Consider the following 57671-nt stretch of genomic DNA (forward strand, 5'->3'; position numbering starts at 1 on the left):
GCGACGCCGTCCGCTTTTTTGGTGAGGATCAGCTCCAGCATGCGATCGATCCAGAAATTTTCAAAAGCGAGGTGCGCATCGCAAAAGATCAAAAACCTGCCCTGCGCGTGATCGACGCCCAAATTTCTCGCGGCGGCTGCTCCGATCCCTTCTGTCGTGATCAGCTTGATGTTTGACGGGTTTTCCTGATTGCGCAAAAAATGACAGCCATTATCAGTAGAAGCATCGTCGACCACGATGACTTCATAGGTCATATTGGTTCTCGCATTGACGAGAGAAGTAATCGTTGTGCGCACATTGTCTCCTTCGTTTTTGACAGGGATGATAATAGAGACCAATGGCGGTTGCTCGACGGACATATGACCACTCCTTTCTAGTAGCCATGGTATGCCGCACGTCAGGGGAGGGAACGCCCGCTGCCAAATTTGCTCACTCTTGGCACTAGGCATTCATACAATATCGCGGAGAGTCTAGATCGTGTCGTGAGGAGTGAAAAGGATGGACGTCGAGGTATATTACAGCGGGCAGCGTGGCGGGACCATGCCGTATGCGGCTCTGCCTGCTTTTCGATTGTTTTGCAAGCAAAACGGATTTCAATTGAAATGGGACCCGAAACAGAAGCGGATCGATCTCGATTCGGGCCTGAAAGGGAAAGTGTGCGTTCTTTTTACAGGCGGCCAAACGACGGAAACTGCCTACGAGTGGGATGTGCTGGGGAAAGTCCAGCGCTTCGTTTCTGATTATGGAATGGAAGTGGTGCTGACGAAAAACAACCTCAGCCTGGCGAAAAATACCGACGTTGCGATCCGCTTCAGCATGAAGGAACTGCGCTTGCTGGAAAAGCCGCGGCTGGTTTTATATCCGCACGAAAATGAGCGGCAGAGAGAGCTGATCCGCTGCTTGCAGCAAGAACTGAAGCAGACGGGGATAGCGTGCCAGCAAAAAGCGAGCAAAGCGCCCAAACAAGCGGGCGGAATCGTGCATATCCAGTTGCAAATTCCGATTCACACGGAAGTGTACAAAAGAAAAGCTTACGGCGAAAAAATAGCCTTCTATCTCGCTTCGGGCATTTTGGAATATTTTCAAAACGGCTTGCACATTCAGCCGCTTGCTTACCTTCCCCCGAACATATTGAAGCTGTTCTACTCCAGCGTCTGGTCGTCCGAGCAAAGTCAGCTGACCACAAGCACAAGCGACGATGAGGAATTGCTTGCAGAAGTGGAGGAGCTGCTTGACCAGGCAGATGAGCACGATTGCGAGCAAATCGAGAGCGAAGCTGGCGAGGAGCAAGCAGAGGCGCCAGTCATGACCGCACAGGCAGTGCCAGACGTTCAGGAGGAACAGACAGCAGTAGCCAGCCTGCAAAAGGCGGAACAGCCGCAGGCAGAGCAAGTGGTTCAGCAAGAGCAGGAAGCTGCTGCACACCTGGCAGAAGAGGTAGTCGCATCGCAGGAGCGAGAGCAACCACAGGAACCGCACGCAGCCGTCCTCCATATAGAAGAAGCAGCTCCCGAACAAACAGAGGAACAGGAACAGGCTGTAGAAGCGCGCACAGCCGCAGAAGTGTTTTTTGACTACACATTGATTCACTCAGACTCCAATGAAAAACCGTATTTGCTAATAGGCACTCTGCAAGTCAAAAACACGGGAACAGAGGTGCTGTACAATCCGATCGTTTGCCTGCGGGTAAGCCCAGCCGATTCGATCAAGATGGGCGGGCAAATTTTGCCGCCGCGGCTGGTCGAGACATTGGCTGTGCAAGGCAGCAACGGCTTGAAAGGCTGGCGGTATCTTGATGACGACTGGTTTACCCAAGCGATGGAGCGCGGCGAATACTGGATTGCTCCGATCCAGCCTGTCGCGATCCCGCCGCAGTCAGCGGAAGCTTTTCAAAATTTCCAGGTGTCTTTTTTGAAGCAGGATTCGGGCAAGGCGATCGTTGTAGAAGGAGTCGTTCTCTGCAATGACCAATCCGTGCATTTTTCGGCGAACAACCGGATTGCTGTTTCGTTCTAGGCACAGGCAAAAAAAGCCACCATTTCGATAGCGAAATGATGGCTTTTACATTCAGCGAGCTTACTTTTTCAAAAACATTTGGACGAACGTTTTTCCGTAAGGGCCGCCATTGACTACAGCGATTCCCACATAGTCATACGTAGGGCTGAGGATGTTGGTCTTGTGGCCCGAAGAGTTCATGAACATTTGATGGGCACCGCTTACCGACGGATTTTGGGCAATGTTTTCAGCTGCCGCCATATAATTGATACCAAAGGTGTCCATCATCTGGAAAGGCGAACCGTACGTCGGAGAAGTGTGGCTGAAGTAGCCTTTGGTCACCATCTCCTGGGCTTTGACTCGCGCTACTTTGACCAGTTGCATATCGACCTGGTACGGCGCGAGTCCGCGGCTCGTGCGCTCCTGATTGACCAACTGGACCATTTCCTTTTCGTCAGCAGTCAAATCGGCTGGCAAAGGAACGGTCGTGCCAGTGCCCGGGTTTTGCGGTTTTTCCGGCTGTGTTGGCGTCACAGGCGGTGTCGGGGTTGGCGTTGGTGTCGGAGTTGGCTTCGGATTGTTCTTGTTGTTCTTGTACTGCTCTTCAATCGCCTTGTACGTTTTCGCGTCGGCTTCCCCGGTCAAAGTCTGCTTGTTGCGGGATTGAAACAGCATGACGGCAAAACGGGTAGAGTCATCATAAGTGCCTGTCGCAGTCACCTTGTAGCCGAGGTTGGCGAGCATGGCTTGCAAATCTTTGACGCGCTCACCTGTAGAGCCGAGCTTCAGGGTGACAGCTGGTTCGGCAGGCTTGCTTGGCGTCTCCGGTTTGGGAGCCGGTTTTGTCTTTTGCGCCTTGTACACTTTGTTCAGCTTGTCGTAAGTCGCTTTGTTCACAATTCCCGTTTGCTTGAGCTTGTACTTTTTCTGGAATTGCTTGACGTTGTACACGGTGTCGACGGTATAGAGCTTGTCTACTTTCAGCTTGTGGTCAAAATGCAGGGCATCGAGCATTTTCTCCACTTCGAGCACGCGTGCATTATTCATCCCCTTTTTCAGAGGGGTAAATGTTGTTTTTGCAAATGCAGGTTGTCCGATCATGGTGAAGGTGACGGACAGGGAAAGGATAGCTGCAATCTTCGAAATGTTGCGATTCATGTCATCACGCCTTTCTCTGGTTTGTCGCCCTCCAATGGTACCCGATATTGTTTGGGGAAAGAAACCACAAAATATTGGAAAGAGGGAAAATTCGATGTTTGGCATCTCGTGGATTGACCTGGTCATTCTCGTGCTGGCCAGCTTTCGCCTCACCCATTTGATTGTGTATGACGAGATCACGTCGTTTCTTCGCAACCCGTTTTTTACCGTCGTGTACGAGGCAGACGCGACCGGACAAATGAACCGGCAGTATCGTTTTAAAGGGGGAAAAATCCGCCGCTTTTTTGGCGAATTGCTCAGTTGCCACTGGTGCACGGGCATTTGGGTAGCTGTGGCGACAGTGGCGGTCTACGCGTATGTACCAGCCGCCTATCCCATCTTGTTGCTGCTGGCGATTGCAGGGGCGGCGGCTGTTCTGGAGACGAGGCTGTACATGTGAAGCATGCGCAGGGTCTTTAGGCTCGCGAAAAAGCTTGATACACAACAAATTCATCATGAGACAGCGGGATCACTTCCTCGGCCTGATAACCTCCGACCAGCTTGTTTTGCAGATGCGGGACGGTCGCCGGGGCCGTCAAGGAAGAAGCGATGTCTACGCGATGCACGTTTGTTCGCGGGTCGAGCGGGATTTCCAGGGCGAACTGCGACTTTTCGACGGTGAAAGACTTGGCCCGAGCTCCGTTGACGAGAGCGGTCAGTTGAAAAGGTTTGGGCAGCTTCGCTGGCGCACCGGGAATTTTGCCTTTGATCAGCAAAATATGTGCCGGCTTGTCAGGGTCAGACTGAATGATCGTGCGCAAGACGGGAGGCGCCCATGTGTCCGGGAAGCGGTTCGTGCTGGTGACATGTGTGGAGTTGGAAGGAAACGACTTGAATATTTTCAGCAAGTCAATTACGCCCATCCCCCGATATTGCGAGACGTGCGAGATCCAGCCGCTCGGGATGCTCGAATAGTGCTTGGCGAGCGATTTGAACACTTCCGGGATTCCGACCGAATGCCACTGCGTCGTCGATTTGCAGGTGGCGTGGATGCGGGCATTGGCGAAAAACTCCGGAACAAAGCCAATTTGATGAAATTTGGCGATGCGCATCCAAAGCTCGTAGTCCATGCAAAAGTTCAGCTTTTCGTCCACGCCCTTCATGTGGGTGATGACATTGCGGCGAATAAACGCGGCGGGCTGGCAGATGCAGCACGTGTAGTAAAGCTGTTTGGCATCGGCGTGCGAGGAGGGAAACGTATTGACTGCCTGGCTATGTTCATTGATGACCTGACATTTTCCATGAACCATTCCCCAAGCCGGATGCTGCAATAAAGCGTGGACAGCCTTGCGAATCGCTCCGGGAAGATAGGTGTCGTCCGAGTTGAGCCAGCCGATGATGGTTCCTTGCGCCATGGCAAAACCTTTGTTGAGCGCATGGGATTGTCCGTTGTCCGGTTCGGAAATATATCGGAAGCGGCTGTCCGCACTGGCGTATTCCTGCAAAATGGCGAGTGTTCCATCCGTCGAACCGCCGTCGATCACGAGCATTTCCAGGTTCGGGTAGTCCTGGAGCAGCACGCTGTTGATCGTTTCGCGAATGAATCTGGCCTGGTTGAAGGAGGGGGTTACGATACTGACGAGAGGCAGCTGCCCGCTAGACATTTCTGTCACTCCTTTTCAAAAAGTCAGCGCAAAAAGAAATGGCACGCCTGCAATACCATATGTACAAGAACCGGATTTGGCATCGGGATACGTTTCTTATTTTGACAGATTCCCATAGCAAAAAGGTGTGGCGCCCTCGCTTGCAGGAGGGAGCGCACACCTTGATAGACGCACATGGCGAGATTGTGCTTACCTTACAAATAGTCCGGCACCAGACCCGGGTTGCGGTAAATGCGCAGCAGTTCCGCGTACGAATCGGCAGCTGTTTCCCGCCCGCTGATGGCCCGCGCAACCATCGTGACGCGGCCGATCGGGTAGTCGTTTTTGGTCCCGGAGTTGACGGTTGTGATGCTTTGCGGCAATACTTCGAAAAGCGTGCTGGCGAGCATCTCCCGCAAGCATCTGATCGAAGGCACCCAGTAGGTCGTTATATCGTGGTAGATTCTGTTCATATTTCCCGGAGGGCCGTTGAAGATCATTCTTGATTCGTTGTCGTCGAGGATGCAAGCCGTCTCCAACAGCAGATGTCCGCCAGTCTTGATCACACTGCGCGCTTGCGACAGCGTCCACAAAGGATCGCGGACGTGGTAGAGCAGTCCGGTATGCTGAACGATATCGAACAGGTTGTGGCGAATTTGCTGCGGGAACGGCAACGGAGCGGAGAAATCGTCCATCAGCAGCACTTTCAAACCTTCCCACAAGTTGTACGGAGAAATGTTATACAGCGGAAGAACCTTGCTTTCGAGAATGTCTTTGCACAGTTCAAAGTTGGAGTACAGCGGCTGCATGCAGTCGGTGGCGACGACGAGCGAGGCTCCGAGCTTTTCTGCTTCAAACGCCCACATTCCGTCGAAGCTGGCAATGTCCAGCACCCGTTTCCCTGCGTAATTGATGTGCGCTCTGGATTTGCGCGTACTGTCCCAAAGTGGCTCCAAAATTTTCAGGCCAGGAGTTGCGATCCCGGGACGCAACTGAATTTTATGGTACCAGGTGCGCTTGGCAATCTCCGCCAAAATTTCACTGTCTGTCCATGTTCCTCCCACTCATGTCCCTCCTTCAGAAGAATCAGTGTCTAGGCAAAATGCGATCATGCTACATTACGATATGAACGCCGCAGATGTCGGGAAACGGGTGTAATCCCCCATTCTCAGGCGCATGGCGGCGGATTTAGGCGTCCGGTACAAGCAGTGGCCGTTTCCGGCACGATCCGAAAAGCATACGGTGGAGGAAAAGGAACGTACAGGAGGGTGCGCCAATGACCTTGCCTATCATTTTCATGCACAGGGACGATGAGGATTATTTAGCCTACAGTTTGCGGCAAGCCAAGATGAGCAATCCCCGCTCTCCCGTTTACTTGCTCGGCAGGGAGGCTAACCGGAAATACGCCTCGTCCGGCGCCATGCATGTCATGATGGATTCGTATATGCAGACAGCGCAGGTGTTCGCCAAGGTGTATCAGCACATGCATGTCATGAGCTACGAATATAATTTGTTCTGCTTTCAGCGCTGGTTTATTCTCCGCGACTTCATGCGCAAAAACCGGATACAAGGCTGCTTTTACCTCGATTCGGACGTGATGCTCTACACCCAGGTCAACAAGCCGGAATACCGGGCGTTTTCCATGGAGTTTGCGTGGACAAGTTTCGTAGGCTTGGATACGCTGGATCGTTTCTGCAATTTGACGATGCAATACTTTGTGAATCCGCAGATGTTTCGGCTGCTCGTGCAAAAAACGATCGAGCTTGACCAGGTGATCGAAGGGGTTCCGCTGGTGTCGGACATGGTGCTGTGCCTGCTTTATTTCCGTTCTTACTCCGGCCAGGCGCATACGCATGGAACGTTCGGCGACAGCTTCTTTGACGAAAATATTAACCGCCCGCGGTGGGCAGAGAGTCTTTCGGGCAAGAAAAAAGTGTACGCCATCGACGGACAGCTCTACTGCAAGGATCAGGCCAGCGGTGCCCTCAAGCGGCTAAATTCGTTGCATTTCCAGGGGCTTACGGCCAAAAGCTACATGAAAGATTTCTGGCTCCCCCATATCCCCAGGCAACCCGGCGTTCATTATTACGACTATGCATCGTCCCAATGGACCATACAGAACTGAAGCTCATGCCCCGGCGAATCGCGTCGGGGTATTTGTCTACTAGGCTAGTGATTGTCGGTTTTCCAAAAGGCGGGAGAATCGACCATTTTCGCGTACCAAACAGTCACCCTCTACCAGCTTTTCATATGATGATTCATGCATGAAGTTTAACGGACAGAGGTGGCCTGGATGAAACTGGTGTTGCTATCGGGCGGTTCGGGCAAAAGATTGTGGCCGCTCTCCAACGATGTTCGCTCCAAGCAGTTTTTGAAGCTGATTCGCAATGGGGAAAGCGAACCGGAATCCATGGTTCAGCGGGTATGGAGGCAGCTTGCTGCCAATCAGTTTGAGGACATGGCTTATATCTCAACGAGTCAATCGCAGGTAGATCTCATATACAGCCAGCTGGGACCGGATGTGCCGCTGATTCTGGAGCCGCAAAAAAGGGATACGTTTCCCGCCATCGCGCTGATCGCCAGTTATTTGCACAGCGTCAAACAACTGGGGCCAGACGAGGTCGTGACTGTGATGCCTGTCGACTCTTTTGTGGAGGATCACTTTTTTCAAAAGTTGAAAGGACTGGAAACGGTCATACAGCAGTCAGGGGCCGACCTCGCCTTGATGGGAGTGAAGCCGACGTACCCTTCCACCAAGTATGGATACGTCATTCCGGTGCAAGCCGACAACGAGTCTGGCAGCTTTTTGCAGGTCGCGCGCTTTACAGAAAAGCCTTCTGTGGAAACAGCTTCCCAGCTGATTGCGCAAGGCGCCCTGTGGAATTGCGGCGTATTTGCGTTTCGCCTGGGCTATATGCTGCAAGAGCTGCAAAAGAAACAACTGCCGACGGACTACGATCAGCTGGTTGCGCGCTATACGGCATTGCCGAAAATCAGTTTTGATTACGAGGTTGTCGAAAAAGCCAAGCATGTCGTCGTTGTGCCGTACGCAGGCGATTGGAAGGACCTTGGCACATGGAACACGCTGACCGAGGAAATGAGCGACAGCTCAGTGGGGCGCGTGCATCTGGAGGAAAGCACGAATACGCATGTCATTAATGAACTGGATTTGCCGATCGTCGCAATTGGCGTATCCGACCTCGTCGTCGCCGCCAGCCCGGATGGCATCCTGGTCGCAGCGAAGGACAAAAGCCACAAGGTCAAGGATATTGCAAGCGATTGGTCGCAGCGGCCGATGTTCGAGGAGCGGCGCTGGGGCTGGTACCACGTCTTGCAGTTTCAGAAAATGAATGAAAAGGTCGAGGTGTTGACCAAGCAGCTCCACCTCCATGCCGGAAAAAATTTGAGCTATCAATACCACCACTTTCGCAGCGAGGTGTGGATGATAGTGGAGGGAGAAGGGGAGTTTGTCCTGAATGATCGCTTGATGATCGTCAAGCCTGGCGATGTGGTGGAAATTCCTGTCGGAGCCAAGCATGCGATCAAAGCGATCAGCGACCTCGACATTATCGAGGTGCAGATGGGCAGCAAGCTGGTCGAAGAGGACATCGTCCGGCTGGGCATGGACTGGAATGACATCGTGGAAATGGTCAGTGAATGATGATGCGACCAGACGCTGCCTTTTGGCAAGGAAAAAGAGTGTTCCTGACAGGACATACGGGCTTCAAAGGCTCGTGGATGTGCCTGTTGCTGCATCGCTTGGGGGCGCAGGTGACCGGATATGCGCTGGCTCCGCCGACCCATCCCAGCCTGTTTGAGCTGTGCCGCATCGATTCCTTGATCGACTCCGTGTCAGGCGACATTCGCGACAGTCAGCAGCTGCAAACGGCGCTTTTGCAAGCAAAACCGGATATCGTCATCCATATGGCGGCACAGCCTCTGGTTGGCCTGTCCTATCAGGAACCTGTCGCCACTTATGAGACGAACGTCATGGGAACGGTTTATTTGCTGGAAGCCGTTCGCCTGGCGAGAAATGCAGGTATTCCCATCCGCGCGCTGGTCAATGTCACGACAGACAAATGCTACGAAAACAAGGAGTGGCCCTGGGGGTATCGGGAGGTGGACACGCTGGGCGGGCACGACCCGTATTCCAATAGCAAGGCGTGCGCTGAAATGGTGACCGCCTGTTACCGCGCCGCTTTTTTTCAGCAGAACGGGCAGGCCCAAGACTTGCCTCCGATCGGACTTGCAACAGCACGCGCAGGCAACGTCATCGGTGGCGGCGATTTCACACCCGGGCGGTTGATTCCTGATCTGCTGCAGAGTTTGCTCGCTGACCAGCCGATGCAGCTTCGCCATCCGCAAGCGGTTCGCCCTTGGCAGCACGTTTTGGAGTCGCTGCACGGGTATTTGCTGCTGGCGCAAAGGTTGTATGGGGATAGTCCACGCTACTCGTGTAGCTGGAATTTCGGGCCGGATGCCAACGACGCCAAAAGCGTGGAATGGCTGGCTGCGCGTCTGTGCCAAAAATGGGGGAAGCAGGCGACTTACGAGGTTGACGAGCGAGCTTCTTTTCACGAGACGACGTACCTCAGACTCGACAGCTCGCAAGCGCGGGAAAAGCTGGGCTGGCGTCCGCACTGGACGATCGAGCAGGCATTGGATCGCATCGTGGAGTGGACAAGAGCCTACCAGCAACAAGCCGACATGCGGCAAGTCTGTTTTGCGCACATCGATCAATACGGAAAGGAGGGGGCTTCATGAAAGTCGTTATCTTGGCTGGCGGATACGGAACGCGGATCGGAGAAGAATCGCAGCTTAGGCCGAAGCCCCTGATTGAGATCGGGGAAAAGCCGATCATTTGCCATATCATGTCCATCTACTCCAAGTACGGGTACAACGATTTCATTATTTGCCTCGGCTACAAAGGCTACATGATCAAGGAATATTTCGCCCACTACTTTTTGCACCAGTCGGATGTCACGTTTGACTTTCGCCGCGGGAACGAGATGATTTTACACAATCGCTGCCAGGACCCGTGGAAGGTGACGCTGATCGATACGGGCAAGGATACGATGACAGGCGGCAGGATCAAGCGAATCCAGCCATTCGTCGGCGAGGAGCCGTTCATGCTTACGTATGGAGACGGGGTGGGAAATATCGATATTGCCGCTCTCGTTGCGTTCCATCAGTCGCACGGCAAGCTGGCGACGATTACGGCCGTGCAGCCGCCAGGAAGGTTTGGCGCGCTCGATCTGGAAGCAGACGGCCAGGTGAAAGGCTTCCAGGAAAAGCCGAGCGGCGATGGCGGTTGGATCAATGCCGGATTTTTCGTGTTGCAGCCAGAGGTGTTTTCCTATCTGGGCGATGATGCGACTGTTTTTGAGCAAGCGCCGCTGGAACGACTGGCGCAAAGCGGCAAGCTCGCAGCCTATCGGCACAGCGGGTTCTGGCAGCCGATGGACACGATGCGCGACAAAAATTACCTGGAGTCGCTGTGGAAAAGCGGAAAGGCGGAGTGGAGGTAGCAGAGCATGAACATTTTGCTTACGGGAGCGACCGGATTTCTCGGCAGCCATCTGGCGCGGGCATTGGTGCAAGCTTCGCATCGGCTGGTCATCGTCAAACGCAGCTCGTCCGATTGCGCAAGGCTTGCGGACATCGCCAGCGAGATGATCGCGTACGATGCAGATGAGGAAGCGAGCGTGTACCGGCTCTTTGCCGAGCAAGGGCCTTTTGATGTCGTCATTCATGCCGCAACCGCTTACGGCCGGAGAGGGGAGTCAGACGTGGGACTGCTGGAAGCCAACGTCTTGTTCCCGCTTCGGCTCCTCCAGCTTTGTTGTGAGCAGGGCACCAGGCTGTTTGTGAATACGGATACGTTTTCCCGCGATTCCCTTGCACAAGGAGCGCCGCATTTGGCAGGCTATCACCTGACGAAAAAGCAGTTTGCGGAATGGGGGGCGTACATAGCCAAAAAGTACGGGCTGACGTTTGCCAACATGCGGCTGGAGCACGTATACGGGCCGTTCGACCAGTCTGACAAATTCATCCCGTACGTAATCAGCCAGTGTCTTCGGGATGGGGCACAGCTCGCGCTCACTTCCGGGGAGCAGAAGCGCGACTTTGTATATGTAGAGGATGTCGTGGCAGCGTACTTGCTTTTGCTGCGGGAAAAGTCGTCCTTGCCAGCCGAATACGCCGAGTTTCAGGTGGGAACGGGCAAAGCGACGGCGGTACGTGAATTGGTCGAAAAAATTCATTCGCTGACTCGCTCGACGGCGGTGCTGCAATTCGGAGCATTCGCCCAGCGAGAGGGGGAGCTGATGTGCTCGCAAGCCGATACGGGCAAACTCGGCGCACTCGGCTGGCAAGCGCGCGTTTCCCTGGAGCAAGGATTGAAGCTGATCTTGCAAAAGGAAGCCGCGGATTAACACAAAAACAGCGAACGAACAACAAAACAGCCCGGCTGCGTTCCCTTCGTTCGGGACGGCGCAGCCGGGCATTTTTTTGTTGCGGATGACGAGGCTGGCGTGGATTACAGCAGAGCCGTTTTGTTCGTGCAAAACAAATCGCCGTGAAACGGCCTGATGGCCTCCAACAGTTGGGGATAGGAGTGGATCGGGAGCAGCCCGCCTTCCCGTTTAATCAAGTAGATTTTTTTGTACAGCGCGAACAGCCGCAGGAACAGCTCGTTGGGGTCCTTGCCGAAATAGCCGCGCAGGTTGTCGGGATTAAATTCGATCACCAGATCGGGATCGAAGGCTTTGAATGTTTCCTGCCCGCCTTGCAGCACCTGAATCTCCGAGCCTTCCACGTCGAGCTTGATCAAGTCGATCCGGGACAGGTTATGAGCAGCGACCCAGTCGTCCAGACGCGTGCACGAAATCGTGTTGGTAGCAGCAGAAGTCGCTTCGCTGGCGATGAACGACCAGCCGCCGCCGCGATCGACCTCGCAAAACTCGATGATGCCGTTGCGGTCGAATACGCCGAGCGGAACAGGCTCTACATTGCCGATCCCATTATCCTGCAAAGTCTGATGCAAAAAGGCGAGGTTGACGGAAGATGGCTCAAACGCGTACACCTTGCCCTGCGGTGCGAGATGACTGAGCGCAAGCGAAATCGTTCCGAGGTTCGCCCCGATGTCGAGACAGATGGAATCTGGCTTCACGACCCGCTTCAGCACGTTAAGCACGTACTCCTCGTAGAGGCCGTTTGCCATTTCGATGTAGTACAGGACGCTCTGGTCTGAACTGCTGCCGTGGACCAAAAACGATTTTTCGTCAAAAGGCAGACGGAAGGTGACCGTCTTTTTCGGATCGTGGGCAATCGGCGGATGAATGCGGATGATGTCGTCCTTCACTTCGAAGTGCAGATCGGGCCGCAGGGTAGCCACGTACTGTTTCAGCTCGGCGATGGTCGGATAGTCTTTTAACAGCGGATTGGAGCCGATGAAGCAGCGGGCGTCGTCAATCAGGATGACGTGATTCGGCACGGGATGGGACAAGATGGCGGCCAGTTCGGCCAAAATTGGCGTATCGAGATTGCCTTTTGCAGACTCGGTTGACAGCGGGATGTAGTGTCCGTCCAGCCAGAACAGGCAAGGTTCGTCAATCGATGCGAGCAGTTGGGGAAGCACTGTGCCGCTGTCGCCGTGCAAGATGGATACATGGGCGTCGGCGGCGAAATGCGTTTTGGCTGCCGTGTACAGTGCAAGGTCAAGCTCGATCGAATAAATTCGTTGAAAAACAGCCTTCTGGGTATCCACCATGTAACCGCGATACGTGCCGGTTTCAATCAGCGTGTTGATTTGGTGCTTTTTTCCGTATTGGGCGACAGCCGTCGTTTTCACCTCGTAAGGCGGCGATTCCAGCAGCCAAAAATCCCACGCTTCCTGAGCGGTGAGCGGAAACGGAATGCGCAACTCCTGTTGCCAAACCCGCCTGATTTCGTCCATGCGTGACATGAGCATGCTCCTTTCCTCTTTCGGTTATTTTCCTGCGACCTGATGCAGAACCGCGAGCGTTTCCCTGGCGCATTTGGACCAGGAAAACTGTGCCGCTTGCCGCAATCCTTTGGCGATGAGGTCCGAGCGCACAGACTGGTTTTGCACCTCGACCATTTTGCGGGCGATGTCTTCCGGGGAAGTCGGATCGAAAGTAAGCGCAGCGTCTCCGACGATTTCCGGGATGCTGCCGTTGTTGGAGCAAATGATCGGCAGCTCGGTTCGCATCGCTTCCACCAGCGGAATCCCGAAGCCTTCGAACAAGGACGGGAAGCAGAGAAAGTTGGCGTTGCGAAACAAATACGGCATCTCTTCCTGCGGAATGTAGTCCAGCCACGTAATTTGATCGGACAACTGGTGCTCACGGATCGTCGCCAGAACCTGGTTGTGTGCTTCCTGGGGGGCTCCGGTGAACACCATATGAATTTTCAACTGGTGTGCATCGCGCAAATAAGCGAGCGCCTGCAAGAGCGAAACGTGATTTTTGTGCCACCACGTATTCGCAGGATAATAGCCGTAATGAGCGGGCAGCCGATATTTTTGCCGCACCCGCTGATTGACGGATTCGTTGTACGGGAGCGTAAATTCATGGGCAGAATCGAGATGGATCGCATGTACGCGATGCTTCGGAATCCCGAACTTGGTAATGATGCTCTCCCGGGAATACTCGGACAACGTCAAGACGGCGTTTGTCTTCAGCGCGGACGATTGGTAAGTCGCCTTGCGCCATTGCAGCGAGTTCTCGTCAAAAAACTGCGGGTAAAATTCATGCTGAATGTCCGGGATGTTGATCACGCTCGGGATGGGAGCATCGATCGGATTCAGCACCAGGAGCGGGCAGAACCACAGATCGAGCGCAAGCGCGCGAATCCATGCGTGGAACTGCTTGTGCGCGTCTATGTGCTCGTGCATCATCACTTTTTGGATTTTCGGATGGTTGGGAAAGGTGTGGTAATTCGTCTTGGTCAAAAACAGGAACCATTGGTCGTTGTCCTTGTTTTGAATCGAGTACGCCAGCAAATTCCGCACGTACTGTTCCATGCCGCCGATTTTTCCAGGGATACAGGCGAGCAGATTTACACCGATTTTCACGGAGCCTTCACCTCGTCATCGCGTCTGTGCTGGCGATACCAGTCAATCGTTTGCTGCAAGCCTGCGAGAAGCGGAGTGGTTGCCGTAAAGCCAAAAGCGTCCCTCGCTTTGTCTGTTGCCAGCTTGCGGCGCGGCTGTCCGTCAGGCTTGCTGGCGTCCCAGACAATCCGTCCTTCGTACCCGCACAGCTTTTGAATCGTACTGGCCAGCTCGGCAATGGTCATTTCTTCACCGGAGCCGATATTGACCGGATCGGAGGAATCGTATTTCTCGGTCGCCAGCACAATGGCGCGGGCAGCGTCCTGTACATAAATAAATTCGCGGGTGACGTTCCCGGTGCCCCAGAGAACGATCTCGTCCTGTTTGGCGGCTTTGGCCTCCAGGCATTTGCGGATGATCGCCGGGATGACGTGGGAAGATTCGAGATCGAAGTTGTCGTGAGGGCCGTACAGGTTGACGGGCAGCAAGAAAATCGAATTGAAGCCGTACTGCTCACGATACGCCTGAGACTGCACCAGCATCATTTTTTTCGCCAAACCGTACGGAGCGTTCGTCTCTTCCGGGTAGCCGTTCCACAGGTCTTCTTCCAGAAAAGGGACGGGTGCGAACTTGGGATAAGAGCAAATCGTTCCGATGGCGACAAACTTTTTCACGCCAAACAGTCTCGCTTGCTCGATCAACTGCGTGCCCATGATCAGGTTGTCGTAAAAAAATTTGCCGGGATTTTTCTGATTGGCGCCGATGCCCCCTACGACGGCGGCGAGGTGGATAATGATGTCCGGTGCGTAAGTATGCAGCATCAAGACGATGTCGTTTTCTTTGCGCAGATCAAAGTCGCGGCTTCTCGGGACGAACACATGCTGGCATTGCTGGGCTTGCAGCTGGCTGAGCACATGCTTTCCCAGGAAACCTGCTCCGCCGGTAACGACGATTCGTTTGTCCGACAGATTCATGAAAGCAACACCTTCCTTTACGCGAATGTGGTCACAGCGAAGGGACTGGCTGCCTGTTTTTCAACAACCAGTTGGCGACATCCCGAGGATTTTTTTTGTATTCCAAGTAAAACTGGTATTCCTGGGCAGAGAGCGGCATCGCGTTTTGCACCTGGAAGCTGACCGTGCCGATGCTTGCCGCCATTTCTGTTTCCGGCAAAATTTGCTGCCTGCTGCACACCAGCTCGACGACGGCATTCGGCGTAGTAACTGGGAATACGATGCTCGTTTCAAAGTGACCGGCCGGAATGACGTGATGAGCGGTCGGCACTTGATCGACCATGACGTGGACGTGAACAGGCTGGTTGAATAACGTATTGATGCCTTTGATGACCAGAGCATGCATCGGCTGGGCCGGATCGACGTACAGATGCATCCGGTAGCGCGGCGGGACCCAGAAGGAAGCATGGCGATTGCTGTCCACGAGCAGGGGAGTATTTCCGAAGACCCGATGACTTTTGAACAGATCGAGATACCAGAACACGCCTTTGTTCGGATAGTGCGTAAGAAAATGATACAGCCAGTGATTGGCGACGGTGCCGAAGTGCCGGACGCTGGCCAGCAATATTTCCGGCAGTCCGAGATCGACCTCCAGCGCGACGGACTTGCAGGCTGCATGCAGGCGGGAGGCAGCGAGAAAATCGTGAATGTAGCCGACCTGATGCGTTTTGGACAGGCGCATCCACAAGTCGTAGTCCATGCAATAGTGCAAGTTTTCGTCCACACCGCCGACAGCTTGAAAGACTTCTTTGCGGATGAAGGCAGTCGGTTGGCAAATGATGCAAAACAGAAACAGGGCCTGACGGGAAAACGGCTTTGTCGGGTAGACGCTGGTAATCTTGTCCTCGGCGTTGATGTGCAGGGCGTTCCCGTACACCATCGACCACTGCGGGTTGGTTTGCAGCGCAGAGATGGCTTTGCCGACAGCGCCATTCAAATACTTGTCATCCGAGTTCAGCCAGCCGATGATCTGGCCTTTTGCCAGTGCCAAGCCTTTGTTGATGGCGTGCGACTGGCCCCGGTCAGGCTCGGAAACGAAGCGGAAGCGCTGTTTTTCATGGGCGTATTCCTGCAAAATCTCCAAAGTCCCGTCTGTGGAACCGCCGTCGACGACGATGTGTTCGATGTTCGGATAGTCCTGGCTGCGCACACTCTCGATCGTTTGCCTGATAAAGGCGGCCTGATTGAAGGAAGGCGTAATGATACTGACTAGCGGCAAGTTTTGCGATCCCATCAACTGCCCTCCTTTTCCCCGGCTTGTGCTTGCAAAGTGTCTCGCCAATATTGAAGTAAGTCGTGCATCGTCTGGTGAAAAGGAATTTCCGGCTGCCAGCCCGTTTGCGTGCAAAAAGCGCTGGCGTCGCCGAGCAGTACCGCTACGTCGGAGGGGCGCAGCCGCTTGGGATCGACGAGAATCTGCACAGGCGCGGAAGTGAAGGACAGGAGGGTATGCAATACTTCTTCGATCGTTCGCGTGTTCCCCGAAGAGATGTTGTAGACGCTCCCGGGCACTCCCCGCTCCAGCGCGAGCCAATACGCTTTGACGACATCGCGCACATCTGTAAAGTCACGTCGCGCTTGCAAGTTTCCGACATGGACGTGCGGAGGCTGCAAGCCAAGCTCGATTTGGGCAATTTGTTTGGCGAAATTGGAGGTGGCAAAGCGCTCTCCCCGCCGCGGCCCTGTATGGTTAAAAGTACGCGTGCGAACAATGGAAAGTCCGTAGCTTTGATAATACTGGTAGCCGAGAAAATCTTGGGCGATTTTGCTCACGGCATAAGGACTCTGCGGCCGCAGCGGGTTTGTCTCCCGCACTGGCAGTTCGTCAGGGTAGACGAGGCCGTATTCCTCGCTGGAGCATGCCACCTGTATTTTGCACGGAATATCAGCTGCCCGGACCGCTTCGAAAATGTGCAGCTGGCTGACGATATTGTTCATCATCGTGTCGGCGGGCGAAGTCCACGAAGCGGGGACAAAGCTTTGGGCAGCGAGATGGTAAATATGTGCCGGCTTGATTCGGGCAATCATTTGGGCGACGGCTGCGGGGTCTTGCAGTTCGCATTCCACGAGATGAAGCTGATCCGCGATGTGGGCGATATGGTCCATTCGGCTGCGAGCCCGGTAAGTTCCATAGATTTCGACATCGCCGCGCGAGAGCAGATATTCTGCCAAATGGCTGCCGGCAAACCCGGTAATGCCTGTAATCAAAACTTTCAAGAGGCTTCCCCCCTTGCTCGTGATGTTTTTTTGCAGCAGCAGGCAAAACCGTTTCCAAAAAAAGAAAGCAGTTGCTTTATATATAGTAAGAACATGCGGATACTGGCACGGCGAATGTCTTTTTATGTACAGGGAAAGTGCGGCACGCCTTTTTCTCGCCAAAGGGGAGCAGATGACTACGCCTTTCGCGCATACGGCAAATACGATGGAGAAAAGAGAACGAAAGAAGGAGGGGCGATGAACCGAATGGACTCCATCAATCTCTATGAAAAGCGTGTTTTCTCGCAAAATGGTGAAGATGGCATGATCGAGGAGTTGTTTGCGCGGATCGGGACAACGAATCGATTTTTTGTTGAATTTGGAGTCGAGGGGGGCGTGGAGTGCCTGTCTCGAAACTTGGCGTACGCGCACCAATGGTCGGGGGTGTTGATCGAGGGACACCCGCTCAAATACATTTATTTGCAGCAGACCTATGCCGCGCTCCCTCAGGTTGCCACCCATCAGGCGTTCATTACCAGAGAAAATATCGCCTCGTTGTTTGCCCAATTTCGCGTTCCGGCACAGTTTGATTTGCTCTCGATCGATCTGGACGGGATCGACTATTGGGTCTGGCAAGCGCTGGCTGCCTACAAGCCGCGAGTGGTGATCATCGAATACAACGCTTCTTTTCCGCCACCGCAAAAGATGGTCGTAGCGTACGATCCTTCCTTTGCATGGAACGGAACAACCTATTTCGGAGCGAGCCTGACATCGCTTGCCGAACTTGGGAAAAAGCTCGGCTATGCGCTGATCGGCACCGATTCGCGTGGAGTCAACGCCTTCTTTGTCCGCCGGGAGCTGTTGGGTCTGGCACGCTTTGCGGAGCGAACTCCACAAGAGGCGTACCATCCGCCAAGCTACGGCCCTGATGGCGGGGGCCACCCGCGTGGAAATGGCCCCTACCTGGAAATCTAGGCGGGCAACAGCTGCTGCAAATAGTCGAGCACCGATTTTTTCATGTTGGCAAGGGCAGTCAAGGCTGCACTTTCCGAGACGTCCCTGACCCCAAAATACAGCTTCATCTTCGGTTCCGTACCGGATGGACGGATGCAAAACCAGGCATGGTCGCCCATGATGAACTTCAAGACATCGCTTGCTGGCAGCGCCAAAGGCTGTGACTCGTTTGTCGCTTGCAGCCGACGTTCGCCAGTCAAGTAGTCCTCGATGGAGGTCACCGCATCGCCCGCGACAGTTGTCAGCGGTCTGTCGCGCAAGGCAGCGAGGATCGCTGTCATGGTTTGCATGCCGTCTTTTCCCGGATACGTAATCGAGATCAGCTCTTCCCGGAAAGTGCCGTGCTTGGCGTACAGCTCCTGCAAACGCTGGTGGAGGCTTGAGCCTTGCGACAGCTGGAACGCGCAGGCGTCCGCCAGCAAAAAAGCGGCCTGGACGGCGTCTTTGTCCCGGACGAAATCACCGCGCAAATACCCGCAGCTTTCTTCCAGTCCAAACAAAAAGTGATGCGCTCCGCTTTGCGCAAATTCCTCGATTTTTTCCCCGATGTACTTGAATCCGGTCAAGGTGTCGATTGTAGCCACACCGTAGTCAGCGGCGATCGCGCGAACCATTTCCGAGGTGACGATCGTTTTCACGACGGCAGCGTGGGCCGGGAGCGTTCCGGCAAGCTTTTCTTGCGTCAAAATATAGTCCAAAAGCAAGACGCCCGCCTGATTTCCGTTCAAGATGACATGCTGGTTAGGGCCCGTCCTGATGGCTACCCCGAGCCTGTCTCCATCCGGGTCTGTACAGATGATCAAGTCGGCGCCTTTTTTGCGAGCGTGCTTCAAGGCAAATCGAAAGCTTTCCGGCTCTTCCGGATTGGGGGTGGAGACGGTAGAAAACAAAGGATCTGGCTCCGCCTGCTCCTGAACGACCTTTACCTGCTCAAAGCCTAGCGATTGCAGTCCTTGCGCAATCGGTACAAGCGTCGTGCCGTGCAGCGGAGAAAAGACGATGCGCGGCTGGTGGGCAGCGACGATGGCGGAAGCGGCAGGGGAGCGAAGCTGTTTTTGGCAGGCCATATAGGCGGTAAATACTTCGTCGCCCAACATTCGCAACAGACCGCTGTCCAACAGCTCATTCACTTCACGCGTTCCGATTTGCAGCTCATCTCCGGCTTGTTCCATTTGGGCAAAAATCCGGTCGGCAGCTTGCGGCGGAATTTGTCCTCCGTCTGATCCGTATATTTTGAAGCCGTTGTACTCTGGCGGGTTGTGGCTCGCCGTGATGACGACGCCTGCGGCAGCTCCCAGATGCCGAACGGCAAAAGACAAGAGCGGCGTCGGACACAAATTCTCGAACAAACATGCGGAAACGCCGTAATAACCGAGAACTTTTGCCGTTTCCAGTGCAAAGGTGTACGAATCGTTGCGCGAGTCGTAGGCGATGACGACCGCAAGCTGGGCCGCAGCCGAATGTTGCTCCAGCAAATGCAGGGCCAGCCCTGCGGCAGCCTTGCGAATCGTATAAAGGTTAATCCGGTTGATTCCCGGTTCCATGACCCCGCGCATGCCACCTGTACCGAAGGCAATCGGCTTGTAAAAGCAGTCTTCCAGCTTTTGCCCGTCGCCTTCCAGTTGCTCCAGGTGGCGCTGAAGCTGCGGGTCCAGGTCTGTGTATTGCTTCCAGCGCGTATAATGCTTGTGCCAATCCATCTGCATGCCAAACCTCACTTCCCGTCAAAAAAGTCTTGCCTCTTTCCTAGCGTATTAAGGAAAAGGGCGGGAAGTGAGGGAGGAGCAAAAGATCATTCGCAAGAGACAGGGCGGAGGCACATGCGAAAAACGAAGTTGCTGCAAGTGTCCAGCCCTGTTTTTGAACGAATGCGCGCAGGGTGGCATATGCTTTTAACGATTGGGATTGGATCAGGCCAGGGGAGAGGTGACGCATGAAAACAGCTTTCCTTACAGGAATAACCGGGCAGGACGGTGCGTATTTGGCGAAGTTTTTGCTGGACAAAGGCTATCGCGTGGCAGGACTTGTGCCGCGCCGCAGCACCGTCGATCGTTGGCGGCTGGAATATTTGGGCATTGCCGATGAAATCGAGTACAAGGACGGCGATATTTTGGATTTGTCGTCTTTGACCAGGGCGCTCAAAAGCGTGAAGCCGGATGAGCTGTATCATTTGGCGGCGCAAAGCTTTGTCGGCTCATCGTGGGAGCAGCCCGTCTTGACGGCGCAATCGACCGGGATGGGTGTTTTGCATGTGCTGGAGGCCATTCGCGAGACGAATCCCGCGATCAAAATGTATCAAGCTTCCTCAAGCGAGCTGTACGGACTGATCCAGGAGCCGCAGCAATCGGAGCAAACCCCGTTTTATCCGCGCAGTCCGTATGCGGTATCCAAGCTGTTCGGCTACTGGATGACGAAAAACTACCGGGAAAGCTTCCAGATGTATAGCTGCAACGGCATTTTGTTCAACCATGAATCGCCGTTGCGCGGGCTTGAATTTGTCACCCGAAAAGTAACCGACGCTGTGGCCAGAATCGCCGCGAACAAACAAAAAGAGCTGCGGCTCGGCAATATAGCGGCCAAACGGGACTGGGGCTTCGCAGGCGACTTCGTGGAGGCGATGTGGCTCATGCTCCAGCAGGAGAAGCCGGATGACTTTGTCATTGCGACCGGAAAAACGTCAACCGTCGAGGACATGTGCAAAATCGCCTTTGACTACGTCGGCTTGAATTATCAGGATTACTTGGTAATTGATCCGAAGCTGTACCGCCCCGCAGAAGTGGACGTCTTGCTGGGAAATCCGGAAAAGGCGAAGCGAGGGCTGGGCTGGACGCCGAAGACAAAGCTGGTCGAGCTGATTCACATGATGGTGGAAGCCGATATGCAGCGCGTGGCAAAAGAGTAGCGAAACAGCAGCGAGAAAACGATTAGTGACACCCTATTTCTGGAAGCGAAAAAGAAAAGGGGTGTTTTTTTGTTTGGGCAAAAACGAGTTAACCTATTGATGATTAAAAACAACCTATTAAGCCTTGTATAACAACCAGTTACCCTCTGCTGCTCCCCGCTTTTTCACTCGCTACAGCGATAAACTTGCAGAAAATTCGGTTTTAACCCTGCCTTGCCAGTGGTTGGCACGCAACTTGCTTTTGAGAAAAGTACAAACATTTCAACTATCGCGTCAAAAGGAGACTTTGCTATGAATGTAGTTGCCAACGTATACCGGGGAGAACAGGTGGAAAGCTCGCACCTTGGTCATATCGCCGTTGTGGATGCTTCCGGAACTTTGCTGTATGCATTCGGAGATCCACACCGAATGACCTATGCCCGTTCAAGCATGAAGCCGTTGCAGGCGATTCCGGTCGTGGAGACAGGCGCCGCTGATCATTACGGATTTGAGCCTGCCGATCTGTCGCTTTGCTGCGCATCCCATAGCGGGGAGCCGCGCCATCGCACGCGCGCGCTTTCGATGCTGGAACGTGCGGGTCAACCGGAAGCGACCTTGCAATGCGGGACGCACGTGCCGCGTCACGAGGAGAGCTACAAAGAGCTGATCCGTCAGGGGAAACCGCTTACACCCGTATTTTCCAACTGCTCCGGTAAGCATTCGGGCATGATTGCAACCGCGACGTACATGGGAGAAGAGGTCGCCACCTATCACCTGCCAGAGCATCCGGTGCAGCAGCGGATTCTCGATGTCGTGGAAGACATTACAGGCTATCCAAAAGAGAAGATCAACCTGGGAACAGACGGTTGCGGAGTGCCTGTTCATCAACTGCCGCTCGCGAACTTCGCCTGGGCTTTTGCCAAGCTCGTTCGCCCGGAAGTGATCGCGAAGCCGGAGCGCCGCAAAGCGGTAGAGAGAATTACAGAAGCGATGACGGCTCATCCGGAAATGGTCGGGGGCGAAAATCGCTACTGCACCGATCTGATGAATGCTTTTGCCGGGCGCATCGTGGGCAAGGCGGGCGCTGAGTCTGTCTACTGTCTGGGTGACAGAAAAACAGGGCTGGGTATCGCAGTGAAGATCGAGGACGGCGGGCCACGCGCCATCAATCCGGTCGTAAACGAGGTGCTGCGCCAACTCGGGATCGGTACAGACGGCCCGCTGGAAGTGTTGGCACAATACACAAATCCGCCGATCACCAACATGAGCAATAGCGTCGTAGGCCGGATCGAAACGCCGTTTTTGCTGACGCAAACGAGCGTGTCACTGGGGGTATAAGCGGCAGCTACCTTTCGTTGCCGTTTATCTATAAAGATTTTTTCAAAAGAAGAAGGGGGTCACAAAAAAATGAAGTTGCACAAAGGATGGAAGCTGCTCAGCACTGCCGCCCTGGTCGCGGTTTTGGCCGTGACGGGATGTAGCCAGTCGGCTGCTCCGACGAAGCAAGGCGAGGGAACACCAGCCGGACAGCCAGCAGGCGACTCTGGTGGACAAGCAGATCCGGCAGCAAGACTGAAGCTCAACCTGAAGACCGAGCCACCGTCCCTCGATCCGCCAAAAGGCTTTGACAGCACGTCCAATGAGGTGCTGAATGCGACGATGGAAGGTTTGGCCCGTCTCGACAAAGACCACAAGCCGCAGCCTGCCATGGCGGAAAAATGGTCGGTGAGCGAGGATGGAAAAACGTACACCTTTACGCTGCGCGACAGCAAGTGGTCCAATGGCGATCCGGTAACGGCGCAAGACTTTGAATTTGCTTTCAAGCGCATCGTCGATCCGAACAACGCGTTCCCGTCCGCTTTCCTCGCCTACTACATCGATGGAGCAGAGGAGTTCAACAAAGGAACCGGCACCGCAGACGGCGTGAAGGTAAAAGCGGTCGATGAAAAGACGCTGGAAGTACATCTCAAGGCGCCAGCAGGCTTTTTCCTGCACATCATCACGCAGCCTACGTTCTTCCCCGTGAATAAAAAAGTGGTGGAAAGCAATCCGAAGTGGGCAGAAAATGCGTCGAGCATCGTCACAAACGGTCCTTTCAAAATGGAAGACTGGGTGCATGACCAATCTGTCAAACTCGTGAAAAACGATGGCTACTGGGATCGCGACTCCGTCAAATTTGCCGGAATCGACTGGGTGATGGTCAACGACGAAAATACACAGTATCAAATGTACTCCACCGCACAACTGGACATGATCCAGACCGTACCGAACGACTTGAAGAAAAAGCTGATCGACTCCGGAGAGGCCAAAGTCGAATCCGAAGCGGCGATTTACTACTACCGGATGAACACGCAGATGCCTCCGTTTACGAACGCCAACATCCGCAAAGCGTTTGCGCTGGCGATCGACCGCCAAACGCTGATCGACAACGTGGTACAAGGCAAGCAGGCTCCTGCACTGGCGCACGTGCCATTCGGCTTCCCGGAACCGGAAGGCGGCGACTTCCGCGAGAAGGGCGGAGACTTCATCAAAGACAACGACATCGAGCAGGCAAAAGCTTTGCTGAAAAAAGGAATGGAAGAGGAAGGCTGGACAACCTTGCCTCCTGTAACCATGACGTACAACACAAGTGACGCTCACAAAGCGATCGCGCAAGTTTTGCAAGAGATGTACAAGAAAAACCTCGGGGTAGACGTGAAGCTGGAGAACAAGGAATGGAAAGTGTTCCTGGAAGAACAGCGCGGCCGCAAGCTGCAATTCTCCCGTTCCACCATCCCGGCTGACTACGGCGATCCGGTCAACTATCTGGAGCTGTTCGTCACCGATCACCCGGGCAACCGCATCAATTACAGCAACAAAGAGTACGACGCGCTGGTCGAAAAAATTCGCAACACCGCAAACGAAACCGAGCGCTTCAAGCTGATGCACGATGCAGAAAAAATCTTTATGGAAGACATGCCGCTGGTGCCGATCTACTTCAGCACCAAAGTGTTCATGGATCAGCCAAACATCAAGGGCATCATTCGCCATCCGGTCGGAACTCTCGACTACAAATGGGTAGAGATCGGGAAGAAATAGTAGAATAGACGAAGACAAGAGCGCAAGGGCAGCTTTGTGCTCTTGTCTTCACACTACATCTGGAGCGAGTGTCCATGCCGAAAAAAACAATTACGTTCATCGCGAGAATGGACGAATTTTTGCAATCCGTGGTCAGTCAATGCCACGAACTGGGGATATCTGAAGACATTCACGTGGAAGCGATCCGAGTGGACCAGCTTCCGTTTCGACCGATTACGCCGGGGGCGCTGGTGGTTTTGTCCACGAAAAGCATCGTCTCGCTTGTCGAGCCGTATTTGCCTGGCGATGCGAGCATTCTCGTCGCCAAGCGGATGCTGCCGTATCACAATTTGCGCGGCATGCTGGAGATTCCGAAAGGCGTCAAAGTGCTTTTGGTAAGCGATACCAAAGAAACCGCAGAGGAAAACGTTGATTTGCTGCGGGCGTCCGGCATGGATTTTGAGTTGTATCCGTACTATCCCGGAGCGGACTATCCGTCCGATATTGAAATTGCAGTTACGCCTGGCGAGCCTGAACATGTTCCGCCCGGCATTCGCAAAGTAGTCGACATCGGTTACCGCGTCATTGATTTATCGACCTGGATGGCGATCTACTCGCATTTTGGCAGTGGAAATTTCCAAAAGGTGACGGCGAGAGCGATGCAATCGTTGATTTACGTCACGAAAGAGCTGAACAACGAGATTCAGCACGCGCACCTTTTGAGCAAATACTTGGAAGCCATCGTCAACCGGATCGAGGATGCGATCATTGCGTTTGATGAGAAGGAATGGATTCGCTTCGTCAATCAAAAGGCAATCGAATCGTTGCATCTGGAGGGCAGGCAAGTGGTCGGAGAGCGTGCAGCCGACTGTCTTCCGCCGGACTTTTACGAGTTGATCCGGCAGTGTGAAGAGAATGAGGACGTTTTGGTAGATTGGGCGAACAAAACCTACTTTTTCCGCAAGATGCACATTGTCATGGAGGGCAGCTTTCTCGGAAGCTTGCTGTTGTTCCGCAAGGCGGCGGAGATCGAAAAGCTGGAGCACGACTACCGCATGCGCCTGTACAGCAAGGGGCTGGTTGCCAAATACCATTTTGATGATATCTACGGAGAAAGTCCTTCTGTGCAAAAAGTGATCCAGATTGCCAAGAAAATGGCCAGAAGCAATTCGACGGTGCTTTTGTTAGGCGAGACAGGAACAGGGAAGGAATTGCTCGCCCAGGCTATCCACAATGCCTCCCCGCGCAGGCGAGAGCCGTTTGTCGGCGTCAACTTCGCGGCTATCTCCGAATCGCTGTTGGAGAGCGAGCTTTTTGGTTACGAGGAAGGGGCGTTTACAGGGGCGCGAAAAGGCGGCCACATCGGCTGGTTCGAGCTTGCCCACAAAGGAACGATTTTTCTCGACGAGATTGGCGACGCCAGTGGCGCGATTCAAAATCGGTTGCTCCGGGTGTTGCAGGAGCGGCAAATCATGCGGGTAGGGGGCAACAAGGTCATTCCGACGGACATCCGCGTGGTCGCTGCCACCAATCAGGATTTGCAAAAGATGGTGACAGAAGGCTCTTTTCGCGCTGATCTGTACTATCGGCTGAACATCTTGCCGATTCACCTGCCGCCACTTCGCAAACGCCGGGAGGACATCCCGTGGCTCGCGCAGCAATTCGTGAAAAAATACTCGCTCGATTTGCGGCGTCCGCCTTTTACCTTGACCAGCGAGGCGATGAAGGCGCTGATGAACTACGATTGGCCGGGGAATATCCGCGAGCTGGAAAACGTCATCGAGTATTTGGCGCACGTCGCAGAGGAAGAGGCGTACGTGTATCAGTTGCCGTTTTGGAACGAGGCACCGGAAATGCCGCTTGTATCAGACGGGCAGGAAGAACGGTTTGAGTCGATTGCAAGCGAATACGTCAAGCGAGGCTTTTTGGAGGAGGTCTTCGCGATTTTGCAGGAGCTTGGAGCCGGGAGCGGCGGTCGCTACTCCTTGATGGAACAGCTTGGCGAGCGCGATGTGGCGATTTCGTCGCAGCAGCTGCGTTACCGTTTGAAACTGATGCAGCAAGATGAACTGATCCATGTGGGAAAAGGCAGACAAGGAAGTCATATTTCTGCGAAGGGAGAAGCGTTTCTGAGATTCCTTGCGCAGAGGAAAGCAGGTGGACACAGATGAGCGAATATTGGAAGAAGCAAGCTCTCCTGCAAAAAGAAGCGTTCGTGGACGAGCTGGTGGCGTTTCTTTCCATTAACAGTATCGAGGACATGACGACTGCGACAGAGGGCAAGCCGTTCGGACAAGGTGTCGCGACCGCACTGGAAGCGATGCTTGAGCGCGGACAGCAGGACGGGTTTGCGACGAAAAACCTCGACGGCTACGCAGGAACGATCGAGTATGGCGACGGCGAAGAAGAGATCGGGGTGCTCGTCCACATCGACGTCGTGACGGTCGGAGAAGGCTGGACGACGCCTCCTTTTGAGCCGACGATTCGCGATGGGCGCATGTATGCCAGAGGAGCGCTCGACGACAAGGGACCGGCTCTTGCTGCCTACTATGCGCTCAGGCTGGTGAGAGACTCCGGGCTTGCTCTCTCCAAAAAGGTGCGTTTGATCATCGGAACTGATGAAGAAAGCGGCTGGCTGTGCATGAAGCATTTTGCCGAGCATGACCGGGTGCCGCCTGTCGGCTTTTCGCCAGATTCGGCTTTTCCGATGATTCATGCGGAAAAAGGCCAGATCAACCCGACGCTGACGATCGCTCCGACACAGCGGAGCGCGGGCGCAGACCGGGGCTGGACGTTGCTTTCCTTTGTTTCCGGCGATCAGGGCAACAGTGTGCCGGACAAGGCGGAAGCGGTTGTCGAGCTGGGCGCACAAGCGAAAGCGAAGTTCGACTTCGCGCAGCTCGCTGCCGAGTGGGATGCCTTTTTGCAGGCAATGGGAACGAGCGGGCGGATCGAGCAAGTCGATTCAGACAAGCTGGCATTCACCCTGGCGGGCAAGCCCGCACACGGAATGGCTCCACACGAGGGCGTGAATGCGGGAACGATGCTTTCCTGTTTTTTGCGGGAAAAATCGTTTGAAGGTTCCGCATCTTCGTTTCTTTCGCTCTTGTCAGATATTATTCACGAAGATTATTACGGACATGAGCTTCATCTGGCTTGCGAGGACGAAGTATCCGGCAAGCTGACTGTCAATGCGGGAATTTTGCGCTACAGCGAAACGGACGGGGGAAGCGTTCGGCTGAACATCCGCTATCCTGCGACGATTTCCTGTGAGGAGTACGTGGAAAAGCTGAGGGCGCGCGTGGCGGAGCTGGGCTGGACAATCGCCAGTCTGCGCACGTCGAAGTCGCATTACGTTCCGGCCGATCATCCTGTCATTCAGACGTTGTCCAAGGTGTACGAGGAGCATACGGGCGAGCCGACTGCCCTGCTGTCATCCGGCGGTGCGACCTACGCCAAAATCATGCCGTACGGAGTCGCTTACGGGCCGCTTTTTCCAGGCAAGGAATCGACGGCGCACCTGGTGGACGAATATGTGGAAATCGACGACCTGCTGCGGGCGATGGCGATTTACGCCCACGCCATCTACGAGCTGGCCAAATAAACGAGGAGGAACTTCATGTCAAACTACCTGGTGAAACGCGTTTTGATGATGATCGTCACGCTGTGGATCATCGTGACGCTGACTTTTTCCTTGATGCATGCCATTCCGGGAAATCCGTTCGCCTCCGAGTCGGATCAGCTGCCGGAGCAAATTTTGAACAACTTGCGGGCCAAGTACAACCTCGATCAACCGCTGCCCGTCCAGTACGTGCTCTACTTGAAAAATTTGTTGCTGCTCGACCTCGGCCCGTCCATCAAATCAGACTCGCGCGGCGTCAACGACATGATTTCCGACGGCTTCGGCGCGTCCGCCTGGCTGGGGGCGCAAGCAATTGCGATCGCCCTGGTGTTCGGGATCACGTTTGGTATCGTGGCAGCGCTCAACCGCAATAAATGGCTGGACTATGTCGCGATGGCGCTCGCCGTTCTCGGGGTAGCGATTCCGAGCTTCATTATGGCTCCGTTGCTGATCAACTTTTTTGCGATCAAGGTGTCGATTTTTCCGGTGGCGACGTGGGGTACATGGATGCACACAGTGCTGCCGTCACTCGCTCTCGCCTTCGGTCCGGTCGCCATCATCACGCGGTATATGCGGGCCAGCATGATTGAAGTGATGAATCAAAACTACATTCGCACGGCCGAGGCAAAAGGCATTCCGATGTTTTTGGTCGTGTTGCGCCACGGCATTCGCAACGCGATTTTGCCTGTCGTGACGTTTCTCGGTCCATTGATCGCCTCGCTGATCACGGGAACGTTTGTCGTCGAGAAAATTTTCGCGATTCCCGGCATCGGCAAATATTTCGTGGACGGTATTTTCAACCGTGATTATCCCGTTATTTTGGGTACGACGATTTTTTACAGCGCCATTTTGATCGTGACCATTTTCCTGATCGATATCGCGTATACGCTGATCGACCCGAGAATCAAGCTGACCAACAAGGAGAGATAGCCTGTGGCGATGGAACATAGAGTAGACCCGTTATTTCAGCCGCTGTCCAAAAAAGGGCAGGCCAACGTCATTTCCCGGCCGAGCCTGAGCAATGGGCAGCAAGTGATTCGCAAGTTGGCAAAAAACAAGCTGGCGATGCTCGGTTTGTTCATCATCACGGCACTGGTCGCGATGGCGATTATCGGACCGAACCTCGTGCCTTACAGTTACTCGGATCAGAGCTTGTTGACGAAAAATCAGGAAGTGTCGTCCGAGCACTGGTTTGGAACTGACGAGCTTGGCCGGGACATGTTTGCCAGAACGTGGTACGGCGCAAGAATCTCGTTGACCATCGGGGTGGTGGCGGCGCTCATCGATTTGGTGATCGGCGTAACCGTCGGCGGCATCGCTGGCTACATGGCAGGGCGCGGCAAGCGGGGGGATCGGATCGATACGATTATCATGCGCGTGATTGAAGTGCTGTACGGCTTGCCGTACTTGCTGGTCGTGATCTTGCTGATGGTCGTCATGGAGCCGGGCATATTGACGATTATTATTGCGCTGTCCGCTACGGGCTGGGTCGGCATGGCGCGGCTGGTGCGCGGACAAATTTTGCAGTTGAAAAACCAGGAGTTCATTTTGGCTGCGCAAGTGCTGGGAGCCAAATTCAACCGGATTTTGCTCAAACATCTGATCCCGAATACATTCGGCGTCATTATTGTCAATTTGACGTTTACGATTCCGTCCGCGATTTTTGCCGAGTCGTTCCTGAGCTTTCTCGGACTCGGCGTGCAAGCGCCTGTGGCGAGCTGGGGAACGATGACGAACGACGCTCTTGGCGTTATTTTGACCGGAGACTGGTGGCGGCTGTTTTTCCCGGCGCTCATGATCTCGCTGACGATGTTCGCTTTTAACGTATTTGGAGACGGTTTGCAGGATGCGCTTGACCCGCGCCTGCGCGACTGATGGGGGAGAGGGAGAAAATGACGAAAAATCAGCATTTGTTAGCAATCGACGAGCTGCGTGTCAACTTCAAGACCTACGGTGGCGAAGTGCAAGCGGTGCGCGGCGTCTCCTTTCACGTGGACAAGGGCGAGACGGTCGCGATTGTAGGGGAGAGCGGCTGCGGCAAAAGCGTCACCGCGCAGGCGATCATGGGGCTGATCCCCAACCCGCCTGGCAAAATCGTCGGGGGAAAGATCGTGTTTGACGGGCAGGACATCAGCGGGCTTTCCAAAAAGGAACTGCTCGGCATTCGCGGAACGCAGATCGGGATGGTGTTCCAGGACCCGATGACCGCGCTCAACCCGACGATGAAGGTCGGAACGCAAATCGTAGAAGGATTTGTGCGCAGTCAAAAAGTGACGCGTGAAGAGGCGCGCCAGCGTGCCATCGAGATGCTCCGGCTGGTCGGCATACCAGACCCGGAAAAGCGGATCGATCAATACCCCCACCAGTTCAGCGGCGGGATGCGCCAGCGCGTCGTCATCGCGATTGCCCTTGCCTGCCAGCCGCGGCTCGTGATCGCCGATGAGCCGACGACAGCTTTGGACGTAACGATTCAGGCGCAAATTCTCGATTTGCTGAAGCGGCTGCAAGCAGAGCAGGAGCTTTCGGTTGTCATCATTACGCACGACCTCGGTGTCGTGGCGGAAATCGCCCATCGGATGGTCGTCATGTATGCAGGCATGGTTGTCGAGACAGGAACGGTCGAGGATGTGTTTGCCAACCCGCGCCATCCGTACACGTGGGGATTGATGCGCTCGCTGCCTCGTCTCGATGAGGGCGAGAAGCAGCGGCTCGTACCGATCGACGGCACGCCGCCGGACTTGTTCCAACCGCCAAAAGGCTGCCCGTTTGCGGCGCGTTGTGATTTTGCCATGGAAATATGCGATCAGCAAATGCCAGCCAAAAACGACTTCGGAGCGGGCCACGAGGCGGCTTGCTGGCTGCACGATCCAAGAGCGCCGCGCATCGATGAATTGGTTGCAGCAGGGAGGCAGGGAGTATGACAGAAGCGTTGGTTGATGTACGCGATTTGAAAAAGCATTTCTCCATGGGTCCCGGTTTTGATCTGAAAGCTGTGGATGGGGTGACTTTTACGATTCAAAAAGGCGAGACGCTCGGACTGGTAGGCGAGAGCGGCTGCGGCAAATCCACGCTGGGCCGCACGATTATCCGGCTGTATGAGAATACGGCTGGCGAGGTGCTGTTCAAAGGGAAGAACGTCCACCAGTTGCGCGGAAAAGAAGTGGGCCAGTTCAATCGGGATGTCCAGATGATTTTCCAGGACCCGCAGGCCAGCCTCAATCCGCGCATGACGGTAGAGGACATCATCGCGGAAGGCTTGGACATTCACGGACTCAGCAGAGGATCGCGCCGGGAGCGGGTCGCCGAGCTGTTGCAACTGGTCGGTCTGCATAAAGACCACGCCCAGCGTTTCCCGCACGAGTTCAGCGGAGGCCAGCGGCAGCGGATCGGCATCGCCCGCGCCCTCGCTGTCGAACCGCAATTCATCATTGCCGACGAGCCGATTTCCGCCCTGGACGTCTCGATTCAGGCGCAGGTCGTCAATCTGCTGGAAGATTTGCAGCACGATCGCGGTCTTACGTATTTGTTCATCGCCCACGACCTGTCCATGGTCAAACACATTTCCAATCGCATCGGCGTGATGTACTTGGGCAAAATGGTTGAGCTGGCTGCCAGCAATGATTTGTACGCCCGTCCGTTGCATCCGTATACGCAGGCACTGCTCTCGTCTGTGCCTGTTCCCGACCCGACTGTCAAGCGCGAGCGAATCGTGCTTCAGGGCGATTTGCCAAGCCCGGCGAACAAGCCAAGCGGCTGCGGCTTCCGGACGCGCTGCCCGCTCGCCACTGCGCGCTGCGCCGAAGAAGAGCCGAAGTGGCTGGAGGCAGAGCGAGGACACTGGGTCGCCTGTCATTTGCTAGAAGCATAGGTACGGAAACAAAAGACGCCTTTTTCCAGGCGTCTTTTTGCGTTAGATGGCGGTGGCGGCAGGTGATAGATAAAGGAGCGATGTTCGAGTCTGCCCGGTTCTGGCGCGATCCTTTGCCTAATCCCTTGGTCAATCCCTTGCAATCCGTGAATGTCCAAGCCTTCCTTCCGCGATGTCTCGTCATTTACAAGCAGTTGTGTTTTTACATATATTAGGAGTTGAGGTTTGGATGAGGTGTTTGCGAGAGTGTGGGGAAAGGTTGTTCGGAAAGGGCGTGCGACGGTGAAAAAGAGAACGATGACTGCCATTCTAGTATTACTGGCTGTTGGGCTTGGCTTGACACTCGCTTTTATAAAAAGGCAGGAAGCATCTTTGGCGGATTCTTCCGGTTATTCATTGTCAAAAGTGTACAACTCCACCAGCGAGTTGGTCGGTTTTTCCAATGTAATTCTCAAAGGAAAGATTTCCAAGGAACCGAGACAAGAGCAATTGGCCGAGCTCGTATTTCATGTGTACGACGTCGAGGTAGAAAAGCTGTACGACAACCAGACCGAGCAAAATATCAAGGCTGGGGATACGGTTGAGGTTTACCGGATCATTGGGTACGCCCCAGGGGATATCCACGAGATGGCCAGTCTCGTCGCCCCCGAGTATCAACAGCTGGAGCAAGGGGAGTACCTGCTCTTTTTGAATAGCAGTTATGAGGGAGAAGGCGACAAGCACATCTTGATTCCCAATTCACCCGAGCAGCTTTACAAAGCGAAGGAAGCAGAGGGCTTTCCTTGGCTGAAGCCGGCAGGCGAACGCTTTGACAGTATTTCGCCGCAAGAGCAGTTGCCGACGATCTATGAATCCGATGTATTCCTGGCCATCGGCAAATCGTTGCTTATAAATAGTAGAAACAAGTAAGCACCAGCGAAAACACAATCAATCCGGTCCCGGAGGCGAGAAAGAGGGAAGTCGCCACCTTGATGACGGATTGTTTTTTTTGCGCAAAAACGGGATCGTCTCCTTGCACGAGATCGTTCTCCATCATGCGCGGCTTGCGAAAAAAGAAGCCTTTGAGCTGCTTGAAGCCGCGCATGAAAACGGTGAAGAAGCCGGAACGGGTAACGACGGCAGCACAGCCGACCATCAGCAAAATCAGCCCGAGCAGAAAGCTCTGATTGATATAAGGCAGCAAGGCAAGCGTCTCGGAGGTCACCCCGAGTACGAGGCTACAGGTGATTGCTAGGACCAGGATGATGGCAAACCAATTGTTCACAGTAGAAGCACGTCCTTTTTCGAGTCAGTCTTTTGCCAGCCAAGCCGGCAGTAGGTGCAAATCGACATTTTCAGAGAAAATCCTGTTCATTTGACTTTACCGCAAATGTTGAAAAATTGCCAATGGTGTCGAAAATGCAAATTTCAAGTAAATTCCTGTTGAACCATGTTTTGAAATTTAATATAATTCGCCTGAATGCAACAGGAATATTTTACTATTTTTGCTGTGAATTTCATACCTTTGCAAACTGTTGACAGGAGGGAGAGGTACCATTTTCATTGGGCAAATGACACAGCCGCAACCAACAAATCAATCCAGATAAGGAGTCACGTGAATGAACCAGGCCTTCATCCGTTTATTCAGTATGTTCCAAGCGTTCCTCCTGGTGTCGCTCCTGCTTTTGCAGCTCGTTCCCGCGCATGCGGCGGCGAGTGCGGACAGCAAGACGTACCTGATCGGCTTCAAGAAACAGGAACGCGCCAAGGTCCGGGCGATTCAGCGGTCATCGGTGGAGCCACTCACCGGACAAATCGTGGTCGCCGAACTGACCGAAAGCGAGAAACAAGCGATGCTGGAAGACGAAAATGTCGCCTACATCGAAGAAGACAGCGAAACCGAGCTGGCGGAAGCAAGTCTCTCGCCGAGCCAAAGCCAGCAAGTGCCGTGGGGCGTCGAGCATATCGGTGCCGCCGCTGCACACAGCCAGCAGTACAAAGGACAACGCATCAAAATCGGGGTATTGGATACCGGGATTTCTGCCCATCCAGACTTGGAGATCAAGGGCGGTGTGTCCTACATCGAAGGGGAGGACGATTTTGGCGACCAGCACGGCCACGGTACGGCTGTAGCGGGAGTCATCGCCGCCCAGGATAACGATTTTGGTATCGTCGGCGTCGCGCCGGAAGCGGAATTGTACGCGATTAAAGTGTTGGACAAAAAAGGCCACGGGACCTACTCCAGCATGATCCAGGGGATCGAATGGGCGATTCAAAACCGGATGAACATCCTCTCGATCAGCGCGGGCGGTTATGTAAACAGCCGCGCCTTGCACGACCAGATCAAACGGGCGAACGAGCACGGCATTCTGGTCATTGCGGCGGCGGGCAACCGGGGCTTGGGCGAAGAAACCGAGCTGTTCCCAGCCCAGTATGCGGAAACGATTTCGGTCGGTGCGGTTGACCAGGAAGATCAGCGCGCCGATTTTTCCAGTGTCGGAAAAGAGCTGGACCTCATGGCGCCAGGGGTGGATATCCGCAGTACCGCGCCTGGTGGAGATTTTCAGACGAGGTCCGGCACTTCGCTCGCTGCTCCGCACGTAGCGGGGGCGGCGGCCGTGATTTGGTCGGCGAAAGGAAACATTTCTAGCACTGAGCTGCGCGATCTGTTGACGAAAAGCGCCAAGCCACTGGGCGAGTCCCGTTTTTATGGCAAAGGGCTGGTGCATTTGGAGAAAGCGCTAGGGCAAGGGGAAGCTTCTGCGGAAATCGAAGCGCTTTTGCCTTCTGTTTCAGAACTCAAGCTGGCACAGGGGGAAAGCCAGCCGCTCAAAGTCACAGCCAAGCGCACAGATGGCTCGGAACAAGACGTGACCAAGCGGGTCAGCTATGCCGTGCAGGATGAGGCCATTGCCAAGGTAAGGGCAGCAGGACTTGTGAGTGCTGTCGGGCCGGGTGAAACCAAAGTAACCGGAGAGTTGGAGGGACATCACTTCGAGATTTCCGTTACGGTGACCCCGCCGGAACCGCTGCGTCCACTGGCAGGGCTGGACAGTCCGGAAAATGGCGAATGGACGAGCGGCCTGTTGAATGGAAAAGGGTGGTATCTTGACCCTGCGGGAGTGGCGAGCATTCATGTGTTAGTCGATGGAGCCGAAGCAGGAGAAGCGCAGTACGGTCAGCCACGCCCGGATATCGCGGCGAAATATCCGGCGTATGGCAATCCAAACGCCGGGTTTACGTTCCAACTGGACACGCAAACACTAGCGAGCGGAGCGCATACACTGGCCGTTGTGATTGAGAATACGGCTGGCGAGAAAACGACCATCGCGGGCCGAGCCTTTTATGTCGGCGAAACGCCGTTGCCGGAGGGCTTGCAGGCGGATGTCCAAAAGCTGGAGCTGGCTCCTGGCAATAGCCACCCGTTGAAGATATCCGTCATTTTGGAGGATCGCTCGGTCCAAGACGTGACGCAGCAGGCGACCTATGTTTCCTCTGACCCGGGAGTTGCTACCGTGAGTGAGACGGGAGTCGTGCAAGCGGTTGGAGTTGGCAGCACAAACCTTACCGTCACCTACGAAGCCAAGACGCTGGTCATCCCGGTACAGGTTCAAGTCAAGGAAGAAACGCCGCTCCCTGCGCGCGGGGAAGTGGAGCGCCCGGCAAACAACGCCACCGTAGCGGGTCAAGTGCTGGTGGAAGGCTGGTACTTGGACCCGGCCGGAGTGGCGAAGATCGAGGTGCAACTGGACGGAACGCGGCTGGGGGATGCGCAGTACGGGCTTGCCCGTCGCGACATCGAAACAGCTTACCCGGACTACCGCAATCCGGCGGCAGGTTTTCAGTTCCTTTTCCAGACAAGCGCTGGGCAAGAAGGGGCGCATGTGTTGAAAGTAACGGCTGTCAGCAACGACGGCACGGAACATGTGCTGGCGGAGCGAGCTATCCTAGTTGAACAAGAACAGCCAACGACAAGCATCTCGGCTGCGCCTGAAAAAGTAGAAGTGGCTCGCGGGAAAACGCAACAGCTACGCATTTCGGCTGTCCTTTCCGATCAAGAGACAAAAGACGTGACCGCAGGAGCGACCTATGCCGCAGACCATCCGCATGTGGCCAGTATTTCGCCAAGCGGAATGGTCACGGGATTAGAAGCCGGACAAACGACCATCACCGTCCACTACCAGGAGCATGTGCTGACCGTTCCCGTAACGGTGCGGGAAGCGGCAGGCTTCATCCAAGGCGGAATCGATACCCCACCGGACAACGCGACCATTAGCGGCGTGTACCCGATTACGGGCTGGTATTTCCACTCGGGCGGAGTCGCCAAGGTGGAAGTGCTGGTAGACGGTGCTCTCCAAGGAGAAGCCGCCTACGGCATACCCCGTCCAGAGGTAGAGATCACAGATGTCTCCTCGCCGAATCACGATATCGGCTATCAATTCGATCTCGATACAAGCAAGCTCCAGGAAGGAACGCATACGCTTTCCGTACGCGGAACGGGCCAAGACGGGACGCAGACGATGCTTGGGGAAAGAAAGATCCACGTCGTTCCGCTTTTGCCAGCGAAAAGCTTGCGGGCAGACCGCACTGAACTGAGCCTCGCAGAGGGAAAAACGCATCTACTCGTGATCAAGGCGATCTTGGAAGATCAGAGTGAGCATGACGTCACTAAGTTAGCTCGCTATATGGTGGATAACGCGTTAGTAGCGAAAGTAAACACAGATGGCCTCGTCACCGCCATTACACCTGGCACGGCAAACTTGACCATTACCTACGGACAGCAGAGCCTCTCGATCCCCGTCACAGTCACGGAAGCCGGACCACTGTCCGCAATGGGCGAATTGGAGACGCCCGTCCAGGGAGCTGTCATCGAGGGCACAAGCACGATCGCCGGATGGTTTTTAGCAGCGACTCCTATTACGCGTTACGACGTTCTCGTAGACGGAACGAAGAAAGGCGAAGCAAAAGCAGGCATCGCTCGCCCGGATATCGCCTTGCTGTACCCGGATTATGCAAACAGCCACGCCGGTTTCAGCCTGACGCTGGAGGGATCCGACCTGTCAGCCGGGGAGCATACCGTTGCCGTGGTGGCCATTGACCCGGAAGGCAAGTCGCATCCGTTGCCAGAAAAACGCTTCGTCATTGGAAAACAACCCCCGATCCTTCGTTTGCAGCCACAAGAGCCAACCGTCACCTTGCCGAAAGATTCCAGCCAAAAGCTGACGATCTCCGCGCTACTGACGGAGCAAACGACCAAAGAGATCACAGGAGAAGCACAGTACACGGCAGAAAAAGCCGAAATCATCCACATCAGCCCTCTCGGTGTGGTAACGGGGCTGCAAGTCGGCCAGACCAACGTAGTCGCAAGCTACGGCGGGCAATCCGTTACCATCCCGATCACCGTAACAGAGACAGAAGCCGGGTCCACGCAGCCAAAAGGGCAATTAGAGCTGCCATTTGACCGCGCTGTCATCGGTGGCGTGACCACCGTCCAAGGCTGGCTGCTCGATCCGTCTGGCATCGCCAAAGTCGAGGTGCTCGTGGATGGACAAGCTGTGGGCACCGCCGAATACGGCGAGCCTCGCCCGGATATTGCGGCGATGTATCCGCATTACCGCCAGGCAAACGCCGGGTTCCGCTACCAATGGGACACGCTTCCGTTCGCCGAAGGCACGCACAAGCTGACCATCCGCGCCACCAATCAGGCGGGACAGGAAAGCCTGGTGCTGGAAAGAGACGTGGTCATTGGTCCCGTTGCCAAACTGACCGCCAATCTCACCCAGATCGCATTGGAAAAAGACAAAACGGTGACCTTCCAACTGACCGCCACCCATCGTGACAACAGCTTCAAAGACGTCACCGCCGAAGCGACGTACGCGTTTGAGAACCCGGCCCTCGCCAAAATCGAGGCGTCGACTGGCTTGATCACGGGCCTGTTGCCAGGCAGCACGCAGTTGCGCGTATCGTATGCCGGAATCGTGCAGACGTATCCGGTGCAGGTCCAAGGAGACGGACCGAGCCACGGCGGAGAAATCGACACACCGTCAGACAACGAAGTCATCAGCGGAAACTACCTCGTCACGGGTTGGTTCCTCCCTGAGGGCGAGTTGGACAAAATCGAGGTGCTGCTGGACGAAACCGTTTTGGGCGAGGCGCTGTACGGCACCGAGCGCCCTGATGTGCTGCGCACGTACCCGGGCAGCCAAGGCGCGAAGCCAGGCTTTTCCTACGGGCTGCGTGCAGAGGAGCAGCCAAAGGGAACGCACAAGCTGACCGTTCGGGTTACCGAAAAAGACGGAAAACAAACCAACCTGGAGAGAACCGTAACGATTGTCGAGGCGATCACCGAAGAAAATCGCTACTGGCTGCAATTTTCCAAGGAACAGGGCAAACACAACTGGTCCTACCTGGAGGCCAAGGAAGAGCGCTACACCGAACTGGTGTGGAACCAGGAAAGCGAGCAGTGGAAAAGCCCGCAAGGCGAGACGATCATCGGGAATACGTGGATGCACATCGGCGGCTCCGATCCGGTCATTCGCTGGGAAGCGCCGCGTTCCGGGAAGATTCACGTCGGCGGCTGGGCGTCCATGCTCGAAGGAAACGAAGGAGACGGCGTTAACCTCCGCCTTTTGAAAAACGATACCCAAATCTGGCCGTCGGCAGGCTGGCAGTCCATTGCGTTCAACGATCAGATTGGGGTGGAGCTAGCGCAAGAGCTGGAAGTCGAGGCGGGAGACAAGCTGTATTTCCAGGCGCAGGCAAAAGAAACCGAGGTGGGGGATTCATTCAAATGGACCCCGGAGATTGACTATCTCTCCACGAACATCCCGGATAACGCCGCGCCGCGTGTGTACCTCACCACCCCCGTTACGGGAAAAGTCATCGATCAGGTGAACGGACAGGATGTCATTCCCCTTTCCGGTTGGGTCATGGACCCGAATCTGGGGGATCGCGTCAGCCTCTGGTATCAAATCGACGAAGGGGAAGTGCACCAGATCGCTTCGTTCTTGGCGTCAGAAAACGCCTCCGCCTTTTTGTACCACGCTCCGGTGCAAGACCTGAAGCCAGACGACGTATACTCCCTGAAAGTCTGGGCCACCGATCAGAAGCAGGACCTGTCTCCCGTGCAGCAGGTGGACTTCACCTTGGATATGCGCGCACAGGCCAAGGAAAAAGACCCGGTCTATATCGAGGCAACCTGGAAGAGCCCCGCGAACAACGCCGAGTTTCATTTGGGAGATCGCATCGTATTCACCTGGGATTACTCGCCAGACTATCCATTCAGTGTGTATGGGGACAAAATAACGAGTCAGGAATTGACGATTTATATTACGCAATCGGGACAACTCACGCCGACGATCAAGGAGAAGCTGTCTGCCAAAACCCGTTCGTATGAGATGGACACATCCATGATTACGAAAAACGCTACGGTGGAAGCGCGGCTGCGTACCGTTTTGAACATTAGCGGTGTGCCGTCGTACGTGGAAGGCTCCACGATCAAGCGGAATTTCAAGATTTTGTACGGCAATACGGCGCCCATCATGGAGAGCACGGAATTTGATGTCATTTACTCAGGAAACACCGGACTTATCACCTACTCGATTGTGGAAAAGGATGCTACAGACAAGCTGGTGGCACGGAAACTTCGGGTCGGCTGGACGCCGGGTGGGAATGAGGTGGGAGAGACAATGGAGAACCTCCCCGAGGATAATCAGGCCAAGCGAACCTCGAGTCGCTACCAATTTCCCATCACCAAAGACATGCTGTTTCGGACCATCTATTGGACCGCGCAGGCCCAAGATAACCGCGGAGCCTGGTCGGAGCCGCAAGTCTACTCGGCTCGTCTGGTGGATCACCTCCCTTATCTGGCGGTCTACACCCCTAAAGAGAAGCGCATTATCGACTTGAAGGAAACCTTTACCCTGGATGGTACGTACAGCCGCTTGCAGGCAGGAGATACGCTCACAGGAACGATTTACCCGGCGACGTATGCCAGGAAAACGACGACCACGACTGGTTCAGCTGGTTATTGGAGTATGAGCTGGCTGGGCCAGGAGCTGGGTGAAGGTACGTATACGAATACGGAGGTACGCAGCGCAAGCAAACATGTCGCTTCTTACAGCGGAGTCCTGGTCGTCGAACGGAAACCGGGAGCGCCGGTCATTGTCAAGACCGAGCCGACCAAGAACGCCATCACGGTGTACTGGAACCCGAGCCCCGGAGCCAGCACCTACCAGATCCGCCTGGATAACCATCCTCTGGCGCGAGATGTAGGGAACGTCACCAGCTACACGTTCTCCGGCCTACAGCCAGGCCGCGCCTATACGATCATGCTGTGGGCCTACAGCCCATCTGGAATCAGCAGCTACCCGGCTTCGATTTCCGTGGAGACGCTGCCTGCGGAGGAAAACTTCACGCTGTTGCAGGAAAACAGCCCGATTCGCATGTACTACCCGGCGGAGCAGGCGAAATATTTCAAGCTCACCGCCAAGACGAGCGGCACGTACCAGTTTACGTTGACCAACGATTCCAGTTCCCTCGCCTCAGGGAAAATCGCGGTGTTCCGCAGCGCGTCTCTGCAAACGCCGGACCAAATCGCTTCCGGTGAAAACGGGAGTGTCAGCGCGGCATTGGTCGCAGGCAAAACGTACTATCTGTCCGTCCAGTCCCGCAGCTCCTTGTACGCGACGCTCCTGGCCAAGGCGAGCGGAGAAGCGATTGTGTTCAACCAGGCCAAGGAACTCACGATTCCGGCCGGGCAATCGGTCGAGCTGTCCATGAATGCGCTGATTCCTGGAACCTACCGCACCGTGGTCCAGCTGAAAAATCCAAGCAACAAATACCCGACGGTCGCTGTGCTGTCCAACGGCACGCTCGTCAGTCCGAAGCAAAAGCCAAGCGAGGCCGAGGCCGTGTACGAGCTGGCATCCGGCAGCTACACCGTCCGGCTGACCAACAACGACACCACTGCGCTTAGCCTGTCATTTACCGTCTTTGCCCCACTGGCAGGAGGCACGCTGTATGAATACGTCTACGATGCCAACAACCGGATCACGGCGATCAAGGAAAACGGCGCCAACAGCGTCACCTTCACCCACGATGAGAACGGAAACTTGCTCAAAAGCGTCAAGCAAGCCGTCTCGCCTCAGCCAAAGGCAACCGCATTAAAGCTCGATTCGGACAAAGTGGATGTGTCCTCCGGCGGCTCGGTGTCCATCCAGGTAACCGCGACGCTGGAAAATGGCAGTCAGGTGGACGTCACCTCACAAGTGACGGTCATCGTGGAAAATCCATCCGTGGCGTACATCAGCAACGGGCGTGTCTACGCCGTCAACGGCGGGACCACCCAGGCACGGCTGTACTACGGCGGACAAACGAAGACACTCACGATTACCGTAAGCGCTCCGGCGATCTCTTTGTCGTCCATCAGCCTGAGCCCGGCGCAAACGACCCTGGCAGAAGGACAAATCCAGCGCGTGTACGCCACCGCCTACTACACCGATGGCAGCAGCAAAGACATCAACAGCGTCGCCAGCTTTTCTTCCTCCAGCCCATCCGTGGCGCAGGTGAGCAGCCAGGGCGTCGTGACCGGGATCGCCCCGGGAACCGCGACGATTACCGCTTCCTATAACGGCAAAAGCGCTTCTGCTCAAGTAACGGTGCAGGGAGCTTACTTGCTGGGGCTGAAAGCCAGTCCCGCGCAGCTTTCGCTGGCAGCCGGAAACAAGGGACAACTGAGCATCTACGCGCAGTATTCCAACGGAGTCGAGGAAAACGTTTCGGCCAAAGCCCAATACACCAGCGGCAACCCTGCGATTGCCTCGGTCGATGGCATGGGAGGCGTGGTGGCAACTGCCGCCGGAACGACAACCATCCAGGTCACCTACGGAGCGAAGACCCTTTCCGTTCCCGTCACAGTGACAGGAACGGTCGTCAGCTTGCAGACGATCTCGGTTCGTCCGGAGTCCGTCAGCATGAAAAAGGGTGCAACCCAGCAACTGGAAGTCAAAGCAACGTATAGCGATAACAAGGTGACCGATGTGACCAGTCAAGCTTCGTACCAAGTCGCCCAACCCGCGATTGCCACAGTTTCAGCAACTGGGTTGATAACAGGAGCAGCCGTTGGCTCTACGACGATGACCGTATCTTTTGGCGGTAAAACCGTCTCTATGCCTGTACAGGTCACAGAAGCCCAAGAGCCGGTGCAGAGCCTGACTGTAACGCCTGCCAAACTGGAGCTTTTGGTAGGAAAAGCACAGACCCTGCAAGTGACGGCAACCTATAAAGACGGCAAGGAAGAAAATGTTTCCCAAAAGGCCACGTACACCAGTAGCAACGCCACGATTGCTTCCGTAAGTAGCAGCGGTGTAGTTACAGCACTGGCGGAAGGCACGGCGCAAATTACGGTCCAATATGGCGGAAAGAGCATCTCGGTTCCGGTCACGGGAAGTGTCGTCAGCTTGCAGACGCTCGCCGTTCGTCCAGAGTCCGTCAGCATGAAAAAGGATGCAACCCAGCAACTGGAAGTCAAAGCAACGTATAGCGATAACAAGGTGACCGATGTGACCAGCCAAGCCACCTACCAAATCGCCCAACCCGCGATTGCCACGGTTTCAGCGACTGGATTGATTACGGGAGTGGCAGTAGGCTCCACGACGATTACGATTACGTTTGGCGGCAAAACCGTCTCTGTGCCTGTACAGGTCACAGAAGCTCAGGAGCCAGTGCAGAGTCTGACCGTAACCCCTGCCAAACTGGATCTTTTGGTAGGCAAAACGCAAACCTTGCAAGTAACGGCCACCTACCAAGACGGCAAAACGGCAGACGTATCCAAGCAAGTTACGTACTTGTCGCAAGATTCATCCATCGCAACCGTCCAGCCTGACGGGTTCGTCACCGCTGTCAAGGCCGGAAGTACGAGCCTCACTGTGACGTATGAAGGCGTGAGCGTCAACGTACCCGTTGTCGTCACGGCGGAGAACGCGGTAGTGGACATCAAGATCGTTCCAGAGGCCATTACCTTGCTGGAACATGCGACGAAGCAGCTCGCAGTCAAGGCTGTACACGCAGATGGAACAGAGTCCGACATGACCGACAAGGCTCAGTACACTGTCGATGACCCGTCCATCGCATCCGTAAGTACGGGCGGTTTGCTGACAGCTAAAAAAGCAGGAACGGCAACGCTTACCGCAGCATTTTCCGGCAAGCAGCGGAGCGTGGCGGTGAAAGTGAGTGACCCTGGCGTCCAATTGCAAAGTTTGTCTGCCGGAATGGCATATACACAGATTTTGCGAGCGGATGGAAGCCTTTGGGCAACCGGACAAAATGAGCACGGGCAGCTAGGGAATGGAACGATGCAAAATCAGACGACACCTGTTCCGGTTATGGTGGATGTCGTCGTTACACAACTGGAGACAACGGCGAATCTCGTAGAAATGAATGCGTACGAGAGTAAGCCATTAAAGGTGACAGCCACGTATGCAAACGGCCATGCGCAAGATGTTACCGATCAAGTCGTATATGAAAGCAGCCAGCCAGAGATTCTCCAAGTCGATCAGCATGGAGTCATGACATCCGGCGAAATGGGAGGGAAAGCGAGCGTTGTCATTCGTTATTACGATCAACAACTGACCATTCCTGTGCAAGTCAAAGGGATTCCAAGAAGTGTTCAGTACATCTCGGCAGGAATGAATTACACGCTGATCATGACAGATGACGGAAGCTTCTGGGCGACCGGACAAAACGAGAGTGGGCAGTTGGGAGATGGAACCATGCAAAATCGGAATAGCCCGATTAAAATCATCGGTCAGGAACCTGGGAGGGTAACAAAATGATCTGGAATAACCACAGCATCCGAAAAATAATGTGCTCTTTCATCATTGTACTGACCGTATTTGGCTTACTGGGAGAAAGGGCTCATGCCGACAGTAAGGTCAAATCAAGTGCGGCCGGGAAGTACCACACCCTCCTTTTAAAAGAGGATGGAACCGTGTGGTCTTGGGGCCTAAACGATGATGGACAATTGGGCGATGGAACGAAGATCGCCAAAACGACCCCGGTTCAAGTAGCTGGACTCACTGACATGGTAGGCATTGCTGCCGGAGCCAATTTCAGCCTGGCTTTAAAAAACGATGGAACGGTTTGGGGATGGGGCTTTAATCGGGACGGTCAATTGGGCGATGCTAACAAACAGCCTAAAGTAGTACCTGCACAAATAGCTGGTTTGTCCAATGTGACGGCGATTGCGGCTGGCGAGGTGTATGCACTGGCATTGACACGCGATGGAACGGTCTTCATGTGGGGAGTCAATATGGGCAATTTCACAAAAAATCGAACACCAGTGAAAGTCGAAGGTCTGGCCGAGATCAAGAGTATTAAGGCAGGAGCCACTCACAGTTTGGCTCTCAAAAGTGACAATACCGTGTATTCATGGGGAGCCAACGATTTTGGACAGCTCGGTCATGGTAACCTGACCCCCAGTGGCACCCCACAAAAAATTGAATCTCTTACCCAAATTGCTGAGATCGAGACAAATGCCTTGAGCAGTTACGCTATTGATTTGGAGGGCCGGGTTTTTGTCTGGGGAGCCAATGCTTCCGGTCAACTGGGAAATGGAACAACAGACGAGCAGACAAAACCTGTCCTCATTCCAGAACTGACTTCCATCAAGAAGATTTTTACGGGAACTTTTGCAGCACACGTTTTTGCGTTGACGAACGATGGAACCGTTCTAGGCTGGGGAGCCAATGAGAACGGGCAACTTGGCAACGGCACAACTACCCCTAGTTACAAACCAATTCCGATTACATGGTTCCCCTAACCAACACCAATCCCCCCTTCTCACCAAGGGGGGACTACTACCCATGATGGAGGCCCTATGAAACACCTTTCCATAAAAGCACTCATCTATCTTCTCTGCCTGGCCTTATGCATCACCCTGCTCCCACCAGGAGCAGCCTTGGCCAACGAACCATCCCAAGAGCCGCTCCCACAGGAAGCGCAGGACACTACCAACACCGCATCCACACCGGAAGCTGTGGCCAACGAACTCCAGCAGTCCATCGCGGACGAGCAGCTTGTTCCGATCGAACAACAACCCGCGAAAAGCGATCCGACCACCTTTACCGAAGCGGATATCGCCAAGCTGCCCTGGACACAACTGGACGCTTTCACCGCCAGCGAAATCCACCGCACGTTTGACCGGGAGCTATTGACATTTGCCGCCTATTTCTACTCGGATCTGGAACAGCTCCTCACCGAAGAAGAGCGCGCGCAAGCCAAAGCTTTTACCGACACAGACCTTCTTTCCCGTTATCAATCGGTGACGCCAGACCAACAGCAGTTGCTCCAGAAGCTCACACCGCTTATCCCGGCGAAAATGGCGGAAATCCACAAGCTCGCAGAAACGATGGACATCCAGGCAGCGACGCCGCTGCCGCCTACGCAGTACACGGAAAAAGAGCAGGAGTTTCACTTCGCCCGTTCCAAGACCGAATCATCGGTAGACGACGTGTACCGGGCGGCCAATCTGGTCGAGCAAGATGTGTACCTGCAAGGCAAACATGGTCTGGACGTGGTCCTGCAACGCCGCTACCATTCTCTGGGCAGCAAAATCAGCGTGCCCGGCTGGAACGAAACCGAGACAGGCAACGAAGCCCATTCCTCTCCGGAACGATTTGCGACCGGCTGGGACTTCAACGTGCCGAAATTGGAGATCGTCTCCCGCGAGCACTCCGCCTCCGTGAGCGACGATTCCCGCAACCCGGGGCAAGAAATCTACACCACCCGGATCTATGATCTGCCGGCGGGCAACCGTTATTTTATTACGCTCGAAGACGGAACGTCGCTCGAATACCACTACAACCAGTTTGTCAATTACCCGTACAAAGATGCCAGCTTCTCCGTGGAGCGACTGAACAGCAACTACACCTTGTCCTTCCGCAACTGGATTTACGAGTTTGATTTGCTGAGAGGGACGATCGTCAAATCGAACATCTACGGCGATAAAATCACGTACACGGTCAGTAGTGACGGCGAGCTCATCTCCATCGAGGACAGCGTCGGGCGGTATGTGGTCCTGAAAAGAAGGGGCGTCAACGACCGGACTCAAGACCTGATCGTCTACAAGGACAAGTCGGAAACGACGGTGCTCAAGCACATCCGCTACCATTTGGAACAAAAATCGGGCTTGGCCATCTACACCCAGCTCACTCGTGTGGAGGTGCTCCCGCCAGGCGGCAAAGGAAACGGCGCGTACACCACCGCCCGCTACTCGTACCATAACCCGCGCACCAAAGGAATGGCCTATTTCAACTTGAACAAAAAGTACACGTTAGACAAGGTCGCGACGGATCAAGCGCTCCAAGAGTCGCCCAAATATTGGGCCGAAGACAAAAAGACGCGGAAGGAACTCGACTATTTGCTCATGCAGGAGGCCAGCTACCCGCTGCAAGGGCTGTCGATCCAGTATGAGTATCGGCCATACACACTCGATCAGACGTCGATCAAAGACGGACTGGTGCGCATGTTCCAAGACCGTTACGCCCTCAGCTACATCTCCTATCACCCGGTGAACAAGGTCACGTACAGCTACGCTCTGCAAACGCCAAAAGGCACCAACACATACCGTTTGGAAAAAAGCTATGCGAATAACGACACCTTTTACGAAATCTGGAAAATGCCGAAAGAGCAGCTGCCCCGGCTGAAAAACATGGCCGATCGGCATGGCGATACGTTCCAGGTCACGGAAACGGAGCCGTCCCGCTACACCCGTTCGCTGTTTTACCGCATCAACGCAGACGGAACGCCGCTGCTGCGAAGCGCGAAGACGACCGGAATCAGCCAGGGAGGAACGTCGATTGCGGGGGCGAAATATGCCGTATCGTACAACCCGACAACGTATACCACCTATGCCTATTCCGGCCGCCAGACGAAGCCGACCTACCAGTACGTATTTCTGGAACCCGTCTCCGTGTCCGACCCGGATGTGTTTTCGTCCTATTTAAAAGAACCCGTTCTGTCCAAGCGCGCCGCGTACGCCGCCAAACTCAACAACTACGCGCAAGAGACGTACTACGAATACAACGAGTACGGGCATCTGGTCAAACAACTCGCGCCAGACGGCATCTTGACGACATGGACGTACGATCTGGAAAGCCAAGGGAGATTCCGGACCTTTTCCTTACTGAAGGCGACGCGGACGCAAGCCACCGCCGCTTCCGGCGATCCGTATTACTCCAATCTGTCCTACGAGTACAACGATCAGTATTTGCTGCGAAAAGAAACGGAGATCCACTCGTATCCAGCGAATCTGGCGGGGTACAAAAGCCAGACGACAGAGCGCACCTACGAATACACGAACAAACAGCTTTACTCGGTCACGGAAAACTTCGGCGGCAAGACGAGAATGCAAACGTTTCCCGCCTACGACGCCTACGGCTTGCAGCCAACGCAAATCACGGTGGCCGGGGTCGAGCTGGAAAGCGGCAAGACCGACGTCCTGACCTTCTCGTTGGACATCGATGAACAAAGCCAGGTCAAAAGCCAAACGTACCCGGACGGGGGCAAAGTCACCTACGACTACGACACGCTGGGCCGTCTCCTTTCCGAGAGCTATCGGAACCAGGGATCAACGCGCACGATTTCGTACACGTACCGCGATGGCGATGCCACGGGCACCAAGACAGCAGGGCCAGGGGTGGTCGAACGAACCTTGCCAGACTCGTCGCGGGTTATTACGTACTACACTCCGTATGGCGATATCGCCTACCAGGAGCAAAAGGGGAAAAACGGCGGCACGCGCCCGCTCGTGGAAAACGAGTTTACGCCAGACGGTTTGCAGGTCAGCCGCACGATTCCCTACGGAAACCAGGCCAAGAGCACCTCTTATGCCTACGACTGGGACGGCTTTGTTTACCAAACGACGAACGCTCTCGGAACGACCCGCTCCCATCGCAACAACGCCTACCGCGACGGCAGCAGCTACTTGCCGCGCCTGACCGAACAAACCGTGGCACCAAACGGCTACATCGTCACCACCTACCGCGACCTGTACGGCCGGGTAGAGAGCACCGAGGAAACGACACAACAAGACGGAAAGCGCCGTGTCACAAATGTCCAGACAGACCGTTTCGGAAAAGTCACGGACAAAGAAGTAACCGACGGCAGCACCTCGCAACGCTGGACCTTGCGCTACGATGCCAACGGCCAACTCGTTTACCTGCGCGACCCGGAGAACAACGTCAACGAATACGGCTATGACGGACTCGGCAACCTCGTCACCGTCGTCGAAAATGGCACGACCTCCGCCGTGTACACGTATAACGCGCTGTCTTGGAAACTATCCGAAAAGAACCCGGAAACCAAAGCCGAGCAGTACACCTACGACAAAAACGGCTCAGTCAAAACCTTCCAGGACAAAAACGGCGTCCTGTTCAATTACCAATACTCGCCGTTTTACGAAATGACGAAAGTGTCCGCCGGCAATGGCTTCTACGAAGAACGCACCTACGATCCGCTCGCTGGCTCGCTTTTGACGGAAACCAACAACTACGGCCAAACCGTCCGCTACAGCTACGACGAGTTCCGCCGCCTGAACAACCAAACGATGATGGGAAAAGACTACCAGCTCGTACACACCGATCAGGACGATGCCATCGACGCGCTGATTTACCCGTCGCGCAGCGCGGTATCCGGCTCGGCCCCTTCCATGCGGGTCGATTACGCCTACGACAGCGCCGACCGCCTGAGCAGCGTGACCATCCCAAGCGTCGGCACCACAACCTACACGTATGACATCAAAAGCAACGGCGAAACCAACACCGTTTCGTATCCCGGCCAACCGAACGCGATGCAGAAAACGATGAGCTCGTTTGCGGAGATTACCGGGATCAATCACGCGGACGGCTGGAGCGAAACGAACGGCTACGACCTGTTTGGCAACATCACGAGTCAAAAGCGCGGAGGAGCCACCTACGGCACATTCTCCTACGACAAGCTGTCCCGGATCAAGGAAGAGACCATCCAGGGCAACACCCGTCAATACACCTACGACCGCCGCGGCAACCGCCAAGCCTACGCCAACGCACCAGCAGACTCGACGCGCTCGTACGAACTGAAACACGACCTGTTCAACCGCCTGACCGAATACAAGGACGACAAAGGAACCACGACCTACACGTACTACCCGGGCGGCCTGCGTGCCACCAAACAGCAAACCGGAGCCGTAACCGACACCACCCACTACGTGTACCTGAACGGACAAGTGATTGAGGAACTAACCCAAGACGGCCGCGTCAAAGCCCGCAACGTCTTCGGCAACCAACTGATCTGGCGCAAAGACTACACGACGAACCAGGAAGGCACTTACTACTACAATAGCCACGGCGATGTCGTGAAGATCAAGGGGCCAAGCGGCAACGTCCTGAATACGTATGAGTACGACATCTGGGGCAACCTGCTCGCGGACAAGGTCAAGGAAACGATGCCCAACCCGTTTGCGTATGCGGGGGAAATGTACGACAAGGAGAGCGGTTTTTACTACCTGCGGGCGCGGTACTATGATCCGAAGATGGGGAGGTTTATTTCGGAGGATACGTATAAGGGGCAAGTGGATAATCCGCTTTCGTTGAATCGGTATACGTATGTAAGTAATAATCCATTACGATTCATTGACTCTTCTGGGCATACGGAGACTATTGTTGGGGATGGTACCCCAGGTACGTACTATTATTATGACAAGCAGGGGATCAGAAGGGTTCATGGAAGCAAGGAAATCGATTACGAATATTATGACGAAATATTTACGGTAGAAGGAATAAATGGAATTCCTAATGTAGGTGGATTAAGAGAAAATTATGTCGGTAGCGCCAGAGAATTAGAAGGATTGGAAGATCCGCTCACGTATGTTAGTGTAGGAGGTGGCTTAGCTCGAGGGCTTTTAGTTTCTACAGCTAAAACAGTAGTTAAAAGTGTTGCATTCAATAGTGGAAGAGCTGGGGAGCTTTATTTAGCCAAACTAGTCGGTGGGAATGCTAAACCCGTTTATTTTAAAACCTCACTAGGGGCAAGATATGTAGATGTTTTAAAGGATGGTATTGCCTATGAATCTAAAGTAGGCTATAAAACACTTACAGCTTTTAATAAAAAGCAAGTATTAAAAGATGTTGAGTTATTGAAGAAAGGTACTGTCGATTCTGTAGAATGGCATTTCTTTAAAAGTGAAATAACTGGTAAAAGTGGAGCGTCGCAACAATTACTGGATTTTCTTACTCAAAATGGCATAAAGTACACTATTCATCCCTAAAGAAGGAGTTGTTAATAATGAAATATTCTTTAATGGAACCACATTTTATAATGAAATCTTTTCAAGAAATGAATAAAAAAGAAGCTCAACAGCACTTTGATTGGTATATTAGTGAAATTTCTAATCGAATAAACCAATTGGCGAGTTATTATGATACTAATGGGGGAAAAAAAGAAGAATTGGATTTTTCACCAGAGTCATTAAAGCTAATATGGGCTTGGTTTATTCCATTAATTAAAACAACAATAAAAACAAGTGAAGAAATTGAAACTGAAGTAAAAAATGCTCCTGAATGGTTAAGAGAAACAATTGAAGCGGGTAAAGAAAAGCCTAGTACCGAAACGTTAGCAATTGCAATGGATATTGCTATCTATTTTGCTGAAGTGTTTACCAAAAATTTCAAACAATTAAAATGGGGTTTTATAGGAAAGCCTAAATCTCTCGCTTATGTAAATCGTCCTGTATTGGTGGGTTTCAAAAGCATGGAAATGGATCCAAGGGCAATTGTTTATAACCAATTGCTTAAATCTATGAGAGGTAGTAAAGATTCTAATCTCTTGTTTAATCTCTTTGAAATATGGAAAAATGATATTTAATATTCTGTACTAGATACTTCAAAACTTCATTCGAGCAACATGAATTGTTACCCAAGAAATAAATAGGATTTTAAATAAGCTTGTTGAAAATTTAAGCAGCTATGAGATGACTCTTGAATTCATCAGGGGTCCTCTTTTTTAATATCCACTGGTAATGAAAGGAGTAGCAAATCTAGGTAGTAACTAAAATGTCACTGGGATGAAGTGGCAAAGGCCATTAATCGTCATTTAAATTGGGAGTATGATAATATTCAATACGAAACACTTGATGAAGCAATAGCAAAGCTAAAAACAGAATAACTGATTACAAAGACCTTGGGGGCAGCAATCCTCAAGGTCATCTTTTTACCCACACCCAGTGTCGAATGAATCGGGCGGTACGCCTCTATACCAGAAGTCATCTCTGCTGTTTTATGCATCATGGAGAACTGAATTCAAGACTCGGCTTTACACCTGAGACAAAAAAAGCGGTACAGTGAAAACCTTTTAAGACAGAATGGAGATATTCAACTATCAGTAACCATCGCTCAACGAGATAGGGCTTTCAGATAAACTAATGAATTTAGAATTAGGTAATAACCCAATTATTGAAGCAATTAATGTGGACATAAAAGCAGGCAAAGGAGTAAACGTTATTGCAGATGCAAATAAATTACCTTTTGAGAACGCTTCTTTTGATGCAATTGTGTCTGTTAGCCCTTTTGAATATAACCCGTTAACATCTGATGCATTCAGAATCTTAAAAGAAGGGGGCACATTTACTATTGTGGGTACCTATAATAACAAGTATTTTAAGAATGTATTTAACGCATCAGAGCAAGAACTTAGTAGTGCGGGTTTTGGATTGTTATATAAAGGTAAACCAGTTGAAGGTTTATGAACTAGTTTTCAAACTAATGGTCAACCAATCAAATCAGATACATTAAAACAGATTACACTGTATAAATTACATTTTGACTAAGAAATGGGTGAGTAAAATTAGAAACGTCCTTGATGTTACTGGTAAGCTATTTGATCAAGTAGATTTTACAGAAGCGACATTATTTTTCCACGGTCATAGAGAATTACCCGAATCAATAGCAATCGAAGTATGGGGTCTTTCATTTATAGAAACACAACAGACAAAAGATTACTATGTATCAGGAATTGCGACTATCAGCTTTGAAGGAGTGACATCGGGTCTAATAGAGGTTTCGTTATACCAAACAAATGAAGATGATTTCATTAAAATCAAAAATGAGAAATATTTAACGTTAACAAAAAGCTGGGGGAAGCCTCTAGGTTTTGAAGAGTATCAATATCATCTAGGGGGAGTATTAGACTGGCCAAGAGGTTATTCTCAATTAGGTATTAACGCAACTGGAAAAGTGACAGTGTCATTTGAAACAAATAATTGTGTATTAACTAGCGACTATGTAAGAAATCCAGAGAAATATACGTACAAGGGGAATAGAGACTAATCTACGCAAAAAGCGTAACACCCCAAACGAGTAACCAACTACTGGGACTGACCCCGTAACGTGAGACAAATCAAAACACCTTCAAGAGAACACGCCCATGTCGTAAGTAGGGGGACAACCTTGGAGGTGTTTTTGTGTTGGCAACTAGAGTTAGTTATCCCATAGAAATTAAAATGAAAGCAATTGAAATGCGCCTTGCAGGCGTCACCATTGAGATCATCTCAAAGAAACAAGTGAATTAATTGAAACAGGCTATGTAATCAGGCCAGCCAAGACAAGAAATGTTCATAGGAAACAAGTCAGTCCTCATCTGATTTATGAGAGATTACATGCATTAGAAGAATACTTTGGTTTGGACAATTTACGAGTGAAAACGATTCAACGTAGCGGGATGATCTGGATGGGAAAACAACTGCTAGAACGTGATGGTCAACTCGGAAAAGAGCAGTATTATGAGATCTGTGCACGGTTCGGCGTAAACAAAGTCATGAATGGCAACAAGCTAGAGTATATGTGGTGGGGATTAAAAGACTTCGTAAATCCAGACATGATTGCTGCATTGTACAAGAGTAACGAACCTAGGGGATGTAATTCCTCTGGGGAAGCAATATAAAACTAAAAATTTATTGTAAATTGATGGAGAAGGTGAACAAACAAACGATTCCCGTTCTTAGCGGGAAAATAAAAAATGGTCTTCTCTTCGGTAGCAAGACCATTTTTTTGAATGATTTTACCGCTTGTCTGCAATTACCCTGTCCAGGAAAATATCCGCGTCGCTGTTGAACTTCCAGGCTACCCCGAATTTGTCAACCAGCATCCCGAAACACGATGACCAAGGCATATTGCCTAACGGTATGATCACATGGCCGCCAACGGACAAAGCGGTGAAGTATTCCTGCAGTTTTGATTTGTCGTTCATGACGAGCGTAATCAGCATGTTATTGCCTTGAACGACTTCCCCCGTTACCTTCTTCATCGAAGGCAGGACATCCGACATCATGATTTTTCCACCTTCGAAGGCTATAGACGACTCCATAATCATGTTCAACTCATTTTCCGGCAACGGGTAGTTCGGGTCTTGAGGAATATCCTTGAACTTCACTGCTTTCACTTCACTTGCGCTCAAAGCCTCTGCATAAAACGCAATGGCTTGCTCTGCAACCCCATCGAAATTCATATACACAACTGCCGCCATAAAATGAATACCTCCTCCTTGTTCTAGCTACATATTAAGCTATAATAGGTGACATCTTATGTGTCGCTTATTCGTATTGCGTTAAAAAGAAATTTCATTGTTGAGCGCAAGGCAAACGGGAGGCTTTAAATGAACAAAGTGGAGCGGCTGATTTCGATTGTGATGATTTTGTTGCAAAAAGAGGTCATGTCGGCGGGAGCCTTCGCCAGCCTGTTTGGCGTCAGCAAAAGAACCATTCTGCGCGACATGGAAACGCTGGGACTTTCCAACATTCCGATCTATGCGGTTCACGGGGTTCATGGCGGCTATGCGATAATGAATACGTACAAATTGGACAAGCGTCTTTTGAATCAAACGGATCTGGAAAATGTGTTGACGGCGCTGAACGGGCTGGGGCAGTTGATGGTGAGCAAAGAAGTGGAAGCCACTATTCAAAAGATCGCGTCCATGGTCGGCACCGCATCTCGCAATAGCATGATTCAACTCTCCTTTTACGATTGGGAAGGACGCTCGGATCTCCTCCCCATCTTGAACGAATGCCAGCAAGCCATTGTACAAAACAGGCTGGTTGCCTTCGACTATCTGGATCGCAAGGGGATTGCCACGCACCGAAGGGTGGAACCGCATCGCCTTCATTTTAGTGAAAGAAGCTGGTATCTCAGAGGGTTCTGTTTGGAGCGCCAGACTTTTCGAACCTTCAAGCTGTCCAGGACAGACCGGTTCAGGATGGAAGAGGCCCGATTTGTGCCTAGAGACGATAGCGAGGACCACATAACGGAACTTGATTATCAAAGCCCGCTTGTTGCGATTAAAGCACGGATCTCTCCCCGCGTGAAGGAACAATTCATTGAGCGCTATGGACGAAAATGCATGGATGCCTCTGATCCGGAATACCTGATTGCCTCGATCAGCATTCCTCAAAACGAGGACGGTTTTCGCTTTTTAGCCGGTTTTGGTACGGACGTGAGGATCATGGAGCCTTCGTCGTATGTCGAACAATTCAAAGCATTTTTAGCTGCCATGAAGGACGCCTACTCGTAATATTGTATCTTCCATTACATCAGCTATGTAGATATTTATGAAATGCTATTGGCGGACATTCAGCGCCATGCGCGGACAGCCGAGGAAAAGCTCTTTTGTGGAGATGCTGGTCGACGTAAGCCAGAAGCAACAAGAGAAAGAATGGGGGGCAGCTCTCAAGGAACGGGACAAGCTGACCAAGCGGGAGAGCGAACTGCAAACGATTCAGCGCAAGCAATGCATTGGGGCGAATTACAGATCAGCATTATGTGGCGCTGTTACGAGATTTTACAGCAGAGCAAGCGCAAATCAAAGAGCGCTTAAAGCTGCTGGAAGAACTGCTTAGTCAGGCAGAAAGCAAATGTGGGCCTCTTTTCACCGTAAAGATGGTTGCAGCAGAACTGTTGTCACGTTTCTCTTTCCATCTTCCGCTTTATCATGGAGGATACGTATAAAGGGCAAGTGGATAATTCGCTTAGTTTGAATCGGTAGACGTATGTGGAGAATAATCCAATTATGTTCATTGACCCTACGGGAAATATAACGTTTAAGGAAGGATGGGGCACTTTTACTGATCCTGCCAGTTATGAAAAAGCCATTAATACCGTTACGAGTATTGAGAACTACAAGCCTGCACTGGAAGCACTCGCAGACTACTAAGTCTTGGACAATAAAGACTTTAGAAGATTTTTGGATTAGCAACACTTAAACTGGTCAAAGTATTTTTTTGAAAAGAGAGGGTTAGGCAATGGTATACCTACTGAGGAATTTATTGATAATTAGGGAGGGGAAGAATGAATAAGACTAGCGTAATGGTAGAGTTTACTCTAACTGGAGACCAGTTTAACCCAGACTTTATTGCAGAGAGATTGGAAATTAAACCAAATGAAATCTATTATAAAGGCGAGCAAGCAAAGCATAGAAAAGCTGTGAGAAAGGAGACTTGCTGGTCAATTAATACGGGATATCAAGAGTCTCTTGATGTTAATATTCAACTTAGAGATGTTATTGAAAAAATAAGGCCCAAAAAAAATGATCTTAAAGAGTTGCAGGTAGAGAACAACCTCGAAATCAAATTTTGTATCGTTATTAAAATTGAGGAAAATCAAACACCTGCTATATATTTAGATAGTGATATAATAGCATTTGCGCATGAAATAAAAGCAGAATTTGACTTTGATTTGTACATCTACTCATAAGTAGTTCACGAAGGTATTTCAGTAATTTCGTGTAAATTATGCTCAGTTTATATTGTTTAAAGAGATGGCTTCTTACTTAATTATAGAGGTCATCTTTTTTGTTTCCCATTGTATGAGCATACCATTGAGAAATAGAATGTGGCTCAGCACAGAGTGTCACAATGTTTAGGGGTAGCATCATCAGTTGCTTATCGCACTTATTTGAACAAAATTCGGTGCCAAAAAGCTATAGTGTGTACCTGTACGAATGGGTAAAAAAGACTGTGATTAACCTAGATACTACGCAAGGCAGCTACTGCCGCATATCGAATTTCTAAACAGATCGTTTGGGACGAAAAAGTTTCTGGCAAGGCACTGGATCGCTCGCTTCGATATCAACGATCAGGGAAGTCACTAAGTGATTTTTAGAGGAAGGACTAAAATAAATGAGAGTGATTACATCTGTTATCATACTCCTTGTAGCCCTAGTTATCTGCACAGCTTGCGAAGAACAAAACAACATCTTTACCCCAAATTATAATAATGAACCTACTTCCAGTGTAAATTCAGAAGAGCTCCATACTAGGGTTACTAATTCAAACCATGAGGCGATACTACCAGATTCCATTAAAAACAAGAGGGGGAACACCCAGTGCGACTGTGGTTGAAAGTAATGTGGGTCATCACTATACTCGTTAATTTATCAGGTGTTATCTGGTTTGTACTGGGTTCGACTGCAAATTTTCAACGGGGTATAGACTTAATTTCCACAGTAATACTTGTGTATCTAGGTATACCCTCCATTTTATTGATAGTCGTTTCTAGTTTTCTATTATTGAAAAAGTGGAGTCCAGCTAGGTGGTGGGAGGTCATTGGGGTTTTCATGATCATGACTGCCATGCTTGTACTGACTCCACATTTGTATAAAAACGTAGAGACGAGCGGATGGTTAACAGAGAAACTAGAGACGGATTCCATCCAGCAAACCTCAGATCAGCGCTATATGTACTGTTTAGAACTTATTAATTTGTTTCAGCAAAATGGCTCAGCTCGCTTGTATTTAAAAAATGCGAATACACGGGAGGAACTTAGAATCGCTGTAGACCTATCGTTAACCAAGATTCAAGGAATATCTTGGGGTGAAGTGCCCCGCTTTATTAAGCTTGAGCCAACAAACGACGCAAATATATACATCCTGCATACAACCGAGAGCTTTCCTATTCCAAATGAAAAGTTTGAAATTCATATACAAGAGAAAACATCAGTAAAAATAGGCTAATAGCATGTCCTGAATGAGAGCGATTCAAATTTTAACCTCTATCCCCCATCCAAAACAACCGATGTAATAAAAGGATAAAAAATCCAAAGTCCAAGAAAGCGAGGCACCACCATGAACTTTTTCAAGAAATTGTTTGGCGGCGTGGAAACTGACGAAAAAGCAAAGGACGGCACTGCGATTTATACCTACAACCAGCAAGCTGGCTTTGAACCGCCGGCTCCGATGAAATATGTAGACGATGTCGTGAACCACTTTCAAACGGTTTTTGCCGGGAGAGAGAGCAGCGTTTTCCATGAGATCATTTCCGATACCATCCATATTGATGTCAATGTCATGAGCCCGACAGAAGAAGAGCCATTCTGGGTGCTGTACACAAACGGGATGAGCGATTTGCCGATGACGATTCCGGATGAAGTGCAGGAGCAGATGGAGGAAGTGATCGATCGGGCGGAAGTGATGATATTTTTGCCAGCCTCCTGGGAGCTGACGGAAGAGTCGCTGAAGGATGAAAATCTGTACTGGCCGATCCGGCTGATGAAGCAGATGGCGCGTTTTCCGCACCAGTACAATACGTGGCTCGGTTACGGACATACGATTCCGAATTATGCGGAATACGAGCCGTATGCGGATGGGACAGGACTGAATGGCGTCATTATGTTCCAGCTCTCCGAGGAACTCAGCGTCATTTCTGCCAAGGACGGAACGCAGATTCACGCCTACTTCTTGCTTCCACTGTATAAAGAAGAGATGGACTACAAGCTGGAGCACGGCATGGATGCCTTGTTGGACAAATTGTTTGAACTGGGCGATGAGGCGCTCATTTTAAATCCGAACAGAAAAAATACGTGCAAGTAAAATGCGAAAAAGCTGCTGACCATGACCCGAGTCAAGTCGGCAGCTTTCTTTGTTATTTTTCCATGCGGATGCTGTAAATATTGCCGACGTCCAAATTGTAAAGGTGGATGGAAAAGCTTGGTTTCCCTGGGCTTCTCAGCACATAGCCGCCCCAATCTTTGCCGCCGTGCGCTGTATATCGGCTGATGTCCATGCCAAAAATGTCTTGAATGAGCGGCTTGGTAACAGGAATGACTTCATCCAGCGCTTTGATTTTGTACATATCTGTTACATAGTCCACCTTGTACACTTGACCTGTCGTTG

At 52.7% G+C, this 57671-nt stretch carries 42 protein-coding genes (2 of these 42 cut by a window edge); 29 read left to right on the forward strand and 13 right to left on the reverse strand.

Going from position 1 to position 57671, the window contains the following annotated elements; translation table 11 throughout:
* Window positions 1–359, reverse strand: the beginning of a protein-coding gene (locus M2298_RS02880; protein WP_122963216.1) for a glycosyltransferase family 2 protein. Its footprint begins 526 nt before the window's first position; only the first 359 of its 885 coding nucleotides appear in the window; it begins with the start codon at window positions 357–359; its stop codon lies beyond the left edge, outside the window.
* 139 nt (window positions 360–498) lie between these two features.
* Here M2298_RS02880 and M2298_RS02885 point away from each other — a divergent pair, with 139 nt between their 5' ends.
* Complete coding sequence (locus M2298_RS02885; RefSeq protein ID WP_280648204.1) at window positions 499–2016, forward strand: hypothetical protein; 1518 nt, start codon at window positions 499–501, stop codon at window positions 2014–2016.
* A gap of 60 nt (window positions 2017–2076) precedes the next feature.
* Here the strand turns inward: M2298_RS02885 and M2298_RS02890 are convergent, their stop codons facing one another.
* Window positions 2077–3153 (reverse strand): peptidoglycan-binding protein, encoded by a 1077-nt coding sequence (locus M2298_RS02890; RefSeq protein ID WP_173596254.1) that lies wholly within the window; start codon window positions 3151–3153, stop codon window positions 2077–2079.
* A 94-nt stretch (window positions 3154–3247) separates the two neighbouring features.
* Between M2298_RS02890 and M2298_RS02895 the strand changes: the two genes are divergently transcribed.
* On the forward strand, window positions 3248–3592 hold the full coding sequence (locus M2298_RS02895) for a DUF1360 domain-containing protein (RefSeq protein ID WP_122963219.1): 345 nt from the start codon (window positions 3248–3250) through the stop codon (window positions 3590–3592).
* 16 nt (window positions 3593–3608) lie between these two features.
* On the opposite strand, the gene M2298_RS02900 is transcribed toward M2298_RS02895, so the two are convergent.
* Together M2298_RS02900 and M2298_RS02905 are read right to left on the reverse strand one after the other, a co-directional pair.
* Window positions 3609–4796, reverse strand: coding sequence for a glycosyltransferase family 2 protein (locus M2298_RS02900; RefSeq protein ID WP_173596256.1), 1188 nt, complete (start codon window positions 4794–4796; stop codon window positions 3609–3611).
* Window positions 4797–4990: 194 nt separating this feature from the next.
* On the reverse strand, window positions 4991–5839 hold the full coding sequence (locus M2298_RS02905; RefSeq protein WP_173596257.1) for a DUF1698 domain-containing protein: 849 nt from the start codon (window positions 5837–5839) through the stop codon (window positions 4991–4993).
* A gap of 212 nt (window positions 5840–6051) precedes the next feature.
* Between M2298_RS02905 and M2298_RS02910 the strand changes: the two genes are divergently transcribed.
* The 5 genes from M2298_RS02910 (at window position 6052) to M2298_RS02930 (ending at window position 11209) form a co-directional block, all read left to right on the forward strand.
* Window positions 6052–6900, forward strand: a complete 849-nt coding sequence (locus M2298_RS02910; RefSeq protein ID WP_173596258.1) for a hypothetical protein — start codon at window positions 6052–6054, stop codon at window positions 6898–6900.
* Between the two features lie 168 nt (window positions 6901–7068).
* Entirely contained in the window at window positions 7069–8436 is a 1368-nt protein-coding gene (locus tag M2298_RS02915) for a sugar phosphate nucleotidyltransferase (RefSeq protein WP_122963222.1), read from the forward strand.
* The gene (rfbG, locus tag M2298_RS02920) at window positions 8436–9539 is read left to right on the forward strand and encodes a CDP-glucose 4,6-dehydratase (RefSeq protein ID WP_173599800.1); all 1104 of its coding nucleotides are present in this window, start codon (window positions 8436–8438) and stop codon (window positions 9537–9539) included. Before M2298_RS02915 ends, rfbG begins: the two co-directional genes overlap by 1 nt.
* Window positions 9536–10303, forward strand: coding sequence for a glucose-1-phosphate cytidylyltransferase (rfbF, locus tag M2298_RS02925; RefSeq protein WP_173596260.1), 768 nt, complete (start codon window positions 9536–9538; stop codon window positions 10301–10303). The genes rfbG and rfbF overlap by 4 nt, the downstream gene beginning before the upstream one ends.
* Window positions 10304–10309: 6 nt before the next feature.
* Window positions 10310–11209, forward strand: coding sequence for an NAD-dependent epimerase/dehydratase family protein (locus M2298_RS02930; RefSeq protein WP_173599790.1), 900 nt, complete (start codon window positions 10310–10312; stop codon window positions 11207–11209).
* 104 nt (window positions 11210–11313) lie between these two features.
* Here M2298_RS02930 and M2298_RS02935 read toward each other — a convergent pair whose 3' ends face one another.
* Genes M2298_RS02935 through M2298_RS02955 form a run of 5 tightly spaced genes read right to left on the reverse strand, consistent with a single transcriptional unit; the run spans window position 11314 to window position 17081 of the window.
* Complete coding sequence (locus M2298_RS02935; protein WP_280648205.1) at window positions 11314–12747, reverse strand: FkbM family methyltransferase; 1434 nt, start codon at window positions 12745–12747, stop codon at window positions 11314–11316.
* A gap of 18 nt (window positions 12748–12765) precedes the next feature.
* Window positions 12766–13872 carry a glycosyltransferase family 4 protein gene (locus tag M2298_RS02940; protein ID WP_280648206.1) on the reverse strand — a complete coding sequence of 369 codons (1107 nt, stop codon included), beginning with the start codon at window positions 13870–13872 and terminating at the stop codon, window positions 12766–12768.
* On the reverse strand, window positions 13869–14825 hold the full coding sequence (locus M2298_RS02945) for a GDP-L-fucose synthase family protein (RefSeq protein ID WP_122963226.1): 957 nt from the start codon (window positions 14823–14825) through the stop codon (window positions 13869–13871). The genes M2298_RS02940 and M2298_RS02945 overlap by 4 nt, the downstream gene beginning before the upstream one ends.
* A 31-nt stretch (window positions 14826–14856) precedes the next feature.
* Window positions 14857–16098 (reverse strand): glycosyltransferase family 2 protein, encoded by a 1242-nt coding sequence (locus M2298_RS02950; protein ID WP_274875129.1) that lies wholly within the window; start codon window positions 16096–16098, stop codon window positions 14857–14859.
* A complete protein-coding gene (locus M2298_RS02955; RefSeq protein WP_280648207.1) occupies window positions 16098–17081 on the reverse strand; it encodes a GDP-mannose 4,6-dehydratase in 984 nt (327 codons plus the stop codon). Before M2298_RS02955 ends, M2298_RS02950 begins: the two co-directional genes overlap by 1 nt.
* A gap of 237 nt (window positions 17082–17318) precedes the next feature.
* On the opposite strand from M2298_RS02955, the gene M2298_RS02960 reads away from it, so the two are divergent.
* Window positions 17319–18035: a hypothetical protein gene (locus tag M2298_RS02960; RefSeq protein WP_280648208.1), complete on the forward strand. Its 717-nt coding sequence runs from the start codon at window positions 17319–17321 to the stop codon at window positions 18033–18035.
* On the opposite strand, the gene M2298_RS02965 is transcribed toward M2298_RS02960, so the two are convergent.
* Complete coding sequence (locus tag M2298_RS02965) at window positions 18032–19780, reverse strand: phospho-sugar mutase (RefSeq protein WP_280648209.1); 1749 nt, start codon at window positions 19778–19780, stop codon at window positions 18032–18034. The genes M2298_RS02960 and M2298_RS02965 overlap by 4 nt on opposite strands.
* Window positions 19781–20007: 227 nt before the next feature.
* On the opposite strand from M2298_RS02965, the gene M2298_RS02970 reads away from it, so the two are divergent.
* The 10 genes from M2298_RS02970 (at window position 20008) to M2298_RS03015 (ending at window position 32411) form a co-directional block, all read left to right on the forward strand.
* A complete protein-coding gene (locus M2298_RS02970) occupies window positions 20008–20976 on the forward strand; it encodes a GDP-mannose 4,6-dehydratase (protein WP_274875133.1) in 969 nt (322 codons plus the stop codon).
* Between the two features lie 291 nt (window positions 20977–21267).
* The gene (locus M2298_RS02975; protein ID WP_122963232.1) at window positions 21268–22293 is read left to right on the forward strand and encodes an asparaginase; all 1026 of its coding nucleotides are present in this window, start codon (window positions 21268–21270) and stop codon (window positions 22291–22293) included.
* A gap of 69 nt (window positions 22294–22362) precedes the next feature.
* Window positions 22363–24033 (forward strand): peptide ABC transporter substrate-binding protein, encoded by a 1671-nt coding sequence (locus M2298_RS02980; RefSeq protein ID WP_217021969.1) that lies wholly within the window; start codon window positions 22363–22365, stop codon window positions 24031–24033.
* A gap of 74 nt (window positions 24034–24107) precedes the next feature.
* A complete protein-coding gene (locus M2298_RS02985) occupies window positions 24108–26183 on the forward strand; it encodes a sigma-54 interaction domain-containing protein (protein ID WP_173596267.1) in 2076 nt (691 codons plus the stop codon).
* On the forward strand, window positions 26180–27616 hold the full coding sequence (gene pepV, locus M2298_RS02990) for a dipeptidase PepV (RefSeq protein WP_274875134.1): 1437 nt from the start codon (window positions 26180–26182) through the stop codon (window positions 27614–27616). The genes M2298_RS02985 and pepV overlap by 4 nt, the downstream gene beginning before the upstream one ends.
* 15 nt (window positions 27617–27631) lie before the next feature.
* A complete protein-coding gene (locus M2298_RS02995; protein ID WP_063227133.1) occupies window positions 27632–28564 on the forward strand; it encodes an ABC transporter permease in 933 nt (310 codons plus the stop codon).
* 9 nt (window positions 28565–28573) lie between these two features.
* Window positions 28574–29509: an ABC transporter permease gene (locus M2298_RS03000; RefSeq protein ID WP_167470244.1), complete on the forward strand. Its 936-nt coding sequence runs from the start codon at window positions 28574–28576 to the stop codon at window positions 29507–29509.
* Window positions 29510–29526: 17 nt separating this feature from the next.
* The gene (locus M2298_RS03005; RefSeq protein ID WP_122963237.1) at window positions 29527–30555 is read left to right on the forward strand and encodes an ABC transporter ATP-binding protein; all 1029 of its coding nucleotides are present in this window, start codon (window positions 29527–29529) and stop codon (window positions 30553–30555) included.
* Window positions 30552–31502 carry an ABC transporter ATP-binding protein gene (locus M2298_RS03010; protein ID WP_122963238.1) on the forward strand — a complete coding sequence of 317 codons (951 nt, stop codon included), beginning with the start codon at window positions 30552–30554 and terminating at the stop codon, window positions 31500–31502. Before M2298_RS03005 ends, M2298_RS03010 begins: the two co-directional genes overlap by 4 nt.
* A 282-nt stretch (window positions 31503–31784) precedes the next feature.
* Complete coding sequence (locus M2298_RS03015) at window positions 31785–32411, forward strand: hypothetical protein (protein ID WP_280648210.1); 627 nt, start codon at window positions 31785–31787, stop codon at window positions 32409–32411.
* Here M2298_RS03015 and M2298_RS03020 read toward each other — a convergent pair.
* Window positions 32389–32766: a DUF3899 domain-containing protein gene (locus M2298_RS03020; RefSeq protein ID WP_242772068.1), complete on the reverse strand. Its 378-nt coding sequence runs from the start codon at window positions 32764–32766 to the stop codon at window positions 32389–32391. The genes M2298_RS03015 and M2298_RS03020 overlap by 23 nt on opposite strands.
* Before the next feature lie 334 nt (window positions 32767–33100).
* On the opposite strand from M2298_RS03020, the gene M2298_RS03025 reads away from it, so the two are divergent.
* The 7 genes from M2298_RS03025 (at window position 33101) to M2298_RS28225 (ending at window position 52454) form a co-directional block, all read left to right on the forward strand.
* Window positions 33101–43315, forward strand: coding sequence for an Ig-like domain-containing protein (locus M2298_RS03025; RefSeq protein WP_280648211.1), 10215 nt, complete (start codon window positions 33101–33103; stop codon window positions 43313–43315).
* Window positions 43312–44301: an RCC1 domain-containing protein gene (locus M2298_RS03030; protein ID WP_173598274.1), complete on the forward strand. Its 990-nt coding sequence runs from the start codon at window positions 43312–43314 to the stop codon at window positions 44299–44301. The genes M2298_RS03025 and M2298_RS03030 overlap by 4 nt, the downstream gene beginning before the upstream one ends.
* Window positions 44302–44439: 138 nt before the next feature.
* Entirely contained in the window at window positions 44440–49785 is a 5346-nt protein-coding gene (locus tag M2298_RS03035; protein ID WP_280648212.1) for an RHS repeat domain-containing protein, read from the forward strand.
* A 17-nt stretch (window positions 49786–49802) separates the two neighbouring features.
* Entirely contained in the window at window positions 49803–50381 is a 579-nt protein-coding gene (locus M2298_RS03040; protein WP_173597497.1) for a hypothetical protein, read from the forward strand.
* A gap of 556 nt (window positions 50382–50937) precedes the next feature.
* Entirely contained in the window at window positions 50938–51261 is a 324-nt protein-coding gene (locus M2298_RS03045) for a methyltransferase domain-containing protein (protein WP_173597496.1), read from the forward strand.
* A 73-nt stretch (window positions 51262–51334) separates the two neighbouring features.
* A complete protein-coding gene (locus M2298_RS03050) occupies window positions 51335–51841 on the forward strand; it encodes a hypothetical protein (RefSeq protein WP_280648213.1) in 507 nt (168 codons plus the stop codon).
* Window positions 51842–52082: 241 nt separating this feature from the next.
* Window positions 52083–52454 (forward strand): hypothetical protein, encoded by a 372-nt coding sequence (locus M2298_RS28225; RefSeq protein ID WP_371736957.1) that lies wholly within the window; start codon window positions 52083–52085, stop codon window positions 52452–52454.
* 117 nt (window positions 52455–52571) lie between these two features.
* Here the strand turns inward: M2298_RS28225 and M2298_RS03060 are convergent, their stop codons facing one another.
* Complete coding sequence (locus M2298_RS03060) at window positions 52572–53036, reverse strand: VOC family protein (protein WP_122964288.1); 465 nt, start codon at window positions 53034–53036, stop codon at window positions 52572–52574.
* Between the two features lie 129 nt (window positions 53037–53165).
* Here M2298_RS03060 and M2298_RS03065 point away from each other — a divergent pair, with 129 nt between their 5' ends.
* The 4 genes from M2298_RS03065 (at window position 53166) to M2298_RS03080 (ending at window position 57368) form a co-directional block, all read left to right on the forward strand.
* On the forward strand, window positions 53166–54077 hold the full coding sequence (locus tag M2298_RS03065) for a helix-turn-helix transcriptional regulator (RefSeq protein WP_122964287.1): 912 nt from the start codon (window positions 53166–53168) through the stop codon (window positions 54075–54077).
* Window positions 54078–54850: 773 nt separating this feature from the next.
* Window positions 54851–55255, forward strand: a complete 405-nt coding sequence (locus M2298_RS03070; protein WP_122964284.1) for a DUF4279 domain-containing protein — start codon at window positions 54851–54853, stop codon at window positions 55253–55255.
* A 631-nt stretch (window positions 55256–55886) separates the two neighbouring features.
* Entirely contained in the window at window positions 55887–56513 is a 627-nt protein-coding gene (locus M2298_RS03075) for a hypothetical protein (protein WP_173598633.1), read from the forward strand.
* A gap of 111 nt (window positions 56514–56624) precedes the next feature.
* Window positions 56625–57368: a suppressor of fused domain protein gene (locus tag M2298_RS03080; RefSeq protein WP_122964275.1), complete on the forward strand. Its 744-nt coding sequence runs from the start codon at window positions 56625–56627 to the stop codon at window positions 57366–57368.
* Between the two features lie 52 nt (window positions 57369–57420).
* Here the strand turns inward: M2298_RS03080 and M2298_RS03085 are convergent, their stop codons facing one another.
* Window positions 57421–57671 carry the end of a hypothetical protein gene (locus M2298_RS03085; RefSeq protein ID WP_173598632.1) on the reverse strand. The gene runs 820 nt beyond the window's last position, so 251 of the gene's 1071 nt are visible here — the last part of the coding sequence; its start codon lies off the right edge, out of view — the gene reads right to left on this strand; it ends in the stop codon at window positions 57421–57423.

Source organism: Brevibacillus sp. 1238, assembly GCF_029892995.1.
GTDB lineage: Bacteria > Bacillota > Bacilli > Brevibacillales > Brevibacillaceae > Brevibacillus > Brevibacillus parabrevis.

Excerpts from the sequence above, each read along its gene's own strand:
- M2298_RS02885 (WP_280648204.1), top strand. The coding sequence starts at position 499 with ATGGACGTCGAGGTATATTACAGCGGGCAGCGTGGCGGGACCATGCCG.
- M2298_RS02890 (WP_173596254.1), bottom strand. The coding sequence starts at position 3,153 with ATGAATCGCAACATTTCGAAGATTGCAGCTATCCTTTCCCTGTCCGTC.
- M2298_RS02895 (WP_122963219.1), top strand. The coding sequence starts at position 3,248 with ATGTTTGGCATCTCGTGGATTGACCTGGTCATTCTCGTGCTGGCCAGC.
- M2298_RS02900 (WP_173596256.1), bottom strand. The coding sequence starts at position 4,796 with ATGTCTAGCGGGCAGCTGCCTCTCGTCAGTATCGTAACCCCCTCCTTC.
- M2298_RS02910 (WP_173596258.1), top strand. The coding sequence starts at position 6,052 with ATGACCTTGCCTATCATTTTCATGCACAGGGACGATGAGGATTATTTA.
- M2298_RS02915 (WP_122963222.1), top strand. The coding sequence starts at position 7,069 with ATGAAACTGGTGTTGCTATCGGGCGGTTCGGGCAAAAGATTGTGGCCG.
- rfbG (WP_173599800.1), top strand. The coding sequence starts at position 8,436 with ATGATGCGACCAGACGCTGCCTTTTGGCAAGGAAAAAGAGTGTTCCTG.
- rfbF (WP_173596260.1), top strand. The coding sequence starts at position 9,536 with ATGAAAGTCGTTATCTTGGCTGGCGGATACGGAACGCGGATCGGAGAA.
- M2298_RS02930 (WP_173599790.1), top strand. The coding sequence starts at position 10,310 with ATGAACATTTTGCTTACGGGAGCGACCGGATTTCTCGGCAGCCATCTG.
- M2298_RS02935 (WP_280648205.1), bottom strand. The coding sequence starts at position 12,747 with ATGCTCATGTCACGCATGGACGAAATCAGGCGGGTTTGGCAACAGGAG.
- M2298_RS02945 (WP_122963226.1), bottom strand. The coding sequence starts at position 14,825 with ATGAATCTGTCGGACAAACGAATCGTCGTTACCGGCGGAGCAGGTTTC.
- M2298_RS02950 (WP_274875129.1), bottom strand. The coding sequence starts at position 16,098 with ATGGGATCGCAAAACTTGCCGCTAGTCAGTATCATTACGCCTTCCTTC.
- M2298_RS02960 (WP_280648208.1), top strand. The coding sequence starts at position 17,319 with ATGAACCGAATGGACTCCATCAATCTCTATGAAAAGCGTGTTTTCTCG.
- M2298_RS02965 (WP_280648209.1), bottom strand. The coding sequence starts at position 19,780 with ATGCAGATGGATTGGCACAAGCATTATACGCGCTGGAAGCAATACACA.
- M2298_RS02970 (WP_274875133.1), top strand. The coding sequence starts at position 20,008 with ATGAAAACAGCTTTCCTTACAGGAATAACCGGGCAGGACGGTGCGTAT.
- M2298_RS02975 (WP_122963232.1), top strand. The coding sequence starts at position 21,268 with ATGAATGTAGTTGCCAACGTATACCGGGGAGAACAGGTGGAAAGCTCG.
- M2298_RS02980 (WP_217021969.1), top strand. The coding sequence starts at position 22,363 with ATGAAGTTGCACAAAGGATGGAAGCTGCTCAGCACTGCCGCCCTGGTC.
- M2298_RS02985 (WP_173596267.1), top strand. The coding sequence starts at position 24,108 with ATGCCGAAAAAAACAATTACGTTCATCGCGAGAATGGACGAATTTTTG.
- pepV (WP_274875134.1), top strand. The coding sequence starts at position 26,180 with ATGAGCGAATATTGGAAGAAGCAAGCTCTCCTGCAAAAAGAAGCGTTC.
- M2298_RS02995 (WP_063227133.1), top strand. The coding sequence starts at position 27,632 with ATGTCAAACTACCTGGTGAAACGCGTTTTGATGATGATCGTCACGCTG.
- M2298_RS03000 (WP_167470244.1), top strand. The coding sequence starts at position 28,574 with ATGGAACATAGAGTAGACCCGTTATTTCAGCCGCTGTCCAAAAAAGGG.
- M2298_RS03005 (WP_122963237.1), top strand. The coding sequence starts at position 29,527 with ATGACGAAAAATCAGCATTTGTTAGCAATCGACGAGCTGCGTGTCAAC.
- M2298_RS03010 (WP_122963238.1), top strand. The coding sequence starts at position 30,552 with ATGACAGAAGCGTTGGTTGATGTACGCGATTTGAAAAAGCATTTCTCC.
- M2298_RS03025 (WP_280648211.1), top strand. The coding sequence starts at position 33,101 with ATGAACCAGGCCTTCATCCGTTTATTCAGTATGTTCCAAGCGTTCCTC.
- M2298_RS03030 (WP_173598274.1), top strand. The coding sequence starts at position 43,312 with ATGATCTGGAATAACCACAGCATCCGAAAAATAATGTGCTCTTTCATC.
- M2298_RS03040 (WP_173597497.1), top strand. The coding sequence starts at position 49,803 with ATGAAATATTCTTTAATGGAACCACATTTTATAATGAAATCTTTTCAA.
- M2298_RS03045 (WP_173597496.1), top strand. The coding sequence starts at position 50,938 with ATGAATTTAGAATTAGGTAATAACCCAATTATTGAAGCAATTAATGTG.
- M2298_RS03060 (WP_122964288.1), bottom strand. The coding sequence starts at position 53,036 with ATGGCGGCAGTTGTGTATATGAATTTCGATGGGGTTGCAGAGCAAGCC.
- M2298_RS03065 (WP_122964287.1), top strand. The coding sequence starts at position 53,166 with ATGAACAAAGTGGAGCGGCTGATTTCGATTGTGATGATTTTGTTGCAA.
- M2298_RS03070 (WP_122964284.1), top strand. The coding sequence starts at position 54,851 with ATGAATAAGACTAGCGTAATGGTAGAGTTTACTCTAACTGGAGACCAG.
- M2298_RS03080 (WP_122964275.1), top strand. The coding sequence starts at position 56,625 with ATGAACTTTTTCAAGAAATTGTTTGGCGGCGTGGAAACTGACGAAAAA.